Genomic DNA, 41,159 nt, shown 5'->3' on the forward strand with positions numbered 1-41,159 from the left:
GCGCCATGGTCCGCACGGCGGCCAATGTCGACAAGAGCTGGATCGACACGGACGCGCGCACCTTGTTCAGCGACCGGCTGGGCGGCCATCCGGTGACCGTGGTCAACGACGCGGACGCGGCGGGCGTCGCCGAGATGCAGTTCGGCGCAGGCCAGGGCCGTGGCGGCCCGGTCATCCTGCTCACCTTCGGCACCGGCATCGGCAGCGCCCTCTTCATGGACGGCACCCTCGTGCCCAACACCGAGCTGGGCCACCTCGAGCTGAACGGCCACGACGCGGAGAAGCGGGCCTCCAGCAAGGTCAAGGAGGACAACGGGCTGTCGTGGGAGCAGTGGGCCCGCCGCGTCCAGAAGTACCTCGAGCATGTCGAGATGCTCTTCTCGCCCGAGCTGTTCATCATCGGCGGCGGGGTGAGCCGCAAGGCGGACAAGTTCCTGCACCTCATCGAGGGCATCAAGGCCGAGATCGTGCCGGCCCAGCTGCAGAACAACGCGGGAATCGTCGGAGCGGCGATGAGAGCGGCGCAGGACCACGCGGCATAGGGTGCCGGTGGCCGGTGGCCGGTGCTCAGGCGCGGCGCCGGCGGGCCTGCACCCACAGCACCCGGCGTACGAGCACGATCACTCCCGCGACCAGCGTCCCCCCGTACAGCCAGCCCGCCTGTGTGGCGAGCCCGGTGACCAGCCCCATCAGCCGTCCGAGCAGACCCCCGCTGCCGTCGGCGACGGGGAAGAGACCCACCGCGAAGGCGATCGGTACGACGACGGGCGCGGTGAGCAGGTCCCCGCTGCGCACCCACAGCGCGGTCAGCACGCACACCGGCAGGAACAGCACGCCGTACAGCGTCAGCGATGCCCCGAACAGCAGCTGGTCCAGGGCGCCGAGCAGGAACATCGCGGCCGCGCAGAACAGCCCCCCGCCGAGCGCGGTGAGCCGGGGGCCCGGCACCTCGCCGGGCGGCAGCGGACGGGGCGCCCGTACCGGCCGCGCGGCCCGCTCCGCCCCCGGCGCGTGCCTGCTCTCGCCCGCCGGCCGCCGTGCCTGCGGCGGCAGCGGCGTGCGCCGCGCACGCGGCTTGCCGCGTCGCGGTCCGTTGTTCGGGGGTCGCGTCCTGTGATGCTCCACTGGACCAACCTAGGTCGTTTAATGTGCCGAATCTCCCCCCAGACACGCCGATGAGGAGAGCTTGGCCGCGCGTTCGACGCTCCCGCGAGCCCGCCGTCGCGGACGCCGTAAACTGGTGGATCGGCCAGTGCCTCTGGCCCCTGGCAGCCCCTGGCCCTCTCATCTACGGGAAGTCGCAACGTGTCGCTCACGATCGGAATCGTCGGTCTGCCGAATGTCGGCAAGTCGACCCTGTTCAACGCCCTGACCAAGAACGACGTGCTGGCGGCCAACTACCCGTTCGCCACGATCGAGCCGAACGTCGGCGTGGTCGGCGTCCCCGACGCCCGTCTCGCCCAGCTGGCCTCGATCTTCAAGTCGGAGCGCATCCTTCCGGCCACGGTCGACTTCGTCGACATCGCCGGCATCGTGCGCGGCGCCTCCGAGGGCGAGGGCCTGGGCAACAAGTTCCTCGCGAACATCCGTGAGTCCGACGCGATCTGCCAGGTCATCCGCGCCTTCAAGGACGAGAACGTCGTCCACGTCGACGGCAAGGTCTCGCCGAAGGACGACATCGAGACGATCAACACCGAGCTGATCCTCGCCGACCTCCAGACCATCGAGAAGGTCCTGCCGCGGCTGCAGAAGGAGTCGCGGATCAAGAAGGACGTCGCTCCCAAGGTCAAGGCCGTCGAGGAGGCCAAGGAGATCCTGGAGAAGGGCGACACGCTCTTCGCACACGGCATCGTCCAGGGCACCGAGCGCAACGAGCTGCTGCACGACCTGCACCTGCTCACCACCAAGCCGTTCCTGTACGTCTTCAACGTCGACGAGGACGAGCTGACCGACGAGGACTTCAAGAACGAGCAGCGCGCCCTGGTCGCCCCCGCGGAGGCGATCTTCCTGAACGCCAAGCTGGAGGCCGACCTCGCCGAGCTGGACGAGGAGGACGCCATGGAGCTCCTGGAGTCGGTCGGCGCCGAGGAGCCCGGCCTCGCCACCCTGGCCCGCGTCGGCTTCAACACCCTCGGCCTGCAGACCTACCTCACGGCCGGCCCCAAGGAGTCCCGCGCCTGGACGATCAAGAAGGGCGCCACGGCCCCCGAGGCGGCCGGTGTGATCCACACGGACTTCCAGAAGGGCTTCATCAAGGCCGAGGTCATCTCCTTCGCCGACCTGGTCGAAACCGGCTCGGTCACCGAGGCCCGCGCCAAGGGCAAGGCCCGCATGGAGGGCAAGGAGTATGTGATGCAGGACGGGGACGTGGTGGAGTTCCGCTTCAACGTGTGAGCCGATGAAATAGCACCACGTTGGCGGCCTGGCATACATACAGGTCACATGGGGTCGACTCTTCCGAGAGTCGACCCCTTGCTGTTTCCCGTGCTGGGGGACAGCGGTACGTGGTCACCCCTGGACGTACCGCCCGAGGTCGTGCTCGGGCTGGCGGGCGAGGAGGTCGTCGGCGGTGTCCCGGGCGCGGGCCAGGAAGGACCGTCCGCCGAGGAGCACGACCTCGGCGGGATAGCCGTGGCTGAGGAAGAAGACGGGTGAGGCGGTCGGGCCGTACGCTCCCGACCTGTGTACTCCGAGCAGGTCTCCGCGGTGCAGCGGCGGAAGCTGGGCGTTCTTGGCGACCGTGTCGTTCGGTGTGCACAGCGGTCCGGTGACGTTCCAGGGACCGGGCGTTTCCGAGTCGCTCTCGCCGGCCAGCAGCTCGATGGGGAAGTTCCGTTTCACGAACGAGCCGATACCGACCGCGGCCATGTGATGGTGCGTGCCGCCGTCCGTCACGGCGAATCGCTCCCCCATGGACTCCTTCGTGTAGCGCACCCGCAGGAGGTAGGTGCCGAAGCGAGCCGTCAGATACCGGCCGGACTCCATGATCAGCCTGGTGTCGGGGTGTGTTGATGCGAACGTGTGGAGCAGGGGATTGAGTTCCTTGGCCAGCTCGGTCACGTCGAGGTCGTGCTCCCCGTCGAAGTAGGCCACCCCCATGCCCCCGCCGATGTCCACGACCTCCAGGGGTACACCGGTGGCCGCGGCCACCCGGTCGGCCAGATCGAGGACGTAGGCGGTGTTCTTCACGACGATCTCGCTGTCCAGGATGCGCGTACCCATGTACACCTGGATTCCGGCGACATGGGCGTGCTGATACCTGGAGCCGATGTCGTGCGCGGCCAGCAGCGCCGCCTCGTCGATGCCGAACTGGCGGGGCCGGCCCCCCATGGTGAGCCGCGAACCGGTCACCGCGTAAGCGGGATTGACGCGCAGGAGCACCCGCTGGCGTACTCCGCGCTCGCGCGCGCACCGCTCGATGAGGTCCAGCTCGCCGAAGGACTCACAGACGATGCCGTAGATGCGGGCGTCGACGGCCGCGGCGATTTCCTCGACGCTCTTGCCGGGGCCGAGGAACAGGATGTCCCGGGGCGAGGTGCCGACGGCCAGGGCGGTCCTCAGCTCGGCCAGCGAGGACACCTCGGCACCGGCTCCGGCCGCGCGCAGCAGCTCGTACACGCTTCGATTGGGGTTCGCCTTCAGGGAGTAGAAGATCTCCAGGCCCGGATGCAGGGCGGCCCGCAGCTGCCGGAGGTTCTGGACCATGCCGTCGCCGTCGTAGACGTAGGCAGGAGTCCCGTACTGATCGGCGATGCCGGACCAGTCGATGTCCTTGGCGTTCTCCGTGTCCCTCACTGATTCACCATTCCGAGGAGTGCCTGCTCGGCGGCGCTCCGTAGTTCTTCGGCGTCGGCGGGGGTGTCCGCGACGCAGATGGCATAGAGCCGCCCGGCGGACTTCTTTCCCGGGGTGACGGCCGCGTTCAGGGTCGCGTAGTTGTTGATCAGCACACCGGTTCCTCCGGGGCTCCGGTACAGCAGTGCGCCGAGAGCCCGGCTGACCTCGCTGAACGCATACGCGCGGGTCGGGCGCAGCTGGACGACCGCTGCCAGGGCATGCTGCTCGGGGCCGAACAGCGCCTCCGCGACGCGGTTCTGATAGGTCGCCATGTTGAAACGGGCATTGATCTCGAGGCACGGGTAGAGCGTGCCGTCGGTGCCGAGCATGGCGTCGACCCCGACCAGACCGTAGTAGCCCTCGTCGGCCAGCCGCTTTCCGATGACCGCGGCGGCCGAGCGGAGCTCTTCCACCTCGTCCGGTCGCAGATCCGGTGGGAAGCGGTGGCCGCGGTGGACGCCGTCTTCCGTCAGTGCCGTCTTGACCGTCTCGAACCGGGTCGCGCCGTCACGGTCCACGGTGAACTGGTAGTTGAGATCCGACCGCTTGTCGATCCACTCCTCCACGACCAGCGAGACCGGAGCCTGCCTCCCCCGACGAGCCAGCATCCGCAGCAGCTGGTCCGCACGCAGACGGCTGTCCAGCACGACCATGCCGCGGCCCGACACCCCGAGGGACTCCTTGACCACCACCCGCGACCCTTCGCCGAGATGGGCGGCGATCGCCTCCTCCAGCTCCTCGTACGTGCGGCACACCGCGCCCGGCACCCTGGTCAGGCCGGTGTCGTCCACCAGTTCACGGCTGAAGATCTTGCCGTTGACGTGCCTGCACACCGCTGCCGACGGCCCGGCCAGCGGGAGCCCGGTGACTTCGGAGAGTCGCTCTTCGTCGGACGAGATGCCGAGCGGTGCCAGAAACGTGTGACCGTCGTCGAGACCGCGCAGATGGTCCAGCAGCCGCGGGGACGCCAGGGCGTCCTGGGTGACGGAGCGGCTCGGCACGTTGTCCTCGACGGTCAGCCGCTGTCCCCGTGCGGCATCGAGCGACCGGAGGTACGCCAGATACTCCTCGTCCACAGGAGCTTTGAGTACGACCACGTCGTTCACGTCCGCGTGGAGGACTCCGACTTCCTCCATCCGGTTGACGGTGGCACCGGAGAAACTGAACCCCGACCCCGGGAGTCCGGGCTCGCTCTGCCCCCAGACGCGTTCGACCTCGAAGTTGTTGAGGTAGACGAATCGTGCTTCGGGGTCGCCCGTCAACGCCCGCTTGAGCCTTCGGGTGAACGTCATGCTGTCCTTCCTCGTAGAAATGCGCACCGCCAGGCTGCTCAGACGCCGAGGTCACGGCAGATCGCCTGCAGGGCTTCCGCGGTGGTCGCACTGCGCAGTGTCGGCACCGGCAGCTCTCCGGTCCTCGCCGTGACAGCCGCCTGCGGTCCGACCCAGGCCGTCCGGCAGCCGGCACGGGTGCCCGCCTCGACGTCCGTGGCGAAGTCGCCGACCATCCACGACCGTGAGAGGTCCAGGCGCAGCTCCGCCGCGGCACGGAGCAGCAGCCCGGGCTCGGGCTTACGACAGGAGCAGCGCCGCGCCAGCCCGGGCACCACGCCGTCGACGTGGTGCGGGCAGGTGTAGATCGCGTCCAGCTCCACGTCGACGGCCGTGAGCTCCGCCTGCAGGTGGCGGTGCATCGCCGCCAGGTCAAGGCCGGTGAACAGGCCGCGGGCGAGCCCGGACTGGTTGGTGACGACCACCAGAGCCGCACCGTGGTCTTCCCGCAGGGTCCGCAGCCACGGACCGATTCCCGGCTGCAGGACGAGATCCGACGGCCGGCTCGGATAGTGCCGTGGTTCTGTGAGCGTTCCGTCGCGGTCGAGGAAGACCGCCGGCTTCCGCGCACGCGGTGTGCGACTGCCGCGGTCGGCCCGCGCAGTGCGGACGGAGGTCATGGAGCACTCCACTTCCGGTCGGCGACGCCTTCGGGTCGGAAACGATCACGTGGTACCCAAGAAGTAGCCCGGGTCCTGCGGCCGCCACAACCGAGCCAGTCGGGTATGACAACACGTCCGGCGCCATGTCCGCGCCGATGATGCCTCCGGCGCCGTCCCTGCCCGCCTAGCTTCGACCGCACAGGGCACCTCCGGGCGGTGGGACGCCCGGTTCACCGGAGGAACGGGTTCATGGAGATCGTGGGAAGAGGCTTTGTCGCCGCCGCCTTGCGGACGATCTCCCACCGCCATTCCGGGGTCGTCGCGTTGGCGGCCGGAGTGTCCCGGATAAGCGCCGAGTACACGCAGCAGGATGTGGCGAGAGAGGCCGCCCTGGTGGTCGACCAGGCACGCCGCTGTGCGTCCCGGGGAGAGAAGCTGCTCTATTTCTCCACGGCTTCCGCAGCGTTGTACGGCGCCCGGGACTGTTCGGGCACGGAAAGCTGCCGGCACACTCCCCGCACCGCGTACGGCCGGCACAAGCTCGCCATGGAGAACCTGGTGAAGCAGTCCGGCTGTTCCTGGCTGATCATGCGTCTCACTCATCTCGTCGGCCCGGGGCAGCGGCCCCATCAGCTGGTCCCGGCCCTGGTGGCGCAGGCACTCGACGGCCGGGTGCGCATCCTCCGCCGGGCGAGCCGCGACCTGCTCGACGTCGACGACTTCGTCGCGATGACGGACATGGTGCTGAGCGCCGGGATCGAGAGAGAAACGATCAATCTGGCATCCGGTCGGTCCACGGAAGTGGACGCGATCGTCGACCATGTCGCCGCGCTGACCGCGACGAATCCGGTGCGGCAGTACGTCGAGGAAACAAGCAGGCACTCGGTCTCGATCGAAAAACTACGGTCCCTGTCACCCCGGAGAGGGATATGGACGTTCTCCGAGGACTACTACAAGACCGTTCTGGACAAATCCGTGGCCGAACTGCTCCGACCCGGTCCGTGAGGACCGGGTCGGCACCCGCTGCTCAGCGCTGCTCCACGGCCTGCTGTTCCTCGGCGCCGTGGTCATCGCCCGTGCTCGCCGCCACTCCGCGGGTGAGCGTCCTCATCCCGGCGAGGACGGCCACCACCGCGAGGACGGCGGCACTGCACGGAATCCGGTAACCCGCCTCGGAACCGAACCACTCGACGACACGACCGGCCACGGCAGACCCCAGGGCGTTACCGCCCAGCAAGCCCGTCACGGCCAGCGCCATGCCCTCGTTGATCTGCGCCGGCGGCACCAGTTGCTGGACCAACGTCATGCCGGTGATCATCGTGGGTGCCGTCGCCATGCCGGCGACGAACATCAGCACCATCAGTGACGGCAGTCCGTCGGCCAGCAGGAGCGGCAGCATCAGTGCCGCCATCGCGGCCACTCCCACCGCGAACTGGGTGGTCTGCCCGGCCTTGACGGTGAGCGCGCCGAAGGCGAGGCCGGCGACGGCCGAGCCGAGAGCCAGCAGGGCGAGCACCCACCCCGACGACGAGGCGTGGCCGAGGTCCTCGGTGTACGCGACCGTGGTGAGTTCGAGGGACCCGAAGACCGCTCCGGTGAGGAGGAAGGTCAGGATCATGATCTGCAGCCCTCGGTTGCGCAGCGGCGAGGACGCCTGACCGGCGTCCGGCTCGTGGACCGGCGGCTCCGTCCTGCGCTGAGCGGTGAGCAGCAGCGTGCCTCCCAGCGTCAGGGCGCTCGCCCCCAGGACTCCCGCCTCCGGAAAGAGTGCCGTGCACAGGGCGACGGACAGGATCGGGCCGACGATGAAACCCACCTCGTCGAGGACCTGTTCCAGCGCGTTCGCCGTGTGCATGGCGTCGGGTTCGTCCTTGAGGAGTTCCGCCCAGCGCGCCCGGACCATACCCCCCACGTTGGGTGCGGTCGCCGACAGGACAGCGGTGGCGAAGAGCGTCCAGTCCGGAGCGCCGTTGCGCACACAGACCACCTGGAGCACCGAGAAGACCACCGAGAACACGGTGGCCGGAACGGCCGCGCGACTCTGTCCGTAACGGTCGATCAGACGGCTGATCCTCGGCACGATCAGCACGGCCGCGACGAGACTGGTCCCGGAGACCAATCCCGCGAGCGCGTACGAGTCGCGCACGGTCGCGATCATCACCACGGTGCTGATGCCGTACATGGACAGCGGCAGCCGGGCCAGGAAGCCGGCTGCGGTGAAGGAGAAACTCCCCTGGTGGGAGAACAACCTGCGGTATGAGGCCAGAAGGGACAACGGAAACGACTCTCCAGGGTGGTGAGGGCCAGGAACGGCCCGGGGATGGCGGGGGATCCGCCGGAGCGGGGTCAGAGGGTGTGCAGGACGGCTCCGCGCGTGTCGAAGGCGAAGGGCTGCTCCTGCATCCCGTGCGCGGTCAGGACTTCGCGCACGTGAGGCTGTCGATCGAGAGGAACGTGCAGGAGCAGGAACCCGCCCCCGCCTGCCCCGAGCAGCTTGCCCCCCGTGGCACCGGCCGCGAGGGCGTCCTCGTAGGCACGGTCCGCCCGTGGCAGGGACACGCGGGCGCCGAGGCCGCGTTTGAGTTCCCAGTGGCGTCCGAGAAGACGCCCCATCTCGGTCAACCGCCCCTGTACCAGGGCGTCTTTGAAGGGAGCGGTGAGTTCCTTGATCTCGTGCAACCGGTGCGTGGTGTCCCTGTCACCCCTCTCCGTTCCACCGGCCTGGTCGCTGAGGATGTCGCCGGCGTCGCGGCTGGTCCCGGTGTGGAAGAGAAGAAGCTCTTCGCCGAGCCGGCGCCGGAACCCGTCCGGCACCGCGACGTCCTCCACGTCCACGGTGCCGTCCCGGTGGAAGTGCAGCAGGCGGAATCCGCCCAGGGCCGAGAGATAGTGGTCCTGCCGGCCCACGGACCGGCCAAGGCCCTCGATCTCGATGTCGCTGGCCGCCCTCGCGAGCGAGCATGCGTCCAGTGGCTCCGCCGACAGCCCGGCGACCAGGGAGACGCAGAACGCGGCCGAGCTGCCCATGCCGGTGGCTCCCGGCACGTCCCCTGTGGAGAAGAGATCCAGAGGAGTGCCGTCCCAGTGACGGAGCATCGCCTCCCGCGCGAAGGGATTGGCCAGTTCCCGGGCCGACTCCGCACGGCCGCAGGAGTCCAGGCACACCCGGATCCCGGTCGCTCTGCGGGCGCGCCTGCCCACGACCGTGACCCGCAGATCCGTGCCGGCCCCGAGCACCGTCCCTCCGAAGCGGCGGGCGTAGCCGGGCAGGTCGGTGCCTCCGCCGGCGAGGGATATGCGCAGGGGGGCGCTGCTCACCCACATGCCCGTGTCCGCGTTCATGTCGTCACCGGTGCCTGCCTGAGTGCCTCGGCCGCTCGCTCGGGGTCCGTCTCGCTCACGAAGGCTCCCGCTCCCAGCTCACCGGCGGCCATGCGTTTGACCGCCCCGGAGTCCCAGCGGTCGGAGAACACCTGGGCCCGCAGATGGGCCAGCTCACGGTCGTGGCGGGCCGGTGCCTGAACCCACACCGCCATGTACGGCAACGGCCGGTCGGCCACCGTCTCGAAGCGTCGCAGCACGGAGCGGTAGATGCCGGAGAGGTCGTCGCGTTCCTCCTCCTGGAGAGCGGCGAGGTCCGGGACGTGCCGTCGTGCGTAGAGGTGCACCTCGAACGGCCACCGGGCCGCGAACGGCACGAACGCCGTCCAGTGGGCGGAGCGCGCCACGACGCGGCTTCCCGCGTCTTCTTCCGCCTCCAGAACCCTGCAGAACACACAGTCCTCGCCGCACGCATGCTCCTGCCGCGCCGTCTCCTGCATGCGCCGGAACCGGTCGGGAATCCACGGGTAGGCGTATATCTGCCCGTGGGGATGGTCCAGGCTGGCCCCGACCTGCGCGCCCCTGTTCTCGAAGCACACGACCTGCTCCACCTCGTCGAGCCGGTTCAGTTCCCGGGTGCGGTCCGCCCACGCGTCGACCACGGTGCGGACCCGGGACAGCGGCAGCCGAGCCAGTGTGGTGCCGTGGTCACTGCTGTACGAGATCACCTCGCAGCGTCCCGGCGCCGGGGCGCTGGCGAGCAGCGCGGAGCCGTCCGCCGGCCCGGTCGTGCCCGGGCCGCCGAGAGCGGGGAAACGGTTGTCGAACACCGCCACGTCGTAAGCGCCTCCCGGTACTTCCACCACCTCGCGGGGCGAGTCGGTGCACAGAGGGCAGTACGGACCGGTGGCCGACCGTCCGCGTCGGTGCGGCGCCATCAGGATCCACTCGCGTGTCGTCGGATCGCGACGCAGTGACGAGGAGGGAACCGGCGTCGGCGCCGGCTCGTGGCGTACGTCCGCCTGCGGACGCCCCGGGTGCTCGTCGTAGTAGTGGATGCGCCGTCCGTCCGTCAGCGTCGCGCTGGTGCGGTGTACGGGGGTCAACGGACTCTTCCCGCGGTAAGGGCGGGCTCGGTGGCGCGCGCGGTGACGAAGTCGCGCATGTGACGGGTCAGAATGTGCGCGATCATCATGTGGATGTCCTCCTGCTCCTCGATGGAGCCGGCCCGGGCCTTCACCCAGCGGTCGCTCAGCGCGACGGCCTTGTCGGCGACCGGGCCGAGCAGTCCCACGGTCCGGACACCGAGTTCACGGGCGAGCCGCAGTGCCTCCAGCACGTTGGGGGAGTTGCCGCTGGTGGTGATGCCCACGAGGACATCGCCCTCCTGCGCCAGGCCCGAGAGCTGACCGCTGAAGACGGACTCGTATCCGACGTCGTTGGCCCACGCGGTGATCGCCGGCACGTGGTCGACGAGCGAGTACACCCGCATCGGCGCGGCACCGGGCTGCCGGGTGTTCTTCGCCAGATCGACCGCGAAGTGCGACGCCGTGGCCGCGCTCCCGCCGTTCCCGCAGGTGAAGACGGTCCGGCCGGCGAGGTACACCTCCTCAAGCAGCTCTGCCACGGCGGCGAGTTCGGTGAGGGAGAGCTCATCGACCGCCCGCCGTATGCCCGTCAGGTATCCGTGCATGTGGGCGGTGCGCTGATGAGTGCTGTCCATGTTCGTCGTCCGTCCGCGGAGAGAAGGGTGCCGGGTGATGTCGTGCGTGGTGCGGGGCGTCCGGTCAGTCACCCGCCACCACGCGTTCGTAGAGCCGCGCGGTCTGCCGGGCCGTACGCTCCCAGGACCAGTCGTGGGACATCGCCCGCCGCCGGGTCCGTTCCACCTCGCCGGGGTGTTCGGCCAGCCACCTCACCGCTTGGTCCACGGTGTGCCCGACCGCGTCCGGGGTGAGTGCCGCGAAGTGGAATCCTGTGCCCTGCGCGGGGTCGTCCCGCAGGTCGGTCACCGTGTCCCGTAGGCCGCCGACCGCGCTGACCAGCGGGATGGTGCCGTAGGCCATGGCGATCAACTGGTTGAGGCCACACGGCTCGACGCGCGACGGCATGAGTGTGAAGTCGGCGCCCGCGTAGACCAGGGAGGCGAGTTCCTGGTCGAAGCGCGGGGTGTGGTGGACGGCCCCCGGAGCGCGGTCCCGGAGGTCCGCGAGTACTTCGAGGTACTCGGCGTCGCCGGTTCCGACGACGGCCAACTGCGCGCGCCCGCTGGTCAGGAGCGGACCGAGGGCGGCGAACACGAGATCGATGCCCTTGTCGGGGACGAGCCGGGCGCAGACCGCGAACAAGGGGATGTGCGGATCGGCGTCCAGGCCCGTACGGCGTTGCAGCAGATGCTTGTTGGCCAGCTTGCCGTCCGCCACCTCAGGGCCGTCGTAGGGAACGGCGAGCGGGCCGGGGTCAGCCGGGTCCCAGACCTTGCGGTCCACGCCGGCCACGATGCCTTCCATGTGCAGCGGCTTCAGCGCGTCACCGAGTGGCGTGCCCGCGAACGCCTCGGTGAGCTCGCGGGCGTACCCGGGGCTTCCCGTCGTGGCCGCGTCCGCGGCCAGCAGGCCCGTCAGCAACAGGCTCGGACTGCCCTGCGCCTTGTCGAGGAGAAGCGCGGTGAACTCGTCCGGTAGGCCCAACTGCGCCGCCTGCTGCGGGGACACGTCGCCGCGGTACTCGCCGTTGTGCACGTTCATCAGCAGAGCGGGCCGCCGTCCTGCCCTGCCCCGCAGGTGGCGCAGGTGTGCCAGCGCCGGCCCGGACTGCCAGTCGTTGCCGTGGACCAGGTCGTAGGACCGCCCGGATCCGCGTACCCACTGTGCCGCCGCGCTTCCGTAGAAGGCGGCCCGTGCGGCGGCGTCCGGGAACTCCACGTAGCGGCCGTCGCGATAGATCCCTTCTCGGTCGTACCAGCGGTCGGACCGCAGCAGGAGGACCTCGCAGGAACCGTCGTGGCCGATCAGCCGCTCGACCGTTGCCGCGCCGCCGACCGTCAGGGCGGGGAGCCGGGCGACCGTCTCCGTGCGCAGGCCCTGCTCGTCGACGAGCCGCGGGTAGTAGGGAATCAGCAGAGTGTGGTCAAGGCCGTGGTGGCGGTGCAGGAGTTCCGGCAGCGCCCGCGCGGCCTGACCGAGACCGCCCTCCACGAAGTACGGTGCCAGCTCCTGGCACAGGTAGAGGCATCTCACGGTGCGACCTCCCGTTGTTCGGCGAACGACACCCACAGCCCGAAGAGGTGCAGGTCCGGGTTGTACGGCAGTTCCAGCCAGGTACAGCGGGGCGCGCTCGCGCACTCGGCGGTCACCTGCCACAGCCGGGGCACGGCACCGGGGACCGCCTCGCCACCGGAGTCGAGGAAGAACTCCCCCTCGGCGCAGCAGCTTTCGCCGGGAGCGGGGTGCCGGGCCAGGATGTCGCTGAACCCGATGACGAGATCCGTTCCCTCGCCGCCGCAGTCCTGCCGCAGCCGGACCACCTCCTGGACGGAGCCGCCGGATCCGGCACCCACGGCGTGCAGCGCCGCCACGGCGCCGCTGCGCGGCAGCCGGATCAGCTGTCCCTCGCAGGCCACGTTGTCGGGAGCGCCCGCGCCGTGGTCCTTGGCCAGTCCGAGCGCCGGGGCCAGGTCGTGCAGCATCTCCGCAGGAAGGAAGCGGCCGAAGCCGTCGAATCCCTCACCGCCGGGCTCCTGCGCGGTCGAGCAGCCGACGTTGTTGCGGTGCGGTGCGAGGTCGACGGCCATGGCGCCGACGGGCACGCTCACGCCTCTCATATGGCTCGTGCGGCTCATACGGCGACTCCCACGGCCGACGTCAACTGTGCCGCGACGGCGTGGAGATCGTCGTACGCACTGTCGAGCCTGACGCCGATCTGCCGGTGGAACTCGCGGGCCCGCTCGGTCGTCCGGGGCATCACCCCGAGGCGCATCAGGAGGTTGCGCACCACGAGGATGTCCCGGCAGGCCCGGTCCGCTCCCGCGGCCGGCCCGGGCCCGACCGGCACCGCCGCGTCGTCCGCCAGCAGCCCGAGGTAACGGGAGAACCAGCGGAGCACGTGGTGGTACCACCACAGGCCGAGAACGAGCCCCTGACCGACTCCCCAGCTCAGCTCGTTGCCCTCGGCGCCCCTGGGACGCTCGGCCACGAGTTCCACGTAGTCGTCCAGCCGCTTGCGCAGGCCGTCCACCAGTTCGGCGCCCCCGAGGAACCCGTCATGCCCTCGGGTCAGCTCCTGGGCGGCCACGGCCAGTTCCTGCGCGAGCCCACCCGGGGCCGGTGTCCCCGGCTGCCCGGGCGCGTCACGCAGCACCTCCATCCAGGACTGTCCCGCGTCCTCCCGGCACATCGCCGCCTCCAGGTCCGCCACCGGCAGACGGCCGTCGAGGTAGACCGCCTGCCCCGGATCCAGGACGTGCACGGTGGCCTCGACCGGGTCCAGCTCGCTGACGACGATCGCGTGCAGGGCATGGCTGCGGCCGTATCCCGGCCAGAAGTGCTTGAGGTGGAAGGCGTCGGCCGCGATGGCGACGGTGCGGCCCTCGGCCACCGCGCCGAGCGCCTCCCGCCACCCCGCGGTGTCGCGCACACGGTGATCGAGCAGCCGGTATCCCCGCCGCTCGGCCATGGCCGAGAACTGCACGAACGGTTCGCCGAAGACCGGCCGGCCTTCGGCGTCCCGGACGGCCCCGGTCGAGGCGCTGTTGCCCAGAATCCGGGCGGGGTCGGCCTGCGGGTCCGCCGAGCGCAGCAGGGCGGCCACCGCCGCGTGGTAACAACTCGAATCGACGAGCGGGGACACGTGGCTCACCTGTTCCTCTCCACGGCGCACAGGGACGGGCAGGGATCGGACGGATCCGGGCGCTCCCACCAGGAGCGGTTCTCGCGGTACCACGACACCGTCTCGGCCAGGCCCTCCGTGAAGGAGCGCCGCGGCGCGTACCCCAGCTCGCACCGGATCTTGGACCAGTCGACGCTGTACCGGGCGTCGTGGCCCTTGCGGTCGGCCACGTGTTCCACGCTGCTCCAGTCGGAGCCGCACAGATCCAGCAGCCGCTGCGTGAGCTTCCTGTTGGACAGTTCGGTGCCGCCGCCGACGTTGTAGACCTCGCCCGGCCTTCCGCGTTCCAGGACGAGGCGGACGGCACGGCAGTGGTCCTCGACATGCAGCCAGTCCCGCACGTGGCGGCCGTCGCCGTAGAGAGGAACCCTGTGTCCGTCGAGGAGACGGGTGACGAACCGGGGAATCAGCTTCTCCGGGAACTGGTGAGGCCCGTAGTTGTTGGAGCAGCGGGTGATCCGTACGTCCAGGCCGTGTGTCCGGTGGTAGGACAGCGCCAGGAGGTCCGCGCCCGCCTTCGACGCCGCGTAGGGAGAGCTGGGCGCGAGGGGCTGCTCCTCCGTCCAGGAGCCGGAGGGGATCGTCCCGTACACCTCGTCGGTCGACACGTGCACGAAGGTGCGCGGTCCGTGCCTCACGGCCGCCTGCAGCAGGGTGTGCAGCCCGAGAACGTTGGTGGCGACGAAGGCGTGCCCCGCGGCGATCGAGCGGTCGACGTGTGACTCGGCGGCGAAGTGCACGACGGCGTCGTGGCCGGCCATGAGTCCGTCGACCAGACCGGCGTCGAGGATGTCTCCCCGGACGAACGCAAGGCGCGGATCGTCGGCCACCGGTGCGAGGTTGGCGCGATTGCCCGCGTAGGTCAGGGCGTCCAGAACGGTCACCGTGGTCGGCGGCGCGTCCGTGCGTTCGCCCGAGGTCAACAGGGAACGGACGAAGTGCGAGCCGATGAAGCCGGCTCCTCCCGTGACGAGGATCTTCATGATGTGCCCTCAAAGCCTTCCTGAGGTGGGTCCTTTCGAGGACGGGTACGGTCAGCCGACGAGCAGGACGCTGCTGTGATCACCGAGCACCAGCCGCTGCGGCCGGGGCCCCGGGCCCGGCCCCGGGCCCGACACGCATGCGTGCCGCCCGAGCAGCGAGCCCTCGACCGGGCCGGCGCCGTCGAGCCGTACGCCGTCCAGGAGGATGGAGGAGCGCACGGCGCTCCCCGAGATCCGGCAGCCGTCGGCCACCGAGGTGAACGGACCGATGACCGAGTCGTGCACACGGACATCCGCACCGATGACGGCGGGGCCCACGACGCGTGACCGGACGATCGACGCGCCCTTCTCGATGCGCACCCGCCCGATGACCTCGCTGCCTTCGTCCACATCGCCGTGCACCGACCTCTCGACGTCCTCCAGTACGGCGTTGTTGGCTTCCAGCAGGTCGTCGACCTCGCCGGTGTCCTTCCAGTAGCCGGTCACCAGCGACCCGCGGACCGTCCGCCCGGTGTCGATCAGCCGGCGCACGGCGTCGGTGATCTCCAGTTCGCCGCGTGCCGACGCCTCGATGGCGGCCACGGCTTCGTGCACGGCGGGGGTGAAGAGGTAGACGCCCACGACCGCCAGGTCACTGCTCGGCACCGCCGGCTTCTCCTCCATGCGCGCGACCGTCCCGTTCCCCGCCAGCTCGGCGATGCCGAACCGCGTGGGGTCCGCGACCTTGGCCAGCAGGATCCATGCGTCGGCGGGGCGCAGTGGCGCGCCCGTAGCCCTTCGGGCCTGCCGCTCGGCGCGGTACCGCGCCATGAGGTCCGCTATGCCGCCCGACAGGTAGTTGTCCCCGAGGTACATCAGGAAGTCGTCTTCGCCGAGCCAGTCGCGCGCCACCCGCACGGCGTGGGCCAGGCCCAGCGGCTCCTCCTGCACCAGGTAGGTGATCCGGGCGCCGAACCGTGATCCGTCACCGATGACGTCCCTCAGCTCACGAGCCGCTCCACCGACCACCACGCCGATCTCGCGGATCCCGGCCGCGACGATCGCCTCGATGCCGTACAGGATCACCGGCTTGTTCGCCAGCGGGATCAGCTGCTTGGCCATGGTGTGGGTGAGCGGACGCAGCCGGCTTCCTGTGCCGCCCGCCAGCACGAGTGCCTTCACCGGGTTCCCCCGGTCACGGCAGCGGGTGCGAGGGCGGCGGCCAGCTCACGCGCCAGGGGCGCGGTGCGCAGTTGGTCGAGCGTGACGGGCCGGCCGTGCGCGTCCGAGACCGGCAGTTGCCAGTTCGGGTACGAGCCCGACGTTCCGGGGAGGTTCGGACTCCGCACGTCGGAGACGACGTCCGGCAACCAGGCCGCGAGCAGAACGGACGGAGTGCGCGCCAAATAGCGGTGCAGGGAGACCAGACGGGCGGTGTCGTCGTCCGCGTCCTCGGTGGCACAGCCTGCCCGGGCGACCTCGTCCAGCCAGGTCCGGCGCAGCAGGCCGGCGGCCCGCTGTTCCTCGGCGAGGGGCGCGGACAGCAGGCCGTGCCGGTGGCGCAGCTCCACGTGGTCCCCGCTGAGCCAGGAGGCCGAGCTGGGCAGGTCGTGCGTGGTGAGGGTGGCGAGGCACTGCCGACGCCAGCGGTGTGCGGGCACGATCGCGCCGTCCGGGTCCTCCTCACCGGAAGCCGTGCTCTCCCGCGTCAGCCAGAGGACCGACGTTCCCAGCACGCCACGTGCAGCGAGTTCGTCCCGCACGCCGGACTCGACGGTACCGAGGTCCTCGCCGATCACGTACACACCCGCCCGGAGGGCCTCCAGAGCCAGCACCCCCAGCATCGCTTCGGGGTCGTAGCGGACGTACGTCCCTTCCCCGATGCCCGAGCCCTCGGGGATCCACCACAGGCGGAAGAGCCCCATGACGTGGTCGAGGCGTACCGCGCCCGCGTGGCGGAAGACCCGGCGGAGCAGCCCGGCGTACGCCGCATAGCCGGTCCGGGCCAGTGCGTCCGGCCGCCAGGGCGGCAGCCGCCAGTTCTGGCCCTGGGCGCTGAACGCGTCCGGCGGCGCGCCCGCGTCGACCCCCGTCGCGAGGCAGTCCTGCAGGGCCCAGGCCTCCGCACCCCCCGGGTGTACCCCTACCGCGAGGTCGTGCACGACCCCCACCGACATCCCGGCGTCTTCCGCCGCCGTGTGGGCGTCCGCCAGCTGACCGTCCACGAGCCAGGCGAGCCAGCGGTGGAACTCCACCTCCCCGGCCAGTCTCTCCCGCTCGGCCCGGACGGCGGGCGATGCGGGGTGGCGCAGCGGACCGGGCCAGGTGCGCCAGTCGGGTCCGTGCACCTCGGCCAGTGCGCGCGCGGTCGCGAAGTCCGTCAGCTCCTGGCCCTCCCGGGCGACGTACTCGCGGTAGGAGTCAAGGCGTTCGGAGGCCGGCGGCACCCGGTGCAGGAGCTGCAGGGCCGCACGCTTGAGCTGCCAAGCGACGTCACGGTCGATCAGGTCGTCCCCGGACAGCACGCGTTCGCGCAGGCGATCGGCTCGTTCGGCCAGTCCGTCCGCCGTGGCCCGGTCCTCGCCCGCCAGCGCCGCGTACTCCGGCACGGCGTCGACCCTCAGGTGCACCGGGTCGGCGAAGTACCTGCTGGACGGCCAGTAGGGGGAGTGGTCCGAGTGCGCGGCCGGGAGCATCGCGTGCAGCGGGTTGATCAGGACGAAGTCCGCTCCGAGCGCGCTGCCCGACCAGTGGACGAGGCTCTTCAGGTCACCCAGGTCTCCCATTCCCCAGGAGCGGTCGGAGAGGACCGAGTACAACTGCGTGGCGAAGCCCCACCCGCGTCGCTCCGGTGTCGGGATGCCGTCCGGGGTCACGATCAGCGGCGTGGTCACCCACCCGTCGGCCGACGACGCCCGAAGGGTGTGGTAGCCGAGGGGGAGGTCGGTGGGCAGCGTCCTTGGGCCCGGCTCCCCCGGCTCACCGGCCGGGACGTCGCGACTGTCGCCGTTCTCCAGGTCCACGACGATCCGGGTGTCCGGCCCCACCTCCAGCCGCGCCGGACGGCCGGCGCGAGCGACCACGCAAGGGGGCAGCAGGCGTGACGCCTGGTCCCGCCGGTGCTGCGCGAGTGACTGCCGGACCGCCTCGGGGGTCGAGGCATCGACTCCCAGGGCAGCCAGCACCCGGGTGAGAGTGGTCCGGGACACGGGCTTGCCCGTACCGTCCGCGGCGCGGTACCAGGTGTCCACACCCTTGGCGCGGGCAAGGTCGGCCAGCGCATCCGGCACGGGCTCCGGTCGGTCGGGTTCTGTCACGGAAGTCTTCCCCTATCGGTCCTGTGAGGCAGCGGAGCGCTGAGCGGCTCGCAGACGCTGCACGACGCATGAAGTGGGCTCAGTGCTCCGGAACCGGGCGGACCTCGTCCCAGACGAAGCGGCCGCGGGGCAACGTGACCAGCAGGACCACCGGGTGGTCGCCGAGCGGGCCCGGAACGCTGCCACGGAAGGTGTCGCCCTCCCGGTTCAGAGGCTGTCCGAAGCCGTCGGCCGGGCTGTCGGCTCCCGGGGTGAACAGCTCGACCCGCTCGGCATGCGGAAAGTGGTACACGACCTCGGCACGGCCGCCCCTCTCCCGCGCGCGCAGCCTGTGCCTGACCTGGTGTGCTTCCCCCGGGTGCCCCGGCATGCCGAGCAGCGCCTCGCAGACCTGGAATCGCGCGGCACGGTACGCCGTACGGAAGGCCGCCTCCGCGAGGTCAGGACGACCGGCGCAGGCGCGCACGCACTCCTGCGGTCTACCCTGCGCGGCGGCGCTCAAGGCGATCAGTTCGCGATGCGCCGCCCACGTCTGGTCGTCGAGGCCTTCGTACCAGCCCCGGCGGATCAGGGTCTCCGGATCGCCGGGGACGACGGCACCGGCCAGTACGCGCTGGAACCGCTCCTCGCGGAGCCGGGTGCTGGCGTCCCAGGTGAGTTGCCGGGCGGTCCGGCGCGCGCGCTCGGACAGCCGTGCGTACGTGCCGGCGTCATGACGGTAGAGACGGGCAGCCTCTCGGATCCGCTCGGCCAGGCGGTCCCGCAGGAGGTCATCGTCCGGACGGAACGAGCGGGCCACGGCGAAACCGGTGGCTTCGGCCTGCTCGTGCCAGTCGAAGGCGTGCCCGAAGTGGCGGGTGCCGGACTGCAGGGTGGCGATCGGTACCGCCCCGCACGCCATGGCCTCACCCTGGGCGATCAGGAAGGTGTCCATCTCGAATTTCGATGGAAAGACGCAGAAGTCGGCCGCCGACGCGTAGTCGAAGAGTGTGGCCTCGTCGACCATCTCCCAGTTCACACGCAACCGGTTCTTGTGCTTTTCCGTCATTTCGCGCAGAGAGGGCGGCAGTTCCTGCCGGGTCTTCGTGCCGGGCAGGGCGCACCGGATCAGGAAGTTGGCTTCCAGGCCCTCGTCCAGCACCCGGGTGACCGCCTGGAACAACTCCGACTGTCCCTTGTGATGGGGGGCATAACGCGCGCTGTGGTAAAAGGTCGGCCACGTCGGGTCGAGTCCGAGGCCCGAAAGAAAGTCCCTGCGGTGCTCCTTCGCCGCCGTGCGCCGCAACCAGCTGTCGGAGACGGCACAGCCTCCGACGAACAGTTTGTCCGCGTTGCGCCGAAGCACCTCGGAAACCGTCAGTCGTCTGAACCGCGCCTCGAACGGGGTGTCGGCGAAGGTGGCGACGTATTCGCTCTGTCCCTGCGTCAGGAAATCGACGGCCGCGGCGAATTCGAGGACGAGGGACCGGTAGGTGACACCGCCGGGCCGTTCGGCCGGATCCAGCAGGGTCGACGGCAGGTACCGGCGCAGGACCTCGTGCAGCGCTCCCGGGTCCTCGGGCGGATCCGCGTAGCCGTCGAGGTCGGCTTCCGCTCCCAGCAGGGCCAGCAACTCCTCCACCTGCGGCCGGTGGACCTTGTCGTTGACCGGCACGTTCGTGGCCACGGTGCTCACGACAGGAATCCCCGGCGTGGCACGGAGCGCGACCGGCAGCAGGTAGTGCTGGTACGGCTCGTACGCCTGGACCAGGTCGGCGGCCCCCAGGACCTGCCGGATGAACCTGACTCCCGCGACCTGGAACACCGGCTCCTTGAAGAACGAGAGGTCGCGACCCTCCGCCTCGGCGTCCGGGAGGAACGTCTCCGGAAGCAGGTCGAGGCAGGTGTTGGACAGGAAGTAGAGGTCCACTCCCTGATGCCTCATGTGCAGGGCCGTGGTACGCAGCGGCACGTCGACGCGGGAAGGAAAACCGTGCCAGACCGCGGGATCCAGGACGAGGGGCATCCGGAATTCGTCCGCGAAGGCGGTGTCCCGGGCACCGTATCGCTCACGCAGATACGGGCCGTGGCCGTGGGCCGGCGTGACGATCGAGACCGTGTGTCCGCGTTCCGCGAGTTCGACCGCGGAATTCCACACCAAGGCAGCGGTGCCGCTCCGCATCAGTCGCGGATCGAAGGCTCCGCACTCGAAGGCGAAGGTCACCACATGCATCGTTACGCAGCCTTACGTGTCCTGGTACTCCGGGGCCTGGGGCCAAAAGGAGAAGCGGCCGACGGCCCCTCACATTCTGGAGGCCGTCGGCACGGATGTAGACCTCCCCTTTGGGCTATGCCTGTCCAGCGCACCGGTAGCGCGACCATCGAGCCTTGTCGCCCGCTGCGGACTCGGAAATCCTCACTCCTCGGCGTCGCCTGCGAGGCGGAGCCGCCGAGACATCGGACGGCCACAGCGGTCGTCGGGGAGGAACGGGCACGATGACGGACAGGACCACAGAACACCGGGACATCACCGCAGAGGTGATCGGAACGGTGGCTGGCATGGTGCAGCGTGATCCGGCGGAGTTGTCGCCGGAGACAAGGCTCTTCGACGATCTGTACTTCGACTCGACGAACGTTCTCGAACTCCTGATGCGACTGGAGACGGAACTCGGGGTGGAGTTCGACCCGGAGACGCTGGAACCCTCCGATTTCGAGAAGGTGGGCAGCCTCGTCGGCTACGTGCGCCGAGCGCTCGAGGTCGCATAGTGCGGGAGGACTCCCGTTCCCCGTCGCCGCAGGACGCGGTGAGGGACCCGGAACTCCGGAAGCGGGGGCATGACGAGGCCGCGTCGAACGGCCTGGTCGTCGCGCTGACGCTGCTTCACGGCGTTCTGGGCCCGGACACCGTGGCCGGCGGCGTCCGCGGCCATGTGATCGCGCCGGTGGCGGTGGCGCGTACCGCCCGTCGGGTCTGGACCGGCGAGCGGTACGCGGACCTGACACCCAGCCGCTCCTCCGAGGCCGGCCCCGTCCTGCTGGACGGGTCCGGTCTGACGACGCTGCGATGGGAGCCGCCGCAGTCGGCCGGACGCCCGCACGCGGCCGGGCCCCGCGACTGGGACGGATGGTGGGGCACGGCTCTGGCCTGGGTCCGGCTGGGGCACTCCCGGCAGCTGTTCGGCCTGGCCGCGGCCCACCTCGGACAGCGGACCTTCTCGGGCTCCCCGTTGCTGCAGCAGCAGATGGTCAAAGGCACCGTGGCCGACGCCACCGTCGAGCACCTGGAGATCGAGAGCGCCCTGGTCGCAGTCGGCTCCGACGCCCTGTCCGGCACGGGTCTGCGTCACTGGCACGACCGGCTGACCGAGGTCGACCGCATGCTGCTCCGGCTGCTGGGGGCCCGCGGGTACGCAGCAGCCGGCCCGGCGCGCGCGGCGTACGCGTCGGAGCTGCTGTGCGATGTGTACGTCCGGCCGCACGGCGGCTACGCCGCCGTGGGAGGTGAGCTGTGAACGAAACGCGAGAACGTCTCGCCCTGCTTCGGGGACAGGTGCGGGAGTGGACCGCCGACATCCTGCCGTACGCAGCCGAACTGGAACGGGATCCCGGCACGGTGCTGCGCATGGTGGACCTGCCGCTGCTGGCCGGAGCCGCCACGTCGCAGATACCCCGCGAGTACGCCCCCGCTCCGCTGGTCATCGGAGGTGAGCGCTTCGATCTGAGGAGCGCGCTGGAACGAGTGGTCTTCTTCGAGGAAGGAGCGCGTGCCGATGCCGGACTCCTGCTCTCCGTACCCGGACCGGACATGGCCGGTTCCCTGGTCGACGCCCTGGGCGACCGTCCGCAGAAGGACTGGTTCTACGGCCGGCTGCTGGAACGGCCGACCTGGACCTGCTTCGCGATGACGGAATCCGAACGGGGATCGGACGCGACCTCCATGGCGACCTCCCTCACCCCGTCCTCCGGTGACGACTGTCTGGTCCTCGGCGGCGGCAAGCGGTTCGTCGGCAACGCCGTCCGTGCCGGCATCGCCGTGGTCTTCGCCCGCATGTCACCGGGGCCGCTCGGTATCCGGGCCGTGCTCGTGGACACCGCGACCCCCGGGTTCTCGGCCGAGCCCATCCCGACCGTGGGCCTGCGTGCCATCCAGCTCGGCGCGATCACACTGGATGCGGTGCGGGTTCCGGGAGAACACCTGCTGGGGCGGCATCTTCCGGCGATCCGACAGGGCATGTGGGGCTGGCTGCGCACCTTCAACCTGTGGCGGACGGTCATCGCAGCCATGGGCGTCGGTGTCGCCGCCGCGGCCCACGCATATGTTCTCGAGGAACGGCGGACACCGTCACGGCGTGTCCAGGAACAGCTCGACGTCATGGACCAGCGGATCCGGAGCGCTCGTCAGCTCACCCACCGTGCGGCCCGGGCCGTCGACGCCGATCCCTCGGACGGCGCGCTCGCCTGCGCGGCCAAGCTCGCGGCGTCGCGGCTGGCGGACCGAGCGACGCAGGAGGCGCTGAGTCTCATGGGCGGCGGCGCACGGCTCGAACATCCTCGGCTGGACAAGATGGCCAGGGACGCGCAGGGGCTGGAGTTCATGGAGGGCACGTCGAACCTGCAGCGTCTGTCCGTCTTCAACGACGTCATGCGAGGCGGCGGCCGGCCGCACGGCATCGCAGCGCCGTCGGGTGAACGGCCCGTCGGGACATGAGCGCGCCGTCGCACGGGCCGGACCGGGCTGGTGCGCCGGCGTGTCACGAGGTGCACGTCTGGCACTTCTCGCTGGACGTCCCGGCCGACGGGTTCGCCGATGTGCTGAGCCCCGGGGAGGAGGCCCGCCGCAGTCGCCTGGCCGACGATCTGCACCGGAACCGGTTCACCGTCGCCCATGGAGTGAAACGCGAGGTCCTGGGTCTGTGTCTGTCCATGTCGCCACGTCAGGTCCCCATTGTGACGGGTCGTTGGGGCAAACCGCGGGTGGCCGGCGGCGAGGTGACCTTCAGCCTCAGTCACGCGGAGGGCGCCGCACTGCTCGCCGTCTCCCGCCACCGGGACGTCGGCGTCGACATCGAGCGCCCCCGGCCGGGGCTGGATCCCCGGGAGTTCGCCGCCCGCTTTTTCCGCCCCGAGGAGAGCCGGCAGGTGGCTTCGGCCACGCCCGCACGCCGGTGGGCCTCCTTCCTCGCACTGTGGACACGGAAGGAAGCCTGCGTCAAGGCCGTCGGGGCACGCCTGGGCCAGGCGCTGTCATTGCCGGTCGGCCTGGGCGCGTGTCACGTCAGCGCGCCCACAGGCCCGACAGCGGTGCATTGGCGTGTCGACGACATCCCGGTGCGGCCCGGCCACGTCGGAGCCGTCGCGCTGGTCGGGTCCGCTCCGTTCCGCGTGGTCGCCCACAGCTGGGAACCGGGTCACCGGCAAGGGGCCGCTGCGGTCACAGAAGCCCCGACTTCATTCCGGTGATCACTGCCGAGGTCCTGTTCGAGGCGCCCAGCTTGAGAAGGATGGAGCCGACCAGTCGCTTCGCTCCGTGCACGGATATGCCGAGACATCGGGCGATCTGTTTGTTGCTCATGCCGTCGGCGAGCAGCACGAACGCCTGGTTTTCCCGGGAAGTCAGCGGAATGACCCCTTGGGCGGAGGCTGTTCCGCGACCCCGTCCGCCGGTCAGCAGGCGTTTGGCGAGCGAGGCCGGAATCGGCATCTCTCCCACGGTCACCCGCTTCAGAGCGTCGTCGAGAGTCTGCACCGACAGGTCCTTCAGAGAGAGGAATCCGTCCACCGGCAGCGAGGAGAGATCCCCGTTCCACCGTTCGTACAGATCGTCTCCCAATACCAGGGTCGAGGGCAGGCCGGAAACACCCGTGCAGCTTTCCAGCATGCTCCACTGGTCCGCGGCGACGATCAGCACATCGGCAGGCCCGATTCGCTCGGGCAGGTCGTCGGCTTCGAGCGGGAGAACGCGCACCCCGCCGACTGCCGGAAGTCTGCTCAACAAAGCCTCGAGCCCCGCGCACACGACTTCGCTCGCCACCAGGACAGCAACGTCAAGATTCGCGTCGAGCCCTTCTCGTACAACGGCCTCCGACTCAACGGCAACCATGCCCTTCCCCCTGTCCGCTAGCAGCACTGCCTTCGGCGGTCCATGAGTCAAGCACCGCGATGATCCAAATGCAAGAGCTTGCAGAAAGTTACAGGCGCTCCTGCGGTGCGGTCGACGCTTTTACGGATGGTGACGAAAGAGGTACCAGGAGTGACGCCAGGCGTCGCCCGGAGAATGAAAAGAAAGGCAGGCAGTAAGATGCTTGAAAATCGGGCGCCCTCGAAGCGTCCCGTCTCGTTGGCCGACTGGTTCCGGCTGGGATTGGCAGCCAATCCGGACGGTTTCGCCATACGCGACGGCAGGACTGAATACTCGTATCGCACCGTCGATCGACTGGCGTCGTCCCTCGCGGCGGAGATCCGCGACACGGCACCGGAGGCGGAGCGCGTCGGAATACTGATGGAACGGGGCGCGCATGCCTACATCGCCGTCCTGGCGGTCAGTTATGCCGGTTCCACGGCCGTTCCCTTGAACCCGGAATACCCTGCGGCGCGTACGCGGATCATGATGGAATCCGCGAACGTCGGATCAATTGTCGCGGACAGGGCGAGCAGGGAGCAGTTCCGTAGCCGGTGGGCCGGACTTGAAGAAACGGTCAAGGTGATCCCCGCAGAAAAGGATCGGCCTCCGGCGGTCGATGTCACCGGAGAATATCCGGACGGGCCCGCACGAGAGTATGCGTATGTGGTGTTCACGTCCGGAACCACGGGGAAACCGAAGGGTGTCGCGGTTTCGAGCCGGGGTCTTTCGCATTACCTCCAATCCGTGCACGCGCTCTACGGCTTCTCGAGCAGCGATGTCTTCTCCCAGGTTGCCGATCTGACCTTCGACCTCTCCATGCTCGATCTGTTCTCCGCGTGGGGCGCCGGCGCAACAGTGGTCACGACCAGGCCCCAGGACTTCCTCAGGCTCTCTCGGTTCATCACCGGCCACGGCATCACGGTCTGGCTTTCCGCGCCCAGCATCGTGGCGTTGCTGCGCCGGAACGGCGCCCTGGAACCGGGCTCCCTGCCGACCCTGCGGTGGACGTTCTTCTGTGGCGAGCCACTGCTGCGCCAGGACGCGGCGGACTGGCAGACCGCTGCGTCGCATTCCGCGACAGAGAACCTGTACGGCCTGACGGAAACGCCCATCACCTGCTTCTCCCATCGCTGGGACCGCGACACCTCCGCACGTCTCGCGGTCAACGACGCCCTTCCGATCGGCTCACCGCGACACGGCTACGAGGCGGGGGTCATCGGTTCCCCCGGTACGGGCCGGAGCCACTGTCCGGATCAGGGCGAAGGGGAAATCGAAGGCGAGTTGTGCATCACCGGCCCCCACCTCTTCCCCGGGTTCCTGGATCCCGAGGACGACCGGGAGCGCTTTCTCACCGTCGACGGCCGTCGCTGGTACCGGACCGGTGATCTCGTACGCCGGCTCCCCGGCCGGGAGTTCGCTTTCATCGGCCGCAGGGACCACCAGGTCAAAATCCGCGGCAGGCGGGTCGAGTTGGCGGAGGTCGATGGCGCGCTGCGCAGCTGTGAGGGCGTCAGCGAAGCCGTGACCGTACTGGCCGGCGAGCAGTTGGTGGCCTTCTATGTGGGCGAGCCGAAAAGCACCGGGGCCATGCTCCGGGAGCTGGCCGAAATTCTTCCCCCATACGCTCTGCCGCGCCGGATCGTCCGCCTGCCGGAGTTCCCGCTGACCCACAACCGCAAAATCGACCGGCGAGCACTGATGCAGCTCGCCGGCACACCATCGGCGTCTCCCGCGCCCGCCCCGGGGCACTCGGCCGCCGCGCAGCGGGTTCGGTAGGGGCCAGGGCCCGTCGGGCGGATCAGGCCGGCCTCAGCCGACAGCGCCTCGGCTCCCGGAACAGCCAGGAGTCTGCCCGGGAGGCTTTCGCGCGAGGAACGTGCCGATCGTCCGTTCGGGGGTTCGCTGGACGTGTGGTGGGCGGAGTGATTAGGCCAGGATGCCGCCGAGTTCGCCGTCCCGGATGACCAGGGCGGTGAGGGACCCTACGAAGAACGGGATTCCGGGATGGGCGCGCCGGGCCAGTCCGATCATCTTCGGGCACAGGCCCGTCCCGAACGCCCGCAGTCCCAGGCCGGCCAGATGTGCGGTGACCCGGCCGGGACCGCACCCCAGGTCGGCGACCGGCCCCCGGCCCGTGGTCCGCGCGGTTTCGGCGAACGAGGCCGGCATCGCGCGCGACAGCGGGCTCAGCTCCGGCCCGCAGTGCCTCGCCGCTTGACCACGGTCGAGGTCAGCCCGACCAGTGCGGCTACGGGTCAGCCGTAGAGACTCGGCGTGCGGGCGGGGTACGGCGTCGGATCCGTCACCCAGCCCGCCATCAGCACCAGCCGGGACTCGCGGTCGAGGGCGAGGAAGCCGAAGGGGCGGTCGAAGGTCGCTCGGACGACCGTGGTCTCGTAGCGGTACTGCGGGGCGGCGCCTGCCGGCACCGGCATGACCGCCGTCACCGCCGCCGCACGGAAGCCGAGCGCGCCGAACCGGGCGAGGGCGGACTGGCGGGCCGCCCCGACGGCGAGCGGGACGTCGCTGACCCCGGGAAAGTGGCTCTGCCCGACGTTCTGGGCCGTGGTGAGCCCGAACAGGGGGTGCAGCGCCAGCAGGTCGTGGTCGGCGCGCACCTCGTACGCCACCGTCCGCACGTCCAGCGTGAGCGGTTCCGGCTCTGCGGCGGGCTGCCGCTCCACGTGCAGGCCGGGGCCGACGTGCCCGAGGGGGAGCAGGCCGCCCCCGGTGACCGGGATCGTGCGCTCCGCGACGCCGACTCCGGCCGCCAGCACCTGACCCGGTGTCATCCGCTCCTCGCCCAGCACCAGATGGACGTCGACGCCGTTGTCGCCGGGCACGGTCAGCGCGGTCACGAAGCCGTCCGGTGTGCTCGTCACGCCGACCCGGTCCGGCCGGACGCTGCGACGGCGCAGCCCGAGCAGCGTACGGCCCTGCCAGGGGCCGGCGTCCGGGCGCAGCACCGTCTCCGTGAACGGCTGCCGCCAGTCCGTGCGCAGCGAGAGGGCACTGGCCAGCACCATCCGCGCATCCCTCGTCAGCGTCACCGGCATGCGTTCCACGAGCCCGCCGGTCCGCTCGGCCGCCCACGTGTCCAGCCGCTCCTGCGCCGTGACGAGGTCGTCCCCGAACATCCCGTGCGTCCCGGCCGGCAGCCCGGCCCGCCACTCCTCCCGCAGCCGCAGTGTGTCGTGCGTCCACAGGCCGAGGGCCGCGTCCAGACCGGAGACCGACTGGAGCGCGGCGAGCAACTCCCGTGCCGCGGCCGCCGCTTGCTCCGCGGGAACGCCGAGCGCGTGGGCCAGCTCCGCCCGCGCGGCGCCTGTCGCGCCGTCGGCCAGGAAGGCCAGCAGGGGCCAGACCCCGGCCGCCGAGAAGGCCGTGCCGTCCGGGGCCGCCGCCGCCCACCGCTCGGTGAGCCCGTTCACCGCCCGTACGCCGCTGCTCCCCAGTCGGCTCCCCACCCGGGGTTCCACCCTCATTCCGCCCCCACTCCCGCCCCGCTTACCATGCGCCCAGTCGTACATCAGTCCAGCCGCCGGCGCCTCGCCGGTCCTGCGCTGCCGCCGCCCGACCCAGGAGCACGGTACCGGTGTCCATACCCCCGCCCCCCGGCCCCCACCAGCCACAAGGGCCGTTTCAGCCGCCCCAGCAGTACCCACAGGGGCCGTACGGACCGCCGTCGTACCCGCAGGGCCCGCAGAGTCCGTACGGCCCGTACCAGCCCTGGGCGCAGGGCTACAGCCCCTACAACCAGCCGGCGCCCGTCAACGGTCTCGCCATCGCCTCCCTCGTGCTCGGCGTGCTGTGCTGTCTTCCGGGCGTGGGGCTGGTGCTCGGGCTGATCGCGCTGCGACAGATCGGCAGGCGGGGCGAGCGCGGCAAGGGGCTGGCCGTCGGCGGCACGGTCCTCTCCGGGATCGGGCTCGCGCTGTGGGTGCTGCTGCTCGCCACGGGCGGCGCGTCCGACTTCTGGGAGGGCGTGAAGGAGGGCGCGCGCGACCGCGCGAGCACCTCCCTCGTCAAGGGGGAGTGCTTCGACGCGCCCGGCGGCCGGCTCAGCGGCGAGACGTACGACGTCGACAAGGTCCCCTGCTCCGGCGAGCACGACGGCGAGGTCTTCGCCTCGTTCCGGCTGAAGGGCGGGTCCTATCCCGGCGAACACTCCGTCACCGACACCGCCGACGAACGCTGTTACGGCCTCCAGGACACCTACGCGATGGACGGCTGGGCCGTGCCCGACGACGTCGACGTCTACTACCTCGCGCCCACCGAGGACAGTTGGTCGACCGGGGACCGGGAGGTCACCTGCGTGTTCGGCAGCATGACCGAGGGCGGCAACCTCACCGGCTCGTTGCGCAACGATGCGACGGACCTGGACGCCGACCAGGTCGCCTATCTGAAGGCCGCTCACGTCCTCAACGCGGCCCTCGCCACCGCCCCGGACGCGGAGTACGTCGAGGACGACCTGCCCGGGCACAAGGAGTGGGCGGGCCGGGTGTCGGGCGCGCTGGCCGAGCAGGCCCGGATGCTGCGCGGGCACGCGTGGCCCTCCGGCGCCCGCAAGCCGGTCACCTCGCTCGCGGCCGACCTGGACCGGGCGCGGGCCGAGTGGACGAAGGCCGCCCAGGCGAAGGACGTGGACGCCTTCTACGAGCACTACGACACCGGCCTGCGGCTGCTCGCCCCGAAGACGGGGGTCCCCGCGCGGGACGCCCTGGGACTGGAGACCACCCCGCCCGCCGACGAAAGCGGCGACGGCGGCTCGGACAGTACCGGAGGCGGTGGCGGGGCCGGCATGGCGGTGTGATCGCCCGGAGGTGTGGCGGCGGCTATAACGGGGAGAAAGTGCCTGGGTAAAGCCCACCCCCGCCCCTTGTCATCACATCGAGTGATTCTCTGGCCTTTGCTTGCATGGCACAACCCACGGTTGCCAGGCTGTTGCTGTCTGTACAACCTGATAGGAGTGGCCAGTGACTTTCGGTGAGCAGCCGGCCTACCTGCGTGTTGCGGGTGATCTCCGCAAGAAGATCGTCGACGGTTCGCTGCCGCCCCACACCCGGCTCCCTTCCCAGGCCCGCATCCGCGAGGAGTACGGCGTCTCGGACACGGTCGCGCTGGAGGCCCGCAAGGTGCTGATGGCCGAGGGTCTGGTCGAGGGGCGCTCCGGCTCGGGGACGTATGTGCGCGAGCGTCCGGTGCCCCGGCGGGTGGCGCGCTCCGGGTTCCGCCCGTCCGGGGGCGCCACGCCCTTCCGGCAGGAGCAGGCCGACGCCACCGTGCGGGGCACCTGGGAGTCGAGCAGCGAGCAGGCCGAGGCCGGGGCCGTCATCGCCGAGCGGCTCGCGCTCAAGACCGGCGACCGCGTCATGCGCACGAGGTACCTGTTCCGGGACGCGGGGGAGCCGATGATGCTCTCCACCTCCTGGGAGCCCCTCGCCGTCACCGGCCGCACCCCCGTGATGCTGCCCGAGGAGGGCCCGCTCGGCGGCATGGGCGTGGTCGAGCGCATGCGGGCTATCGACGTCATCGTGGACAACGTCACCGAGGAGGTGGGCGCCCGACCCGGCCTCGCCGAGGAACTCCACGCCCTGGGCGGTGTTCCCGGGCATGTGGTCCTCGTCGTCCAGCGCACCTACTACGCTTCCGGCCGCCCGGTGGAGACCGCCGACGTCGTGATCCCGGCCGACCGCTACCGGGTCTCGTACCACCTGCCCGTGAAGTAGCGCACACCCCGGCACGCCCCGGCGCCGGTCCTTCCGTCGCGCACCCCTCGGCCCGGTCCCCGGCCTTCCGCTGCAATCCGGCCGTTTTCCCAGGTGATCCGGGGTCCGCCCGATATGCCCCCGACCCACGACATCGACGTGCGGGGCGGCGCATTCGTCATCGTGCGCCCCCTGTGTTCTGGCTGGTTGCGTACCTCTTTGTGAAAAGACGTATTCGCTCCGTGAAGGTAGGGCGTACGCTCGGGCATATGCGGATTGCGGTTTCCTTAGGCGGGGCGCGGTGGGGGCCCGGGAGGGAAAGCGGGTGGGACGGTGCGAGAAGGAACGGTGGGGGCGATGAGTGAGGGGACACTCTCCCTGCCCTGGATCGTGATACGGCAGGACGACAACGGCAATCGCTACCGCGTGGGACGGTACGCGACCCGAGCCGAGGCCCAGAAGATCGCCGACAGCCTCGACGACCGCGGACACAAGCAGCTCTACTGGGTCGAGCGCATCGGCCAGAACGGCGACGGCACCCACAACTGACCTCAGGCGCCCACGACTGACCTCCGTAGGGCTCCCGTAGGCTCCGCCCCATGACCGAACGGATCGTGGTGGTGGGAGCCGCCCTGCTCGACGCCGGCCGGCTGCTCGCCGCGCGCCGCAGCGCGCCCCCCGAGCTGGCCGGGCGCTGGGAGCTGCCCGGCGGCAAGGTCGAGATCGGTGAGCGGCCCGAGGACGCCCTGGTGCGTGAACTGCACGAGGAACTCGGCATCGACACCGAGCCGGTCGAGCGCGTACCGGGGGAGTGGCCCCTGCGATCCCCTTACGTGCTGCACGTGTGGACGGTCCGTCTGGGGCCCGGCTCCGCCGCGCCCCGGCCCCTCCAGGACCACGACGCGCTGCGCTGGCTGACTCCGGCCGAGCTCTGGGACGTGGCGTGGCTGGACCAGGACGTGGCAGCGGTGCGGGAGATCGAGACGCTGGCCGCTCTCCCCTCCGAGTCCGGCGGTGGATGGGCCTAGGCCGGGACCCGGGTCGGCCTCGGTGCTCACGTCGGCCGGGCGCACGCATCGGTGGCGCACGCGGTGGCTCGGTGCACGCGTCGGTGGCGCGGAGCGTCTCGTACGCCGTTCGTGCCACAGTGCGCCCTCTCGCACGGTAATGCTCCCCGGATACCGGGTATGTCCCCATTAACCCCACGAAACCGGACATGGGTGGGCTCGTTGGCCTGGGAAGTGATCGGTGTGATCGACACCGAAGGCGACTGTGTCGAGTGGACGTTTCCCGCGGAGCCGGGCGCCGTGCGCACCGCCCGCACCGCGGTCCGGGGCCAGTTGCACGGATGGGACCTCGAATGCCTGGCCGATCTGGCGGCGCTGCTGGTCAGCGAGTTGGTGACGAACTCCCTGCGGCATGCCACCGGCCCCATCGGTGTACGGCTGGTACGCCCTGCCGGGCTCGGCGACACGCTGCTGGTCGAGGTCTCCGACCCGCTCCCGGATCCCCCGCGCGAGCGCGTCGCCCACCCCGAGGACGAGAGCGGCCGCGGCCTGCAACTGGTCGCCGGCTCCTCGCGCCGCTGGGGCACCCGTCCCGGCGGCACTGGAAAGACCGTCTGGTTCGAACTGGCGGTGCCCGGGTGAGAGTGGTGTACAGGCTGCCGCGCGTCGTCCATCGTGCGCCGCGGGTCGTGACCGGGGTGGGGGTGCGTGATTCGCGGGCGTGTTCCCTGGTTAGAAGACTGGAAGTGTTGTCGCGGCGCGGTCCGAAAAACGCCTGGACCGTGCTGTGATCGTGAACACCGTGTCGTGCGGCGCCGTAGTGCTGGATACTGCGGGCAGCCGCCCCCGGTGACCGGTGCCGGACGCGGTGAGCTGGAGGGGACGGTTCGCGTGAGCGAGATACCAGCGAAGGCCACGGAGTCCGAGGACCCGTCGGACGGCGCGAGGAACCAGGCCGCACACACCGCGGTGCCCGGCGACGCCATGTGGCAGAGCAGTCCGCCCGGCTCGATCTACGACTACATCAGGGTCGCGTCCTTCTCCATCAGTCCCGGTGGCCTGGTCGAGCAGTGGAGCCTGCGCGCCGAGCAGCTCTTCGGCATCCCCGCCGAACGCGCCGTCGGCATGGACCCCATAGAGGCTTTCGTCGACCGCGACCTGCGCGAGCGCGGCCAGCGCAAGATGGCCGAGATCCTCGACGGGCGGGAGTGGACCGGGGTGGTTCCCTTCCGGATGCCGGACACGGCGGAGGGAGCGCGCGGCGAGGAGGGGCTCGCCGAGGTCTACGTCATGCCCACCCGGTCCGCCGAGGGGGACAGGGCCGCCGTCTGCATCGTCGTGGACGTCCGCACCCTGCGCAGCATCGAAACCGACCTCGCCGCCTCGCAGGCGATATTCGGTCAATCCCCGTTCGGTTTCCTGCTGATCGACATCGACCTCAGAGTCCGCCGCGCCAACATGCGTTTCGCCTCCATCTTCGGCGGAACCCCGGACGACCACCGTGGCAAGGGAGTTCACGACTACCTTCCGCGGGGCGAGGCCGAGCGGGTTTCGGCCACCCTGCGCCGGGTGCTGGAGACCGGCGACTCCATCACCGACATGCATGTCACGGGGTTCGTCCCGGGCTCCGAGGAACGCCGGCACTGGTCCGTCAACCTCTACCGCGTGCACAGCGGCAGCGGCCGGCCCATCGGTGTCGCCTGGCTCGGCACGGACATCACCGCCCGCCGGGCCGCCGCCCGCGAGGCGGCCGCGGCCCGGCGCAATCTCGCCCTGCTCAACGAGGCCGGCGCCCGCATAGGGAACTCCCTGGACCTGGAGACCACGGCCCGCGAACTCCTCGACGTCGTCGTCCCCGGCTTCTGCGACCTCGCCACCGTCGACCTCTATCAGGGCCTGCTCGCCGGCGACGAGACCCCGCCCGGCCTCGCCGACGGCAGCGCCGAACTGCGCCGCGTCGCCTTCGCCAGCGCCGTCTCCGACGCGCCCTTCGGCGGCTCCGGCGAACCGGTCGCGGTCGGCGCGGTCCACCACTTCCCCTTCAACTCGCCCTGCGCGGACGCCCTGCGCACCGCCCGCCCGCAGCGCGTGCCCGCGGAGGACGGCGGGCTCGTGCAGTCCACGCTGGCGGTGCCGATGGTCGCCCACGACACCGTCGTGGGTATCGCCCAGTTCGCCCGTACGAAGGGCAGCGAGCCGTTCGGCGACCGCGACCGGGACCTCGCGGTGGAGCTGGCCGCGCGTGCCGCCGTCTGTATCGACAACGCCCGGCTGTACCGCCGGGAGCACGAACGCGCGCTGATACTGCAGCGGTCCCTGCTCCCGCCCGGCGACCCCGAGGCGTCCGGCCTCGACATCGCCTGCCGCTACCTCCCCGGCAACGCGGCCACCGAGGTCGGCGGCGACTGGTTCGACGTGATCGAACTGCCCGGCCACCGCACGGCGTTGGTGGTGGGCGACGTGATGGGCCGTGGCCTGCGCGCGGCGGTCGCCATGGGCGAACTCCGCACGGCCGTCCGCACACTGGCGCTGCTGGACCTGGAACCCGCCGAAGTGCTCTCCGCGTTGGACGAGATCGCCCGCGGCCTCGGCACCCCCGGCGGCGTCCAGCAGGCCACCCGGGCGGCCCGCCAGCCGCGCGACGCCGACCTCTCCGAGGTGTACCTGGCGACCTGCGTGTACGCCGTCTACGACTCCGTCACCAGACGCTGTACGTTCGCCAACGCCGGCCATCTGCCGCCGGTGCTGGTGGAACCCGGCGAGGCCGCCCTGATGCTCGACGTGCCGCCCGGGATGCCGCTGGGCGTGGGCGGCGAACCCTTCGAGGAGGTGGAGGTCGAACTCCCGGAGGGCGCGCTGCTCGCCCTCTACACGGACGGCCTGGTCGAATCCCGTGACCACCCCCTGGACGAGGGCCTGCAGGCCTTCGTGGGGGCGCTCACCGACCCCTCCCGCCCCCTGGAGGACGTCTGCGACCACGTCCTCAACACCCTCGACACCCATCACGGCGAGGACGACATCGCCCTGCTGATGGCCCGCGTCCAGGGTCTGCCCGCCGAGTCCGTCGGCGACTGGACGCTGCCGCGCGAGCCGCGCAGTGTCGGGCGGGCCCGGGAGTACGCTCGCACGCAGCTGCTCGGCTGGGACCTGGAACCGCTGGTCGACACCACGGAACTCCTGGTCAGCGAACTGGTCACGAACGCGCTGCGCTACGGCGAGGGGGAGATCAGGCTGCGCCTGCTGCTGGACCGCACGCTGGTCTGCGAGGTCTGGGACTCCGGCCTGGTCCAGCCCCGGCGCAGACGGGCCCGCGACACGGACGAGGGCGGCCGGGGGCTGCAACTGGTCGGCCTGCTCAGCGCGGCGTGGGGCTCACGCCGTACCCCGCGCGGCAAGACGGTCTGGTTCGAACTCCCGCTCCCCGGCGGCGAAACCGGCCTGACGGACCCGGCGGAGGCCCTGCTCAGCCTCTTCTGACGGCGGCCCACCCGACTCGGACAGGCCCTAGCGCAGGTGGCGGCGGCCCCGGGTCCGGGGGCCGCCGTAGCTTGCCGGTGGGCCTGCGTCGGGGTCCTCGGCCAGGAGGATGCCGCCGAGGACTGCGCCGGGGAGGCCTGCGACGTGGCCGTTCGTGTCGGCGTAGGGGTTGCCGTGGGCGCGTACGTCCCGCTCGGCCAGATCCCGGGCCTGCCCGGCCTGCGCGTCCGCCTGGGCGCTGCCACCGGCACCTGAGCCGAGCGCCCGTTCCGCCTCCGCCAGCCGCGCCCGCGCCTGCGCACCCACCGCCCCCCGGTGCACGGCGACGAAGTCCTCCGCCCCGCCGACCGCGCTGCGCGCCACGAGCAGCGCGGCCGCCTCCACCACCCCGGACCGCCCCACCTCCAGCCGCTCCACGGCCCGGGCGATGCGCCGCAGCGCGTCCAGCGGGTCGTACGGCCCCCCGGTCAGCTCCGTGCGTACGGCGGCCAGCACCCCGTCGGCATGCGCGAGCCGGGCGTGCAGCTCACCGGCGGCCAGGGAGGTGCGCCCACCCGCCCGGCGCGCCTCGGCGATCTCCGCCTCCCCACCGGTCAGCGCGGCGGGCACCAGCCCGGCCGCCTCCCGCAGCTCCGCCGCGAGCCGCTCGACCCCGCCGACGAGGACACCCGCCTGGGCGACACCGCCTTCGGCCGCGCGCAGATGGCGCGCCGCGCGCCGTCCGTCCCCCGAATCGGCCGCCTGGCGGGACTCGTTGAGCTGTGACGTGGTGAACAGCAGCCGGTCCTTGGCCTGTTCGAGATACCCCGTGACGGGAGCCCCGGCCGAGGGCGCGTACCGCCGGTGCAGTTCCTCCGCCGTGGCCTGGGCCGCCGCTGTCCGCGCGGTCAGCTCCCGGAACCGCCCCTCGGCGACCTCCAGCGCCTCGCCCACCCCCTGCTCCAGGCCCCGCAGCCGGTCCAGCTCCTCCGCCTCGGCGTCCAGCCGCCGCCCCGCCTCCGCACACCGCCCGACCACCCCCACCAGCGCCTGCCGCCGGGCGCTCTCGTCCCCCGGAACCCCCTCCTCGTACCGCCGCCATATCGCGAACGCGGCCGACAGCTCGGTCTCCGCCGCCCGCAGGGCATGCACGAACGGCTCGACCCCCCCGGCCCCGAACAGCTCCTGGACGAAGGGAAGTTCCTCCCTGCTTCCGCGCACACAGTCGTCGGCCAGCACCAGCGCCGCGCGGGCCTGCCGATCGTTCTCCAGCGAGGTGGGCACCGGGGGCGCCGCCGACACCACGCCTGGTGTGGTCCGGGTCCGGGCCCGCCGGGTGCGCCGCAGGTACCCGTACCCGGCCAGCGCCCCGGCCGCGCCCACGACGACGAGCGGCAACAGGAGGTCGGTGGCGGAGGTCTCGTCCTGGTCCGGCGCGGCGGCACTCGCGACCGGCCCGGCGGCGGACACGGGAACCGGATCATGAGCACCGACCGTCATCACCGGCAACACCAGCCATCCGGCCCCCACCAGCGCACCCACCACGGCATGCGTCACCCGCACGCGTATGTGCGCCGTGGCACGCCGGGGCCGGCCCCGGATCAGGAAGGACGTCACATTTTGGAGCGTATGGGCAGGTAGGCGCCTTCGCGAGTGGGGCGGATACGGCTGGGGGACGAGGAGAACAGGGGGCAGAAATGAACGAGGAGACCGAGAAACCGATGGGCCCGGAGCCCGCCGAAAGCGAGGGGGCCTCGGTGGAGATCTCAGAGAAGACCCCGGCGGAGCCCCCGGAGGGGACTCAAGAGGAGATCCGGGAGGAGACCCCGGAGGAGCGCCCCGCGGCCGCCGAAGGCGAAGCCAAGGCGAAACGCCCCCGGCGCCGCCGCCGCACATTCATCGCCGCCGCGCTGCTCCTCGTCCTGTTCCTCCCCCTCCTCACCGCGGAAACGGCCCTGCGCCTCAACTACACCGGCGACCCTGCACCGGGCACGCACACCCGAGGCCGCGACGCCCTCTGGCTGGGCCACGCCTGGCTCGACGGCCGCAAGACCGACAAGGACGTCACCGCCCTCGCCCACCGCCTGGAAGGCACCGGCATCCGTGACCTGTACGTGCACTCGGGTCCCCTGGAACACGACGGCACCCTCCCCAAGTCGGACTATCCGAAGGCACGCTGGCTGATATCGGCCCTGCACCGGGAACTTCCCGGTGTCCGTGTCCAGGCCTGGCTCGGCGACAAGCTGGCCAGCGAGAGCCCCGAGGGCCTGCACCTGGAGCGCGCCGCCACCCGCTCCGCCGTCGTCGCCTCGACCCGTCAGATCCTCGCCGCCGGCTTCGAGGGCGCCCACTTCGACCTGGAACCCCTCCACTCCGGCGACCGCGACTATCTCTCCCTCCTGGACGACCTGCGCACCCTCACCCGCGCCCACCACGCCCTGCTCTCCGTCGCCGCCCACCAGATAGACCCGCTGCCCGCGTTCCACTCCTTCTGGAAAACGACCACCGGCCACCCCAAATGGTGGTCGCAGTCCTACTTCGGGCAGGTGGCCCGACGCGTGGACCAGATCGCCGTCATGTCGTACGACACCATGCAGCCGCTGGAGAGCCTGTACGGCGGCTACGTGGCCCAGCAGACCAGCCTCGCCCTGGAGGTCACCCCGGACACCACCGACCTCCTGATGGGCCTGCCCTTCTACCACGAGAACCGCTTCGGCCACTGGGCGCACGCGGAGACCGTCCCGGCCGCCGTACGCGGCGTCCGCCTGGGCCTGTCCCGCACCGACGCCGACCGGCCCCGCTTCGGCGTCGCCCTGTACGTCGACTTCGCGGCCACGGAGGCGGACTGGCGGGCGTACCGGGAGGACTGGGTGGAATGACTTCCCCCGCACGCACTCCGGTGGGACGCTGATCGTCATGCACATGTACTTGGTGGTGGCGGCCTGGCTGGCCGTGGCGCTGCTCGCCTCGGCCGGTATCGCGTCCATCGTGTCGGACTGGGTGCCGTGGCCCGCCCGCCGCAGGGTCGTGCGGCCGCGGCTGTGGGGGTACGGCACCCTGGTGGGCACCCTCGGGCTGGGCCTGATGTTCGTGCAGCCGCCCGACGAGACGGGGTTCGGCGTCCTTCTGATCACCGGGTGGTGCCTGTTCCTGGTCGGGATGATCATCCAGCTCGCCGCCCAGCGCCCCGGCCGGCGCGCTACGAAGACCGCCTCCTGATCTTCGAGCCCAGCCACACCAGCGGGTCGTACTTGCGGTCGACCGCGCGTTCCTTCAGGGGGATCAGCGCGTTGTCCGTGATCTTGATGCCCTCGGGGCAGACCTCCGTGCAGCACTTGGTGATGTTGCAGTAGCCGAGACCGTGCTCGTCCTGGGCGGTGCTCTTGCGGTCCAGGCCGGTCTCCGCGGCCGCGTCCAGCGGGTGCATGTCCAGCTCGGCCACCCGCATCAGGAAGCGCGGACCGGCGAACGCCTTCTTGTTCTCCTCGTGGTCGCGCACGACATGGCAGGTGTCCTGGCACAGGAAGCACTCGATGCACTTGCGGAACTCCTGCGAGCGGTCCACGTCCTCCTGCATCATGCGGTACTCGCCGGGACCGAGCCCGGCGGGCGGCACGAACGCCGGCACCTCCCTGGCCTTGCTGTAGTTGAAGCCGACGTCCGTCACCAGGTCGCGGATCACCGGGAAGGCGCGCAGGGGGGTGATCGTGATCGTCTCGGCGCGGTCGAACACCGACATCCGCGTCATGCACATCAGCCGCGGGCGCCCGTTGATCTCCGCCGAGCACGAACCGCACTTGCCTGCCTTGCAGTTCCAGCGCACGGCGAGGTCGGGCGCCTGGGTCGCCTGGAGCCGGTGGACGATGTCCAGCACCACCTCGCCGTCGTTGACCTCGACCTCGAAGTCCTCGAGGTCACCGCCCTGCACATCGCCCCGCCACACCTTGAAGCGGGCCTCGTAGCTGCTCACTCGTACAGCTCCTCTTCGGCGAGGTACTTGACCAGCTCCTCCTTCTCGAAGAGGGCGAGCAGGTCCGGGCGGATGGATTCGGTGGTCTCGCGGGTCAGCCGGATCTGGCCGCGGGCGGGATCGGACGCCGCGAGGCCCCCGGTGGGATCGGTGAGCGCGCACAGCAGGTTCACGTTGCGCCAGGAGCGCTCCATCGTCGGGTGGTCCTCGCGGGTGTGCCCGCCGCGCGACTCCGTACGCTCCAGGGCCGCCCGGGCCACGCACTCGCTGACCAGGAGCATGTTGCGCAGGTCCAGGGCGAGGTGCCAGCCCGGGTTGAACTGGCGGTGCCCCTCGACACCCGCCCGCCGGGCCCGTACCCGCAGCTCGGACAGCTTCTTCAGGGCCTGCTCCATCTCGCCCTCGCGACGGATGATGCCGACCAGGTCGTTCATGGTCTGCTGGAGTTCCTGGTGCAGGGTGTACGGGTTCTCCGGCGGGCCCGCCTCGCCCTCCGTCTCCGCGGAGAAGGGCCGCAGGGCTTCCGCGGACGCCAGGTTGACCTGGGCGTCGGCGGCCTCGGGGCGCTCGGCCACCCCTGCCGCGTACTCGGCCGCGTGCCAGCCGGCCCGGCGCCCGAACACCAGCAGGTCGGAGAGCGAGTTGCCGCCGAGCCGGTTGGAGCCGTGCATGCCGCCGGCGACCTCACCGGACGCGAACAGCCCCGGCACCCCGCGTGCCGCCGCCGTCTCGGAGTCGACCGCGATGCCGCCCATCACGTAGTGGCAGGTCGGCCCGACCTCCATCGCCTCCGCGGTGATGTCGACGTCCGCCAGCTCCTTGAACTGGTGGTACATGGACGGCAGTCGGCGCCGGATGACCTCTGCGGGCATGCGCGTGGACACGTCCAGGAAGACCCCGCCGTGCGGGGAGCCGCGGCCCGCCTTCACCTCGGCGTTGATCGCGCGGGCCACCTCGTCGCGGGGGAGCAGTTCCGGGGGACGCCGGTTGTGGTCCGGGTCGTCGTACCAGCGGTCGCCCTCCTCCTCCGACTCGGCGTACTTCTCCTTGAAGACGTCCGGCACGTAGTCGAACATGAACCGCTTGCCCTCGGAGTTCCTGAGCACCCCGCCGTCACCGCGGACCGACTCGGTCACGAGGATGCCCTTCACCGACGGCGGCCAGACCATGCCGGTCGGATGGAACTGCACGAACTCCATGTTCAGCAGCGGCGCTCCGGCGAGCAGTGCCAGCGCGTGCCCGTCGCCCGTGTACTCCCACGAGTTGGACGTCACCTTGAAGGACTTGCCGATGCCACCGGTCGCCACGACCACCGCGGGGGCTTCGAGGACGAAGAAGCGGCCGGACTCGCGGTCGTAGGCGAAGACCCCGGAGACCTTCTCACCGTCCTTCAGGATCCGGGTGACCGTGCACTCCTGGAAGACCTTCAGCCGGGACTCGTGGTCCCCGGTCTCCTTCATGTCCTCCTGCTGGAGGGCGACGATCTTCTGCTGGAGGGTGCGGATCAGTTCGAGACCCGTACGGTCGCCGACATGGGCCAGCCGCGGGTACTCGTGGCCGCCGAAGTTGCGCTGGGAGATCCGGCCGTCCTTCGTCCGGTCGAACAGCGCGCCCCAGGTCTCCAGCTCCCACACCCGGTCCGGGGCCTCCTGCGCGTGCAGCTCGGCCATCCGCCACTGGTTGAGGAACTTGCCGCCGCGCAGGGTGTCGCGGAAGTGGACCTGCCAGGTGTCGTGCTCGTTGGCGTTGGCCATGGCCGCCGCGATGCCGCCCTCGGCCATCACCGTGTGCGCCTTGCCGAACAGCGACTTGCAGATCACCGCCGTACGGGCGCCCCGCTCGCGCGCCTCGATCGCGGCCCGCAGCCCGGCGCCGCCCGCGCCGACCACGACGACGTCCCACTGCTGCCGGTCCACCACGGACATCAATCAGTCCCTCACTAGAAGAAGCGCGGATCGTCGAAGACACCGGACGCGACCAGATAGACGTACAGGTCGGCGAACGCCACGCTCAGCAGCGACGTCCACGCCAGCAGCATGTGATGGGCGTTCAGCTTGCCGACGAACCGCCAGGCCCGGTAGCGCACCGGATGCTTCGAGAAGTGCTTGAGCTGGCCGCCGACAATGTGCCGGCAGGAGTGGCAGGAGATCGTGTACGCCCAGATCAGCACGATGTTGAGCAGGAAGAACAGGGTGCCCAGGCCCATGTGGCCCCAGCGGTAGTGCTCGTCGCGGAAGGCCAGCACGGTGTCGTAGGTGAGCACGCCGGCGACCAGCAGGGCGGCGTAGAAGAAGTACCGGTGGATGTTCTGCAGGATGAGCGGGAAGCGGGTCTCGCCGGTGTACTTCTTGTGCGGCTCGGCCACCGCGCAGGCGGGCGGGGACGCCCAGAAGCTGCGGTAGTACGCCTTGCGGTAGTAGTAGCAGGTCAGCCGGAAGCCGAGCGGGAAGACCAGGATGATGACGGCCGGGGAGAGGGCCCACCAGCTCCCGAACAGCTCGGCGTTGGGCCCGCCGTGCATGGTCGTGCAGTTCTGCGCCAGGCACGGCGAGTAGAACGGGGAGACTGCTGTTCGACCCGGAGCGGATCGACGCGGGCCAGGCCACCCTGGTGCACGACCTGCCGGGCGACAGCCCGCGGCTGGATTCGAAGGCGCTCGGG

Annotated in this window: 36 protein-coding genes and 2 pseudogenes (1 of these 38 only partly in view); 16 read left to right on the top strand and 22 right to left on the bottom strand. The window is 70.8% G+C overall.

All coding sequences use genetic code 11. The annotated features are described in order from the left end of the window. Nucleotides 1–542 carry the 3' portion of a polyphosphate--glucose phosphotransferase gene (gene ppgK / locus ABZ471_RS22420; protein WP_359068544.1) on the top strand. Its footprint begins 211 nt before the window's first position, so 542 of the gene's 753 nt are visible here — the last part of the coding sequence; its start codon lies beyond the left edge, outside the window; it ends in the stop codon at nucleotides 540–542. A 25-nt stretch (nucleotides 543–567) separates the two neighbouring features. Here the strand turns inward: ppgK and ABZ471_RS22425 are convergent, their stop codons facing one another. Next, a complete protein-coding gene (locus ABZ471_RS22425; RefSeq protein ID WP_359068545.1) occupies nucleotides 568–1,125 on the bottom strand; it encodes a DUF6542 domain-containing protein in 558 nt (185 codons plus the stop codon). A 180-nt stretch (nucleotides 1,126–1,305) separates the two neighbouring features. On the opposite strand from ABZ471_RS22425, the gene ychF reads away from it, so the two are divergent. Further along, nucleotides 1,306–2,394 (top strand): redox-regulated ATPase YchF, encoded by a 1,089-nt coding sequence (ychF, locus tag ABZ471_RS22430; protein WP_359068546.1) that lies wholly within the window; start codon nucleotides 1,306–1,308, stop codon nucleotides 2,392–2,394. Between the two features lie 114 nt (nucleotides 2,395–2,508). Here ychF and ABZ471_RS22435 read toward each other — a convergent pair whose 3' ends face one another. From ABZ471_RS22435 to ABZ471_RS22445, 3 genes are read right to left on the bottom strand one after another with little or no spacing between them, the layout of a single operon-like run. Further along, nucleotides 2,509–3,795, bottom strand: a complete 1,287-nt coding sequence (locus ABZ471_RS22435; protein ID WP_359068547.1) for a type III PLP-dependent enzyme — start codon at nucleotides 3,793–3,795, stop codon at nucleotides 2,509–2,511. Then, on the bottom strand, nucleotides 3,792–5,129 hold the full coding sequence (locus ABZ471_RS22440) for an ATP-grasp domain-containing protein (RefSeq protein WP_359068548.1): 1,338 nt from the start codon (nucleotides 5,127–5,129) through the stop codon (nucleotides 3,792–3,794). The genes ABZ471_RS22435 and ABZ471_RS22440 overlap by 4 nt, the downstream gene beginning before the upstream one ends. Before the next feature lie 38 nt (nucleotides 5,130–5,167). Next, nucleotides 5,168–5,788 (bottom strand): HAD family hydrolase, encoded by a 621-nt coding sequence (locus tag ABZ471_RS22445; RefSeq protein ID WP_359068549.1) that lies wholly within the window; start codon nucleotides 5,786–5,788, stop codon nucleotides 5,168–5,170. Nucleotides 5,789–6,019: 231 nt separating this feature from the next. Between ABZ471_RS22445 and ABZ471_RS22450 the strand changes: the two genes are divergently transcribed. Then, entirely contained in the window at nucleotides 6,020–6,775 is a 756-nt protein-coding gene (locus ABZ471_RS22450; RefSeq protein ID WP_359068550.1) for an NAD-dependent epimerase/dehydratase family protein, read from the top strand. Between the two features lie 22 nt (nucleotides 6,776–6,797). Here the strand turns inward: ABZ471_RS22450 and ABZ471_RS22455 are convergent, their stop codons facing one another. The 11 genes from ABZ471_RS22455 to ABZ471_RS22505 form a co-directional block, all read right to left on the bottom strand. Then, entirely contained in the window at nucleotides 6,798–8,045 is a 1,248-nt protein-coding gene (locus ABZ471_RS22455) for an MFS transporter (RefSeq protein WP_359068551.1), read from the bottom strand. A gap of 71 nt (nucleotides 8,046–8,116) precedes the next feature. After that, a complete protein-coding gene (locus tag ABZ471_RS22460) occupies nucleotides 8,117–9,112 on the bottom strand; it encodes a hypothetical protein (RefSeq protein ID WP_359068552.1) in 996 nt (331 codons plus the stop codon). Beyond that, nucleotides 9,109–10,197: a galactose-1-phosphate uridylyltransferase gene (galT, locus tag ABZ471_RS22465; RefSeq protein WP_359068553.1), complete on the bottom strand. Its 1,089-nt coding sequence runs from the start codon at nucleotides 10,195–10,197 to the stop codon at nucleotides 9,109–9,111. The genes ABZ471_RS22460 and galT overlap by 4 nt, the downstream gene beginning before the upstream one ends. Next, nucleotides 10,194–10,814, bottom strand: coding sequence for an SIS domain-containing protein (locus ABZ471_RS22470; RefSeq protein ID WP_359068554.1), 621 nt, complete (start codon nucleotides 10,812–10,814; stop codon nucleotides 10,194–10,196). Before ABZ471_RS22470 ends, galT begins: the two co-directional genes overlap by 4 nt. A gap of 64 nt (nucleotides 10,815–10,878) precedes the next feature. Then, nucleotides 10,879–12,330 (bottom strand): glycogen/starch synthase, encoded by a 1,452-nt coding sequence (locus ABZ471_RS22475; protein ID WP_359068555.1) that lies wholly within the window; start codon nucleotides 12,328–12,330, stop codon nucleotides 10,879–10,881. Beyond that, nucleotides 12,327–12,932: a hypothetical protein gene (locus ABZ471_RS22480; protein WP_359068556.1), complete on the bottom strand. Its 606-nt coding sequence runs from the start codon at nucleotides 12,930–12,932 to the stop codon at nucleotides 12,327–12,329. Before ABZ471_RS22480 ends, ABZ471_RS22475 begins: the two co-directional genes overlap by 4 nt. Further along, a complete protein-coding gene (locus tag ABZ471_RS22485) occupies nucleotides 12,929–13,948 on the bottom strand; it encodes a hypothetical protein (RefSeq protein ID WP_359068557.1) in 1,020 nt (339 codons plus the stop codon). Before ABZ471_RS22485 ends, ABZ471_RS22480 begins: the two co-directional genes overlap by 4 nt. After that, entirely contained in the window at nucleotides 13,945–14,961 is a 1,017-nt protein-coding gene (gene rfbB, locus ABZ471_RS22490) for a dTDP-glucose 4,6-dehydratase (RefSeq protein ID WP_359068558.1), read from the bottom strand. The genes ABZ471_RS22485 and rfbB overlap by 4 nt, the downstream gene beginning before the upstream one ends. 51 nt (nucleotides 14,962–15,012) lie before the next feature. Next, the gene (locus ABZ471_RS22495; protein ID WP_359068559.1) at nucleotides 15,013–16,122 is read right to left on the bottom strand and encodes a glucose-1-phosphate thymidylyltransferase; all 1,110 of its coding nucleotides are present in this window, start codon (nucleotides 16,120–16,122) and stop codon (nucleotides 15,013–15,015) included. Further along, entirely contained in the window at nucleotides 16,119–18,257 is a 2,139-nt protein-coding gene (gene malQ / locus ABZ471_RS22500) for a 4-alpha-glucanotransferase (RefSeq protein WP_359068560.1), read from the bottom strand. Before malQ ends, ABZ471_RS22495 begins: the two co-directional genes overlap by 4 nt. 79 nt (nucleotides 18,258–18,336) lie before the next feature. After that, nucleotides 18,337–20,460, bottom strand: a complete 2,124-nt coding sequence (locus ABZ471_RS22505; RefSeq protein ID WP_359068561.1) for a glycosyltransferase — start codon at nucleotides 20,458–20,460, stop codon at nucleotides 18,337–18,339. Between the two features lie 272 nt (nucleotides 20,461–20,732). On the opposite strand from ABZ471_RS22505, the gene ABZ471_RS22510 reads away from it, so the two are divergent. The 4 genes from ABZ471_RS22510 to ABZ471_RS22525 are packed head-to-tail and all read left to right on the top strand — an operon-like array spanning nucleotide 20,733 to nucleotide 23,696. After that, entirely contained in the window at nucleotides 20,733–21,002 is a 270-nt protein-coding gene (locus ABZ471_RS22510) for an acyl carrier protein (RefSeq protein ID WP_359068562.1), read from the top strand. Beyond that, complete coding sequence (locus tag ABZ471_RS22515) at nucleotides 21,002–21,748, top strand: hypothetical protein (protein ID WP_359068563.1); 747 nt, start codon at nucleotides 21,002–21,004, stop codon at nucleotides 21,746–21,748. Before ABZ471_RS22510 ends, ABZ471_RS22515 begins: the two co-directional genes overlap by 1 nt. Further along, nucleotides 21,745–22,944 (top strand): acyl-CoA dehydrogenase family protein, encoded by a 1,200-nt coding sequence (locus ABZ471_RS22520; protein WP_359068564.1) that lies wholly within the window; start codon nucleotides 21,745–21,747, stop codon nucleotides 22,942–22,944. The genes ABZ471_RS22515 and ABZ471_RS22520 overlap by 4 nt, the downstream gene beginning before the upstream one ends. After that, nucleotides 22,941–23,696, top strand: a complete 756-nt coding sequence (locus ABZ471_RS22525) for a 4'-phosphopantetheinyl transferase superfamily protein (RefSeq protein ID WP_359068565.1) — start codon at nucleotides 22,941–22,943, stop codon at nucleotides 23,694–23,696. Before ABZ471_RS22520 ends, ABZ471_RS22525 begins: the two co-directional genes overlap by 4 nt. On the opposite strand, the gene ABZ471_RS22530 is transcribed toward ABZ471_RS22525, so the two are convergent. Further along, nucleotides 23,668–24,336 (bottom strand): LuxR C-terminal-related transcriptional regulator, encoded by a 669-nt coding sequence (locus tag ABZ471_RS22530; protein WP_359068566.1) that lies wholly within the window; start codon nucleotides 24,334–24,336, stop codon nucleotides 23,668–23,670. The genes ABZ471_RS22525 and ABZ471_RS22530 overlap by 29 nt on opposite strands. A gap of 237 nt (nucleotides 24,337–24,573) precedes the next feature. Here ABZ471_RS22530 and ABZ471_RS22535 point away from each other — a divergent pair, with 237 nt between their 5' ends. Continuing rightward, nucleotides 24,574–26,133, top strand: coding sequence for an AMP-binding protein (locus ABZ471_RS22535; protein ID WP_359068567.1), 1,560 nt, complete (start codon nucleotides 24,574–24,576; stop codon nucleotides 26,131–26,133). Nucleotides 26,134–26,264: 131 nt separating this feature from the next. Here the strand turns inward: ABZ471_RS22535 and ABZ471_RS22540 are convergent. Together ABZ471_RS22540 and ABZ471_RS22545 are read right to left on the bottom strand one after the other, a co-directional pair. After that, nucleotides 26,265–26,550 (bottom strand): annotated as a pseudogene (locus ABZ471_RS22540) (class I SAM-dependent methyltransferase); the annotation flags it as partial. 62 nt (nucleotides 26,551–26,612) lie between these two features. Further along, on the bottom strand, nucleotides 26,613–27,842 hold the full coding sequence (locus ABZ471_RS22545; protein WP_359068568.1) for a serpin family protein: 1,230 nt from the start codon (nucleotides 27,840–27,842) through the stop codon (nucleotides 26,613–26,615). A 110-nt stretch (nucleotides 27,843–27,952) separates the two neighbouring features. Here ABZ471_RS22545 and ABZ471_RS22550 point away from each other — a divergent pair, with 110 nt between their 5' ends. From ABZ471_RS22550 to ABZ471_RS22575, 6 genes are all read left to right on the top strand, one after another. Continuing rightward, nucleotides 27,953–29,170: a DUF4190 domain-containing protein gene (locus tag ABZ471_RS22550; RefSeq protein WP_359068569.1), complete on the top strand. Its 1,218-nt coding sequence runs from the start codon at nucleotides 27,953–27,955 to the stop codon at nucleotides 29,168–29,170. A gap of 163 nt (nucleotides 29,171–29,333) precedes the next feature. Next, nucleotides 29,334–30,086: a GntR family transcriptional regulator gene (locus tag ABZ471_RS22555; RefSeq protein ID WP_359068570.1), complete on the top strand. Its 753-nt coding sequence runs from the start codon at nucleotides 29,334–29,336 to the stop codon at nucleotides 30,084–30,086. 336 nt (nucleotides 30,087–30,422) lie between these two features. Beyond that, the gene (locus ABZ471_RS22560; RefSeq protein WP_359068571.1) at nucleotides 30,423–30,614 is read left to right on the top strand and encodes an SPOR domain-containing protein; all 192 of its coding nucleotides are present in this window, start codon (nucleotides 30,423–30,425) and stop codon (nucleotides 30,612–30,614) included. 50 nt (nucleotides 30,615–30,664) lie between these two features. Continuing rightward, nucleotides 30,665–31,093, top strand: coding sequence for a (deoxy)nucleoside triphosphate pyrophosphohydrolase (locus ABZ471_RS22565; protein WP_359068572.1), 429 nt, complete (start codon nucleotides 30,665–30,667; stop codon nucleotides 31,091–31,093). Nucleotides 31,094–31,285: 192 nt separating this feature from the next. Continuing rightward, nucleotides 31,286–31,714, top strand: coding sequence for an ATP-binding protein (locus ABZ471_RS22570; RefSeq protein WP_359068573.1), 429 nt, complete (start codon nucleotides 31,286–31,288; stop codon nucleotides 31,712–31,714). Nucleotides 31,715–31,963: 249 nt separating this feature from the next. Beyond that, nucleotides 31,964–34,549, top strand: a complete 2,586-nt coding sequence (locus ABZ471_RS22575) for a SpoIIE family protein phosphatase (RefSeq protein ID WP_359068574.1) — start codon at nucleotides 31,964–31,966, stop codon at nucleotides 34,547–34,549. A gap of 27 nt (nucleotides 34,550–34,576) precedes the next feature. Here ABZ471_RS22575 and ABZ471_RS22580 read toward each other — a convergent pair whose 3' ends face one another. Then, nucleotides 34,577–36,145 (bottom strand): hypothetical protein, encoded by a 1,569-nt coding sequence (locus tag ABZ471_RS22580; RefSeq protein WP_359068575.1) that lies wholly within the window; start codon nucleotides 36,143–36,145, stop codon nucleotides 34,577–34,579. Between the two features lie 80 nt (nucleotides 36,146–36,225). Between ABZ471_RS22580 and ABZ471_RS22585 the strand changes: the two genes are divergently transcribed. Continuing rightward, nucleotides 36,226–37,407 (top strand): hypothetical protein, encoded by a 1,182-nt coding sequence (locus ABZ471_RS22585; protein ID WP_359068576.1) that lies wholly within the window; start codon nucleotides 36,226–36,228, stop codon nucleotides 37,405–37,407. 37 nt (nucleotides 37,408–37,444) lie between these two features. Then, nucleotides 37,445–37,747: a hypothetical protein gene (locus tag ABZ471_RS22590; protein WP_359068577.1), complete on the top strand. Its 303-nt coding sequence runs from the start codon at nucleotides 37,445–37,447 to the stop codon at nucleotides 37,745–37,747. Here ABZ471_RS22590 and ABZ471_RS22595 read toward each other — a convergent pair. From ABZ471_RS22595 to ABZ471_RS22605, 3 genes and pseudogenes are all read right to left on the bottom strand, one after another. After that, nucleotides 37,728–38,498 (bottom strand): succinate dehydrogenase/fumarate reductase iron-sulfur subunit, encoded by a 771-nt coding sequence (locus ABZ471_RS22595; protein ID WP_359068578.1) that lies wholly within the window; start codon nucleotides 38,496–38,498, stop codon nucleotides 37,728–37,730. The two genes, ABZ471_RS22590 and ABZ471_RS22595, sit on opposite strands and share 20 nt — an antisense overlap. Then, the gene (locus ABZ471_RS22600; RefSeq protein WP_359068579.1) at nucleotides 38,495–40,423 is read right to left on the bottom strand and encodes a fumarate reductase/succinate dehydrogenase flavoprotein subunit; all 1,929 of its coding nucleotides are present in this window, start codon (nucleotides 40,421–40,423) and stop codon (nucleotides 38,495–38,497) included. The genes ABZ471_RS22595 and ABZ471_RS22600 overlap by 4 nt, the downstream gene beginning before the upstream one ends. A 14-nt stretch (nucleotides 40,424–40,437) precedes the next feature. Beyond that, nucleotides 40,438–41,064 (bottom strand): annotated as a pseudogene (locus tag ABZ471_RS22605) (hypothetical protein); the annotation flags it as partial. Nucleotides 41,065–41,159 lie beyond the last annotated feature (95 nt).

This window comes from Streptomyces sp. NPDC005728 (genome assembly GCF_040630895.1).
Lineage (GTDB): Bacteria > Actinomycetota > Actinomycetes > Streptomycetales > Streptomycetaceae > Streptomyces.

What these genes read in the sequence shown, in the direction of transcription:
- ABZ471_RS22510 (WP_359068562.1), top strand. Translation starts at nt 20,733, where the DNA reads ATGACGGACAGGACCACAGAACACCGGGACATCACCGCAGAGGTGATC.
- ABZ471_RS22445 (WP_359068549.1), bottom strand. Translation starts at nt 5,788, where the DNA reads ATGACCTCCGTCCGCACTGCGCGGGCCGACCGCGGCAGTCGCACACCG.
- ABZ471_RS22470 (WP_359068554.1), bottom strand. Translation starts at nt 10,814, where the DNA reads ATGGACAGCACTCATCAGCGCACCGCCCACATGCACGGATACCTGACG.
- ABZ471_RS22545 (WP_359068568.1), bottom strand. Translation starts at nt 27,842, where the DNA reads ATGAGGGTGGAACCCCGGGTGGGGAGCCGACTGGGGAGCAGCGGCGTA.
- ABZ471_RS22450 (WP_359068550.1), top strand. Translation starts at nt 6,020, where the DNA reads ATGGAGATCGTGGGAAGAGGCTTTGTCGCCGCCGCCTTGCGGACGATC.
- ABZ471_RS22600 (WP_359068579.1), bottom strand. Translation starts at nt 40,423, where the DNA reads ATGTCCGTGGTGGACCGGCAGCAGTGGGACGTCGTCGTGGTCGGCGCG.
- ABZ471_RS22525 (WP_359068565.1), top strand. Translation starts at nt 22,941, where the DNA reads ATGAGCGCGCCGTCGCACGGGCCGGACCGGGCTGGTGCGCCGGCGTGT.
- rfbB (WP_359068558.1), bottom strand. Translation starts at nt 14,961, where the DNA reads ATGAAGATCCTCGTCACGGGAGGAGCCGGCTTCATCGGCTCGCACTTC.
- ABZ471_RS22440 (WP_359068548.1), bottom strand. Translation starts at nt 5,129, where the DNA reads ATGACGTTCACCCGAAGGCTCAAGCGGGCGTTGACGGGCGACCCCGAA.
- ABZ471_RS22560 (WP_359068571.1), top strand. Translation starts at nt 30,423, where the DNA reads ATGAGTGAGGGGACACTCTCCCTGCCCTGGATCGTGATACGGCAGGAC.
- ABZ471_RS22480 (WP_359068556.1), bottom strand. Translation starts at nt 12,932, where the DNA reads ATGAGCCGCACGAGCCATATGAGAGGCGTGAGCGTGCCCGTCGGCGCC.
- ABZ471_RS22565 (WP_359068572.1), top strand. Translation starts at nt 30,665, where the DNA reads ATGACCGAACGGATCGTGGTGGTGGGAGCCGCCCTGCTCGACGCCGGC.
- ABZ471_RS22590 (WP_359068577.1), top strand. Translation starts at nt 37,445, where the DNA reads ATGCACATGTACTTGGTGGTGGCGGCCTGGCTGGCCGTGGCGCTGCTC.
- ABZ471_RS22460 (WP_359068552.1), bottom strand. Translation starts at nt 9,112, where the DNA reads ATGAACGCGGACACGGGCATGTGGGTGAGCAGCGCCCCCCTGCGCATA.
- ABZ471_RS22530 (WP_359068566.1), bottom strand. Translation starts at nt 24,336, where the DNA reads ATGGTTGCCGTTGAGTCGGAGGCCGTTGTACGAGAAGGGCTCGACGCG.
- ABZ471_RS22585 (WP_359068576.1), top strand. Translation starts at nt 36,226, where the DNA reads ATGAACGAGGAGACCGAGAAACCGATGGGCCCGGAGCCCGCCGAAAGC.